The 42,092-nt window shown below is 68.5% G+C and carries 42 protein-coding genes and 2 pseudogenes; 22 read left to right on the top strand and 22 right to left on the bottom strand.

The features are described from left to right. The 4 genes from QM595_RS14375 to QM595_RS14360 all read left to right on the top strand — a co-directional run. Nucleotides 1-678: HNH endonuclease signature motif containing protein (locus QM595_RS14375; RefSeq protein ID WP_415172254.1), on the top strand; the 678-nt coding region annotated here is incomplete at its 5' end. 77 nt (nt 679-755) lie between these two features. Continuing rightward, a complete protein-coding gene (locus QM595_RS14370; protein WP_415172253.1) occupies nt 756-881 on the top strand; it encodes a hypothetical protein in 126 nt (41 codons plus the stop codon). A gap of 10 nt (nt 882-891) precedes the next feature. Next, nucleotides 892-2,229, top strand: a complete 1,338-nt coding sequence (locus QM595_RS14365; RefSeq protein ID WP_415172252.1) for a glutamine synthetase family protein — start codon at nt 892-894, stop codon at nt 2,227-2,229. 47 nt (nt 2,230-2,276) lie between these two features. Continuing rightward, nucleotides 2,277-5,231, top strand: a complete 2,955-nt coding sequence (locus tag QM595_RS14360) for a bifunctional [glutamine synthetase] adenylyltransferase/[glutamine synthetase]-adenylyl-L-tyrosine phosphorylase (RefSeq protein ID WP_415172251.1) — start codon at nt 2,277-2,279, stop codon at nt 5,229-5,231. 59 nt (nt 5,232-5,290) lie between these two features. Here the strand turns inward: QM595_RS14360 and QM595_RS14355 are convergent, their stop codons facing one another. Beyond that, nucleotides 5,291-5,911 carry a TetR family transcriptional regulator gene (locus QM595_RS14355; RefSeq protein ID WP_415172250.1) on the bottom strand — a complete coding sequence of 207 codons (621 nt, stop codon included), beginning with the start codon at nt 5,909-5,911 and terminating at the stop codon, nt 5,291-5,293. A 127-nt stretch (nt 5,912-6,038) separates the two neighbouring features. Between QM595_RS14355 and QM595_RS14350 the strand changes: the two genes are divergently transcribed. The 5 genes from QM595_RS14350 to QM595_RS14330 all read left to right on the top strand — a co-directional run bounded on the left by QM595_RS14350 (nt 6,039) and on the right by QM595_RS14330 (nt 10,829). Beyond that, a complete protein-coding gene (locus QM595_RS14350; protein ID WP_415172249.1) occupies nt 6,039-7,112 on the top strand; it encodes a ferredoxin reductase in 1,074 nt (357 codons plus the stop codon). Between the two features lie 47 nt (nt 7,113-7,159). Beyond that, on the top strand, nt 7,160-8,257 hold the full coding sequence (locus tag QM595_RS14345) for a fatty acid desaturase family protein (RefSeq protein WP_415172248.1): 1,098 nt from the start codon (nt 7,160-7,162) through the stop codon (nt 8,255-8,257). Between the two features lie 53 nt (nt 8,258-8,310). Beyond that, nucleotides 8,311-8,526, top strand: a complete 216-nt coding sequence (locus QM595_RS14340; protein WP_415172247.1) for a hypothetical protein — start codon at nt 8,311-8,313, stop codon at nt 8,524-8,526. 69 nt (nt 8,527-8,595) lie between these two features. Next, nucleotides 8,596-9,729: an alanine dehydrogenase gene (gene ald / locus QM595_RS14335; protein WP_415172246.1), complete on the top strand. Its 1,134-nt coding sequence runs from the start codon at nt 8,596-8,598 to the stop codon at nt 9,727-9,729. After that, nucleotides 9,726-10,829 carry a LacI family DNA-binding transcriptional regulator gene (locus QM595_RS14330; RefSeq protein ID WP_415172245.1) on the top strand — a complete coding sequence of 368 codons (1,104 nt, stop codon included), beginning with the start codon at nt 9,726-9,728 and terminating at the stop codon, nt 10,827-10,829. The genes ald and QM595_RS14330 overlap by 4 nt, the downstream gene beginning before the upstream one ends. Here the strand turns inward: QM595_RS14330 and QM595_RS14325 are convergent. Continuing rightward, nucleotides 10,765-11,703, bottom strand: a complete 939-nt coding sequence (locus QM595_RS14325) for a carbohydrate kinase family protein (protein ID WP_415172244.1) — start codon at nt 11,701-11,703, stop codon at nt 10,765-10,767. The two genes, QM595_RS14330 and QM595_RS14325, sit on opposite strands and share 65 nt — an antisense overlap. 152 nt (nt 11,704-11,855) lie before the next feature. Here QM595_RS14325 and QM595_RS14320 point away from each other — a divergent pair, with 152 nt between their 5' ends. Continuing rightward, entirely contained in the window at nt 11,856-12,161 is a 306-nt protein-coding gene (locus QM595_RS14320; protein ID WP_415172243.1) for a chorismate mutase, read from the top strand. A 12-nt stretch (nt 12,162-12,173) separates the two neighbouring features. Here the strand turns inward: QM595_RS14320 and QM595_RS14315 are convergent, their stop codons facing one another. Both QM595_RS14315 and QM595_RS14310 read right to left on the bottom strand, forming a co-directional pair. Beyond that, the gene (locus tag QM595_RS14315; protein ID WP_415172242.1) at nt 12,174-12,620 is read right to left on the bottom strand and encodes an SRPBCC family protein; all 447 of its coding nucleotides are present in this window, start codon (nt 12,618-12,620) and stop codon (nt 12,174-12,176) included. Beyond that, nucleotides 12,617-14,260 carry a GMC family oxidoreductase gene (locus QM595_RS14310; protein ID WP_415172241.1) on the bottom strand — a complete coding sequence of 548 codons (1,644 nt, stop codon included), beginning with the start codon at nt 14,258-14,260 and terminating at the stop codon, nt 12,617-12,619. The genes QM595_RS14315 and QM595_RS14310 overlap by 4 nt, the downstream gene beginning before the upstream one ends. 205 nt (nt 14,261-14,465) lie before the next feature. Between QM595_RS14310 and QM595_RS14305 the strand changes: the two genes are divergently transcribed. Next, nucleotides 14,466-15,089, top strand: coding sequence for a TetR family transcriptional regulator (locus tag QM595_RS14305; protein ID WP_415172240.1), 624 nt, complete (start codon nt 14,466-14,468; stop codon nt 15,087-15,089). Nucleotides 15,090-15,136: 47 nt separating this feature from the next. On the opposite strand, the gene QM595_RS14300 is transcribed toward QM595_RS14305, so the two are convergent. The 8 genes from QM595_RS14300 to QM595_RS14265 all read right to left on the bottom strand — a co-directional run bounded on the left by QM595_RS14300 (nt 15,137) and on the right by QM595_RS14265 (nt 22,865). Beyond that, a complete protein-coding gene (locus QM595_RS14300) occupies nt 15,137-18,583 on the bottom strand; it encodes a DEAD/DEAH box helicase family protein (RefSeq protein WP_415172239.1) in 3,447 nt (1,148 codons plus the stop codon). Beyond that, on the bottom strand, nt 18,580-18,978 hold the full coding sequence (locus QM595_RS14295) for a PIN domain-containing protein (protein WP_415172238.1): 399 nt from the start codon (nt 18,976-18,978) through the stop codon (nt 18,580-18,582). Before QM595_RS14295 ends, QM595_RS14300 begins: the two co-directional genes overlap by 4 nt. Next, entirely contained in the window at nt 18,959-19,237 is a 279-nt protein-coding gene (locus QM595_RS14290) for an AbrB/MazE/SpoVT family DNA-binding domain-containing protein (protein ID WP_415172237.1), read from the bottom strand. The genes QM595_RS14295 and QM595_RS14290 overlap by 20 nt, the downstream gene beginning before the upstream one ends. Nucleotides 19,238-19,278: 41 nt before the next feature. Then, nucleotides 19,279-20,427: a restriction endonuclease subunit S gene (locus QM595_RS14285; RefSeq protein ID WP_415172236.1), complete on the bottom strand. Its 1,149-nt coding sequence runs from the start codon at nt 20,425-20,427 to the stop codon at nt 19,279-19,281. Then, nucleotides 20,424-21,881, bottom strand: a complete 1,458-nt coding sequence (locus tag QM595_RS14280) for a type I restriction-modification system subunit M (RefSeq protein WP_415172235.1) — start codon at nt 21,879-21,881, stop codon at nt 20,424-20,426. Before QM595_RS14280 ends, QM595_RS14285 begins: the two co-directional genes overlap by 4 nt. A gap of 134 nt (nt 21,882-22,015) precedes the next feature. Beyond that, a complete protein-coding gene (locus tag QM595_RS14275) occupies nt 22,016-22,198 on the bottom strand; it encodes a hypothetical protein (protein ID WP_415172234.1) in 183 nt (60 codons plus the stop codon). 6 nt (nt 22,199-22,204) lie between these two features. Next, the gene (locus tag QM595_RS14270) at nt 22,205-22,567 is read right to left on the bottom strand and encodes a hypothetical protein (RefSeq protein ID WP_415172233.1); all 363 of its coding nucleotides are present in this window, start codon (nt 22,565-22,567) and stop codon (nt 22,205-22,207) included. 115 nt (nt 22,568-22,682) lie between these two features. Next, a complete protein-coding gene (locus QM595_RS14265) occupies nt 22,683-22,865 on the bottom strand; it encodes a hypothetical protein (RefSeq protein WP_415172232.1) in 183 nt (60 codons plus the stop codon). A 58-nt stretch (nt 22,866-22,923) separates the two neighbouring features. On the opposite strand from QM595_RS14265, the gene QM595_RS14260 reads away from it, so the two are divergent. Continuing rightward, complete coding sequence (locus tag QM595_RS14260) at nt 22,924-23,490, top strand: hypothetical protein (protein ID WP_415172231.1); 567 nt, start codon at nt 22,924-22,926, stop codon at nt 23,488-23,490. Here the strand turns inward: QM595_RS14260 and QM595_RS14255 are convergent. Continuing rightward, nucleotides 23,468-24,832 (bottom strand): FAD-binding oxidoreductase, encoded by a 1,365-nt coding sequence (locus QM595_RS14255; protein WP_415172230.1) that lies wholly within the window; start codon nt 24,830-24,832, stop codon nt 23,468-23,470. The two genes, QM595_RS14260 and QM595_RS14255, sit on opposite strands and share 23 nt — an antisense overlap. Beyond that, nucleotides 24,832-25,596, bottom strand: coding sequence for an IclR family transcriptional regulator (locus QM595_RS14250; RefSeq protein ID WP_415172229.1), 765 nt, complete (start codon nt 25,594-25,596; stop codon nt 24,832-24,834). The genes QM595_RS14255 and QM595_RS14250 overlap by 1 nt, the downstream gene beginning before the upstream one ends. 80 nt (nt 25,597-25,676) lie before the next feature. Here QM595_RS14250 and QM595_RS14245 point away from each other — a divergent pair, with 80 nt between their 5' ends. After that, a complete protein-coding gene (locus tag QM595_RS14245) occupies nt 25,677-27,857 on the top strand; it encodes a malate synthase G (RefSeq protein WP_415172228.1) in 2,181 nt (726 codons plus the stop codon). After that, a complete protein-coding gene (locus QM595_RS14240) occupies nt 27,854-28,282 on the top strand; it encodes a GlcG/HbpS family heme-binding protein (RefSeq protein WP_415172227.1) in 429 nt (142 codons plus the stop codon). The genes QM595_RS14245 and QM595_RS14240 overlap by 4 nt, the downstream gene beginning before the upstream one ends. A 76-nt stretch (nt 28,283-28,358) precedes the next feature. Here the strand turns inward: QM595_RS14240 and QM595_RS14235 are convergent, their stop codons facing one another. Next, nucleotides 28,359-29,078 (bottom strand): MFS transporter, encoded by a 720-nt coding sequence (locus QM595_RS14235; protein WP_415172226.1) that lies wholly within the window; start codon nt 29,076-29,078, stop codon nt 28,359-28,361. A gap of 33 nt (nt 29,079-29,111) precedes the next feature. Between QM595_RS14235 and QM595_RS14230 the strand changes: the two genes are divergently transcribed. The 5 genes and pseudogenes from QM595_RS14230 (at nt 29,112) to QM595_RS14210 (ending at nt 31,272) form a co-directional block, all read left to right on the top strand. Then, entirely contained in the window at nt 29,112-29,747 is a 636-nt protein-coding gene (locus tag QM595_RS14230) for a TetR/AcrR family transcriptional regulator C-terminal domain-containing protein (RefSeq protein ID WP_415172225.1), read from the top strand. Nucleotides 29,748-29,790: 43 nt separating this feature from the next. Next, nucleotides 29,791-30,090, top strand: a pseudogene (locus QM595_RS14225) (siderophore-interacting protein); the annotation flags it as partial. Between the two features lie 13 nt (nt 30,091-30,103). Further along, nucleotides 30,104-30,334, top strand: a pseudogene (locus QM595_RS14220) (siderophore-interacting protein); the annotation flags it as partial. A 213-nt stretch (nt 30,335-30,547) separates the two neighbouring features. Then, on the top strand, nt 30,548-30,994 hold the full coding sequence (locus QM595_RS14215; protein WP_415172224.1) for a hypothetical protein: 447 nt from the start codon (nt 30,548-30,550) through the stop codon (nt 30,992-30,994). Nucleotides 30,995-30,999: 5 nt separating this feature from the next. Continuing rightward, the gene (locus tag QM595_RS14210) at nt 31,000-31,272 is read left to right on the top strand and encodes a hypothetical protein (RefSeq protein ID WP_415172223.1); all 273 of its coding nucleotides are present in this window, start codon (nt 31,000-31,002) and stop codon (nt 31,270-31,272) included. Nucleotides 31,273-31,285: 13 nt separating this feature from the next. Here the strand turns inward: QM595_RS14210 and QM595_RS14205 are convergent, their stop codons facing one another. The 4 genes from QM595_RS14205 to QM595_RS14190 all read right to left on the bottom strand — a co-directional run bounded on the left by QM595_RS14205 (nt 31,286) and on the right by QM595_RS14190 (nt 34,494). After that, nucleotides 31,286-31,519 carry a hypothetical protein gene (locus tag QM595_RS14205; protein ID WP_415172222.1) on the bottom strand — a complete coding sequence of 78 codons (234 nt, stop codon included), beginning with the start codon at nt 31,517-31,519 and terminating at the stop codon, nt 31,286-31,288. Nucleotides 31,520-31,737: 218 nt separating this feature from the next. After that, entirely contained in the window at nt 31,738-32,685 is a 948-nt protein-coding gene (locus tag QM595_RS14200; RefSeq protein WP_415172221.1) for a nucleotidyl transferase AbiEii/AbiGii toxin family protein, read from the bottom strand. Then, a complete protein-coding gene (locus QM595_RS14195; RefSeq protein WP_415172220.1) occupies nt 32,678-33,307 on the bottom strand; it encodes a type IV toxin-antitoxin system AbiEi family antitoxin domain-containing protein in 630 nt (209 codons plus the stop codon). Before QM595_RS14195 ends, QM595_RS14200 begins: the two co-directional genes overlap by 8 nt. Nucleotides 33,308-33,342: 35 nt before the next feature. Beyond that, entirely contained in the window at nt 33,343-34,494 is a 1,152-nt protein-coding gene (locus tag QM595_RS14190; RefSeq protein ID WP_415172219.1) for a tyrosine-type recombinase/integrase, read from the bottom strand. On the opposite strand from QM595_RS14190, the gene QM595_RS14185 reads away from it, so the two are divergent. Then, entirely contained in the window at nt 34,480-34,845 is a 366-nt protein-coding gene (locus QM595_RS14185; RefSeq protein ID WP_415172218.1) for a hypothetical protein, read from the top strand. The two genes, QM595_RS14190 and QM595_RS14185, sit on opposite strands and share 15 nt — an antisense overlap. An 8-nt stretch (nt 34,846-34,853) precedes the next feature. Here the strand turns inward: QM595_RS14185 and QM595_RS14180 are convergent, their stop codons facing one another. After that, nucleotides 34,854-36,158, bottom strand: coding sequence for a hypothetical protein (locus QM595_RS14180; RefSeq protein WP_415172217.1), 1,305 nt, complete (start codon nt 36,156-36,158; stop codon nt 34,854-34,856). 110 nt (nt 36,159-36,268) lie between these two features. On the opposite strand from QM595_RS14180, the gene QM595_RS14175 reads away from it, so the two are divergent. Next, nucleotides 36,269-36,793, top strand: coding sequence for a DUF6932 family protein (locus QM595_RS14175; protein WP_415172216.1), 525 nt, complete (start codon nt 36,269-36,271; stop codon nt 36,791-36,793). After that, nucleotides 36,790-37,755, top strand: a complete 966-nt coding sequence (locus tag QM595_RS14170; RefSeq protein ID WP_415172215.1) for a hypothetical protein — start codon at nt 36,790-36,792, stop codon at nt 37,753-37,755. Before QM595_RS14175 ends, QM595_RS14170 begins: the two co-directional genes overlap by 4 nt. A 185-nt stretch (nt 37,756-37,940) precedes the next feature. Here the strand turns inward: QM595_RS14170 and QM595_RS14165 are convergent, their stop codons facing one another. Both QM595_RS14165 and QM595_RS14160 read right to left on the bottom strand, forming a co-directional pair. Then, a complete protein-coding gene (locus QM595_RS14165) occupies nt 37,941-38,939 on the bottom strand; it encodes a DUF4192 domain-containing protein (protein ID WP_415172214.1) in 999 nt (332 codons plus the stop codon). 342 nt (nt 38,940-39,281) lie between these two features. Continuing rightward, nucleotides 39,282-41,900 carry a Zn-binding domain-containing protein gene (locus QM595_RS14160; RefSeq protein WP_415172213.1) on the bottom strand — a complete coding sequence of 873 codons (2,619 nt, stop codon included), beginning with the start codon at nt 41,898-41,900 and terminating at the stop codon, nt 39,282-39,284. Between the last annotated feature and the right edge of the window lie 192 nt (nt 41,901-42,092).

Below are 42,092 nucleotides of genomic sequence, written 5' to 3'. Positions count from 1 at the left end.
GCGGTCCTGGACACCACCGACGCCCACGACCTCGATGCCGTGCTGGACGAGATCGCCGACCAGCTCGCCGCCTGCGACGGCCTCGCCGAGACCAAGGCCGTCCGCCGAGCCCGGGCCCTGGGCATGTTGGCGCGCGGTGAGGTCGGCTTCGGCCCACGCGAGACCGACCAGACGGCCCACGTGGCCCCGCGTCGGGTCGACCTCCGGGTGCGGGCGGCCGAGGGCGAGACCCACGCGATCCTGCACTCCCTGACCGGCCAGAGCTTGGGCATGGTCACCATCGACCGCCTCCAGGCCTGGTGCACCCACAGCCAGGTGACCGTCCGGCCGGTCCTCGACCTGACCGCCGAGGCAGTCACAGCAGGCCGGTTCGCCACCGACAGCCTCCGGGAGCAGGTGGTCGAGACCGCCCGCAAATGTGTCTTCCCTTATTGTGAGCGTCCCGCCGAGGCCTGCGACCTCGACCACGCCAAGAAATGGCAAGAACACGGCCCACCCGACCAAACAAGCACCAGCAATATCGCCCCGTTATGTCGACAACACCACCGCGTGAAAACCCACAGCGCAGGGTGGTCCTATTTCCAGCTCGCGCCGGGTGAATATCTGTGGACCAGCCCCCACGGATACCGATTCCACGTCACCAAACACGGCACCACCGACCTCAGTCGGGGCACCTGAGGAGCCGACCGACGTTCGGCAGCGGCGCCCCGCTGCTGCTCGGGCTGCGCGTCGCGCTGCACCGGAGGATCGCGCCGATGCTGACCCGCATCGAGGCCTGGCTGTCTCGCAACTCCCGCGAGACGCTGGCCTGGGTGGTGCTGTTCCTGCTCGGCTTCTACCTCGCCTCCGGCGCGGCGGAGGTGCTCAAGCTCGGCCGATAGGGTGAGCGCCATGAGCAAGCAGCAGGACTTCGTCCTCCGGGCCCTGGAAGAGCGCGATGTCAGATTCGTGCGGCTGTGGTTCACCGACGTGCTCGGCTTCTTGAAGTCGGTCGCCGTGGCACCTGCCGAGCTGGAGGGCGCGTTCGCGGAGGGGATCGGTTTCGACGGCAGCGCCATCGAGGGGTTCTCGCGGGTCTCGGAGTCCGACATGCTCGCGCTGCCCGACCCCTCGACGTTCCAGATCCTGCCCTGGCGCGACCAGGGCCCGGCGACCGCGCGGATGTTCTGCGACATCGTGATGCCCGACGGCAGCCCGTCCTACGCCGACCCGCGCTATGTGCTGAAGCGGACCCTGAGCAAGGCCGCGGAGCGGGGCTTCACCTTCTACACCCACCCCGAGATCGAGTTCTACCTGTTCAAGGACACCCCGGTCGACGGGGTGCCGCCGGTCCCGGTCGACCACAGCGGCTACTTCGACCACACCGCCCAGTCGATGGGCTCCGACTTCCGGCGCGAGGCGATCACCTACCTGGAGGCGATGGGGATCAGCGTCGAGTTCAGCCACCACGAGGGCGGCCCCGGGCAGCAGGAGATCGACCTGAGGTACGCCGACGCGCTGTCCACCGCCGACAACATCATGACCTTCCGCACCGTCATCCGCGAGGTCGCGCTGAGCCAGGGCGTCTGGGCCTCCTTCATGCCTAAGCCGTTCAGCGAGCACCCGGGCTCCGGGATGCACACCCACGTGAGTCTCTTCGAGGGCGACGCCAACGCCTTCTACGAGGCCGGCGCGGAGTACGGCCTCTCGGCCACCGGCCGCCAGTTCATCGCCGGCCTGCTGCGGCACGGCCCGGAGATCAGCGTCGTCACCAACCAGTGGGTCAACTCCTACAAGCGGATCATCGGCGGCGGCGAGGCACCGTCCTATATCTCCTGGGGGCACAACAACCGCTCGGCGATGGTGCGGGTGCCGATGTACAAGCCGCTCAAGGGTCAGTCCACCCGGGTCGAGGTGCGCACCCTCGACTCCGCCTGCAACCCCTACCTCGCCTACGCCGTGGTGCTGGCCGCCGGGCTCAAGGGCGTCGAGGAGGGCTACGAGCTGCCGCGCGAGGCCGAGGACGACGTCTGGTCGCTGACCGACCGGGAGCGTCACAGCCTCGGCATCGACCCGCTGCCCAGCAGCCTGGCGCAGGCGATCGAGGTGGCCGAGCAGTCCGAGCTGCTCGCCGAGACCCTCGGCGAGCACGTCTTCGACTTCTTCCTGCGCAACAAACGGGCCGAGTGGGACGAGTACCGCGGCCAGGTCTCGGCCTTCGAGCGCGACCGGATGCTGCCGGTGCTGTGAGGGTCCGGCCGTGAGTACCCGCGACCGGGTTCGGGCATGATCGGGCTGTGATCCGGCGTACCACGGGCAAGGCGCAGCTGATCCGGCTCGGCTTCGCCGACCCGGACGCTGCCGAGGAGATGCTGCGGCTGTTGGGCGCCGCCGCCGAGCCACTGCTCGCCATGTTCGGCGTGGCGGCCGACCCCGACCTGGCGCTGGCCGCGCTGGGCCGGCTGGTGGAGGTGGCCCCGGACGCCGAGGAGCTGCTGGGCAGGCTCGCCGACGACGAGGGCACGGCGATGCGGCTGCTCTCCGTGCTGGGCGCCTCGGAGGCGCTCGGCCGGCACCTGGTCCGCCACCCCGAGCACTGGGCGGAGCTGCGCGACCCGACGCTCGGCTCTGCCCGTACGCCGGCCTACTACCTGCGCGAGACCCTGCTGGCCGCCGTCGGCGCCGACCCGAGCGCGGCGAGCCCGCTCGCCACCCTCCCGCGCGGCGAGGCCGCCGACGCGCTGCGGGTGGAGTACCGCCGGCTGCTGCTGCGGCTGGCCGCCCGCGACCTGGCCCACCCGGTGGCGCTCGCCGACTCCGCCGCCGAGCTCTCCGACCTGGCCGTCGGCACCCTCGACGCCGCGCTGGCGATCGCCCGGTCGACGACCCCGGACGCCGACCAGGTCCGGCTCGCGGTGCTCGCGCTGGGCAAGACCGGCGGCCACGAGCTCAACTACGTCTCCGATGTCGACGTGATCTTCGTACACGAGCCGGCCGACGGGGCGGATCCCGACGGCGCGCTCCGGATCGCCACCCAGCTGGCCAGCCAGGTCATCCAGATCTGCGGCGAGCACACCGGCGAGGGCACGATCTGGCAGGTCGACGCCGCGCTGCGTCCCGAGGGCAAGGCCGGCCCGCTGAGCCGCACCCTGACCGGGATGTCGGCCTACTACGAGCGCTGGGCCAGCACCTGGGAGTTCCAGGCGCTGCTCAAGGCGCGACCCGCCGCGGGCGACCTCGACCTCGGCCGGGAGTTCGTCGCGATGACCCAGCCGCTGGTGTGGCGGGCCGCCGAGCGCGACGGCTTCGTCGCCGATACCCAGGCGATGCGGCGGCGGGTGGTCGCGCACATCCCGGCCAAGGACGCCGACCGCGAGCTGAAGCTCGGCGAGGGCGGCCTGCGCGACGTGGAGTTCGCGGTGCAGCTGCTGCAGCTGGTCCACGGCCGCGCCGACGAGCGGCTTCGGTCGCCGGCGACGCTGAACGCGCTGGACGCCCTCACCCGGGGCGGCTACGTCGGCCGCGAGGACGGCGAGACCCTGCAGGCGGCGTACTCCTTCCTGCGCACGCTGGAGCACCGCATCCAGCTCTACGGACTGCGCCGCACCCATCTGGTGCCCGCCGACGAGCCGTCGCTGCGCCGGCTCGGCCGCAGCATGGGCTACTACCGCGAGCCGGTCGAGACGCTGGACAAGGAGTGGCAGCGGCACCGCCGGGAGGTGCGCCGGCTGCACGAGAAGCTCTTCTACCGGCCGCTTCTTGCCGCCGTCGCCAGGATCCCCGGCCCGGAGGCCCGGCTGACGCCCGAGGCCGCCGGCTCCCGGCTGGCCGCGCTCGGCTACGAGGACCCGAAGGCGGCGCTGCGTCACCTGGAGGCGCTGACCAATGGCGTCTCGCGGACCGCGGCGATCCAGCGGTCGCTGCTGCCGGTGCTGCTGCAGTGGTTCGCGGAGGGGCCCGACCCCGACGCCGGGCTGTTCGGGTTCCGCCGGATCAGCGAGGCACTCGGCGACACCCCCTGGTATCTGCGGATGCTGCGCGACGAGGGCCTGGTCGCCGAGCGGCTGGCCCGACTGCTCTCGACCTCGCGCTACGCCACCGCGCTGCTCGAGCGGGAGCCGGAGGGCGTCCGGCTGCTGGGGGAGGACCTGACGCCGGCGCCGGCCGGGCCGCTGGTGGAGGAGATGCTGGCGGCGGGCAGACGACAGAGCGACCTGGAGCGGGCGGTCCGCACCGTGCGGGCGGTACGACGGCGCGAGCTGTTCCGCATCGCCGCCGGCGACCTCCTCGGCCTCCTCGACGCGACCGCGGTCGGGGAGGGACTGACCCGGCTCACCGACGCCACCATCGAGGCCTCCCTCCGGCTGGTGGTGACGTCGCTGAGCGACGGCGAGCCGCCCACCCGCCTCGCCATCGTCGCGATGGGCCGCTACGGCGGCTTCGAGCTCTCCTACGCCTCCGATGCGGACGTGCTCTTCGTGCACCGGCCGGTTGGCGACCCGCACCAGGCGTCGGTCTTCGCCGACAAGACGGTCAAGGAGCTGCGCCGGCTGCTCTCCCTGCCCGGCGCCGACCCCGCCCTCGACCTCGACGCCGACCTGCGCCCCGACGGCCGCAAGGGCGCCCTGGTGCGCACCCTGGACGCCTACACCTCCTACTACCGCCAGAACGCGGCGATCTGGGAGCGGCAGGCGCTGCTGCGCGCCGACGCCGCCGTCGGCGACGCCGCGCTGCGGGAGGAATTCACCGCCGTCATCGACCCGGTCCGCTACCCGGCCGACGGGCTGGACGAGGACGAGGTCCGCGAGATCCGGCGGATCAAGGGCCGGGTCGACGCCGAGCGGCTGCCCCGGGGTGCCGACCCCGCCACCCACCTCAAGCTCGGCCGGGGCGGACTGGCCGACGTGGAGTGGACGGTGCAGCTGCTGCAGCTGCGGCACGCGGCGGCGGTGCCCGGCCTGCGCACCGCGCGCACCCTCGACGCGCTGTCGGCCGCGGCGGGTGCCGGGCTGTTGGAGCAGGCCGACGCCGACGTGCTCGCCGAGGCCTGGCTGCTCGCCAGCCGGATCCGCAACGCCATCACGCTGGTGCGCGGCCGGGCCGCCGACCAGCTGCCCTCCGACATCCGGGAGCGGCGCGCCGTCGCCGCGATCCTCGGCTACCCGCCCGACGCCACCGACGAGATGGTCAACGACTACCTGCGCGCCACCAGGCTCGCGCGGGGAGTCGTGGACCGGGCGTTCTGGGAGTGAGCGTCCCGGCCCCTCGCGGCCGAAGTGTCACCGTGACACTTCGGGGGAGCTGAACCCGATCAGTCGCTGCGCCAGTGCGCGGCGCCGACCAGCGTCATCCGCAGCTGGCGGCGGGCCTCCTCGGCGATCTCGTCCCGCTCCCGCGCGGTGGTGGCGGTGGCGAGCGACTCCGCGTGGCCGATCATGACCGCGACCAGCAGCGCGGCGAAGGTGCGCAGGTCGTCGCCGTGCCAGGCCTGTGAGGCGGGCAGCAGCGCCAGGTCGGTGGCGAGGTCGCGCGTCACCAGGTCGAGCTGCCGCCGGATCGCTGCGCGGATCGCCGGCGACCCGGCCACCCGCTCGCGGGCCAGGAAACGGAAGTGTGCCGCGTTGCCGGCGACATGCTCACGCAGCGCCGCGACCGAGGCGTCGACGATGGCGGCGGCCTCGGGCAGCTCGCGGGCGGTGCGAAGCAGCTCGCGCAGCGACTCCATCGACTCCTCGACCAGCTCGTTGCCGAGATCCTCGATCGAGGCGAAGTGACGGTAGAACGCCGTCGGTACTACGCCGGCCTCCTTGGCGACCTGGCGCAGCGAGACGGCCGCCAGGCTGCTGTCCCCGGCCAGGTCGAGGGCAGCGTCGAGGATCGCGCGCCGAGTGCGGTCCTTGCGCTCGGCACGGGACTCCGGAACCGCGCTCACCCGACCAAGCCTAGCCGGTGCACGATCGTTCACTGAAGTGGCTCGGATCACGGCGAGTCCTGTTGACGGCGCCAGGCCGAGACCGCCAGAGTGTCGGTGAACAGATGTTCACCGAATGGAGTCCACCATGAGCATCGCCACGACCCTGCTGCGATCACGGGCGGTCGCCGCCCTCGCCGCGCCCCATTCCGTCGACCGCTACCTCGAGCTCGTCAACCCGATGTGGGCAGCTACCGAGGTGCGCGCCCGGCTGGTCGACCGCCAGGTCGAGGTCGACGTGCCCGGCAGTCACGTCGCCACCTTGACCTTCCAGCCGACCAGCACCTGGGCGGGACACCGCGCCGGACAGTACGTCCAGGTCGGCGTCGACCTGCCCGGCGCCCGCCGGCTGACCCGCTGCTTCTCACTGTCCAGCCCCGGCTCCCGCCCGGGGGACCCGTTCACCATCACGCTGCGCGCCAACCCCGACGGCCAGGTCTCCCGCTACCTCACCCGGCGGGCCGAGCCCGGGACGATCGTCCACCTGTCCCAAGCCGCCGGCGACTTCACCCTCCCCGACCGGGTGCCCGGCCACGTCGCCTTCATCACCGGCGGCTCCGGCATCACCCCGGCGATGGCGATGCTGCGCTCGCTGCTGCGGCGCACCCACCGCGGCCACGTCACCTTCATCCACTACGCCTCCTCGCCGGACCACCTGATCTTCCGCGACGAGCTCGCCGAGCTCCGGTACGCCGGCTACGGGCTCGACCTCCACGTCATCCACCCGAGCGCCGGTGGCCGCTACCTCACCCCGATGGAGCTGGGCCGGATGCTGCCCGGCTACCGCGACATCGACACCTGGGCCTGCGGGCCGGCCGGGCTGGTCCAGGCCGTGCAGACGGCGTACGGCGACTCCGACAGGCTCCGTATCGAGTGGTTCAAGCCGCCGGTGACGGCGACCGGCGACGCCACCGGCACGGTGACCTTCGCCCGAGCCGGCGCCAGCGCCGCCAACACCGGCGAGACCCTGCTCGCCCAGGCGGAGGCCGCTGGGCTGAGCCCCGAGTTCGGCTGCCGGATGGGCATCTGCTTCACCTGCACCGCCCGCAAGAGCGAGGGCACCGTCCGCAACGTCCTCACCGGCGAGACCTCGTCCCTGCCGGAGGAGGAGATCCGCATCTGCGTGAGCACGCCCGAGGGCGACTGCTCCGTGGACCTCTGACCAGACCTCTGCCCAGACCTCTGCCCAGACCCGCACAGGAGACCACCATGACCCACCAGATCACCCTCACCCCGGAGCAGCTCGAGGCCTTCGGCGCCGAGATGGACGCCATCCGCGCCGAGATCGTCGCCGACCTCGGCGAGAAGGACGCCGACTACATCCGCAAGGTCGTCGAGGTGCAGCGCAAGTTCGAGGTCGCCGGCCGGGCGATGTTCTACCTGCCGCCGCTGTGGCCGGCGGCGGTCGCCGCGCTCGGGATCAGCAAGATCCTCGACAACATGGAGATCGGCCACAACGTCATGCACGGGCAGTACGACTGGATGGGCGACCCGGCGCTCTCCTCCCGGATGTTCGAGTGGGACAACGTCTGCCCCTCCGAGCAGTGGAAGCACTCCCACAACTACCTCCACCACACCTTCACCAACATCCTCGGCAAGGACCGCGACCTCGGCTACGGCGTGCTGCGGATGGACGAGGAGCAGGAGTGGAAGCCCTACTACCTCGGCAACCCGCTCTACGCCCTCGCACTGATGGTCTTCTTCGAGTGGGGCGTCATGCTCCACGACCTCGAGGTCGACGAGATCCTGATGGGCAACCGCACCTGGGAGGAGACCAAGCGACTGCGCGCCGGGATGCTGCGCAAGGTCAAGAAGCAGGCGCTCAAGGACTACCTGCTCTTCCCGGCACTGACCGGCCCGCTCTTCCCGCTCACCCTCGCCGGCAACGCCGCCGCCAACCTGATCCGCAATGTGTGGGCCTTCAACATCATCTTCTGCGGCCACTTCCCGACCGGGGTCGCGGTGTTCTCGGTCGAGGACACCGAGGACGAGAGCCGGGGCCAGTGGTACTACCGCCAGCTGCTCGGCTCGGCCAATATCTCCGGTGGCCGGCTCCTCCACCTGATGAGCGGCAACCTCTCCCACCAGATCGAGCACCACCTCTTCCCCGACCTGCCGGCCCGGCGCTATCCCGAGATCGCGGTCAAGGTGCGCGAGATCTGCGAGCGCTACGACCTGCCCTACAACACCGGCCCGCTGCACCGTCAGCTCGGCGGCGTCTTCGGCAAGATCGCCCGGCTCGCGCTGCCGACCCGCAAGCGGGCCCAGGAGAGGCCGGCGGAGTACGACGTCGCGGCGGCCGCCTGAGCCCGTCGGCGTACCCGTTGGGCACGGCGCCGCCGACTGAGAGGATGGCCGTCATGACCGACAAGCTCAGCAAGAGCGAGATCCGCAAGGACGCCATCCAGGACGCCGTGGACGCGACCGCCTCGACCGTCGGTGAGATCGCCACCATCGTGGTGTCGGCCGTGCGCGACGTGGTCAGGTCGATGGGCGGGCTGGCCAGCGACCTCTACGAGATCCGCGACGCCAGCCGCCGCGCCGAGCGCGACCAGGGACTCGACCAGGCCGACTGAGAACGTTCTGAGGAACCGATCCGGCCGCGCCTCTGGTCAGCGGCGCCACATCGGCGCAAGATCCGTGTCATGACCAAGATCGGCGTGCCCCGGGAAGTCAAGGACAACGAGTTCCGGGTGGCGATCACCCCGGTCGGGGTCCACGAGCTGACCAAGCACGGCCACGACGTCTACGTCGAGGCCTCGGCGGGCACCGGCTCGCGGATCCCCGACGAGGACTATGTGGCCGCCGGGGCCAAGATCCTCGACTCGGCCGACGAGGTCTGGGGGAGTGCCGACCTGGTGCTCAAGGTGAAGGAGCCGGTCGCCTCGGAGTACCACCGGCTGCGCGAGGGGCTGGTGCTGTTCACCTATCTCCACCTGGCGGCGGACCGGCCACTCACCGAGGAGCTGATAGCGCGGAAGGTGACGGGCATCGCCTACGAGACCGTGCAGCTGCCCTCCGGCGGGCTGCCGCTGCTCTATCCGATGTCGGAGGTCGCCGGCTGCCTGGCGCCGCAGGTGGGCGCCTACTTCCTGATGCGGGCCCAGGGCGGCCGCGGTGTGCTGATGGGCGGCGTCGGTGGCGTGGCCAACGCCAAGGTGGTCATCATCGGCGCCGGCGTCTCGGGGCAGAACGCCGCCAACATCGCCCTAGGCATGGGCGCCGACGTCACCCTGCTCGACACCGACCTGGACAAGCTGCGGATGTCCTTCTGGCGCTACAACAACCGCGTCCACGGCCTGGCCTCGTCCCGGCTCGCGATCGAGGAGCAGGTCAAGCAGGCCGACCTGGTCATCGGGGCCGTGCTGATCCCCGGCGCCGCCGCTCCCAAGCTGGTCACGAACGACCTCGTCGCCCAGATGAAGCCCGGCTCGGTGCTGGTCGACATCGCCATCGACCAGGGCGGCTGCTTCGAGGACTCCCGCCCCACCACCCACGCCGACCCGGTCTTCGCCGTCCACGACTCCACGTTCTACTGCGTCGCCAACATGCCCGGCGCGGTGCCGCACACCAGCACCTATGCGCTGACCAATGCCACCCTGCCCTATGCCGTCGCGCTGGCGGAGAAGGGCTGGCAGCGGGCGCTCGCCGACGACGCCGCCCTCGCCCTCGGCCTCAACACCTACGCCGGCCGGCTGACCAACGCCGCGGTCGCCGAGGCCCACGGCCTGCCGTTCTCCGGCTACGAGGGACTGGAAAGCGGTGCGAGCAAGGGATGAGACGAACCGACCACGAGTCGCCCCGGGCGGTCACGATGCGCGACGTCGCCCGGGCGGCCGGCGTCTCGGTGTCCGCGGTCTCGCTCGTCCTGAACAACAAGGAGGGCGCCCGCATCGGCGCCGAGGCCCGTGCCCGCATCCAGGAGGCCATCACCCGGCTCGGCTACCGGCCCAACGCGATGGCCAAGGACCTGGTCACGGGACAGTCCCGGTTCATCGGCCTGGTCGCCGACGCGATCGCGTCGACCCCGTTCGCCGGCCAGATCATCCACGGCGCCCAGGACGAGGCCTGGCGCCACGGCTACGTGCTGCTGGTCGCCAACATCGAGGGCAACCAGGACGCCGAGCACGAGGCCATCGCGATGCTGCTCGAGCACAAGGTGCGCGGCGTCCTCTACTCCACCTGGTGCCACCGCAAGGTCGAGGTCCCGCAGGGGCTCGGCGAGAGCGACTGCGTGCTGGTCAACTGCTACGCCGAGGCGGACCTGCCCGCGGTGGTCCCCGACGAGGTCACCGGCGGCCGCGACGCGACCCGGCTGCTGCTGGCGCGCGGCCACCGGCGCGTCGGCTTCGTCAACACCACCACCCCCTCACCGGCCCGCGAAGGCCGACTGCAGGGCTACCGGGACGCACTCGAGGCCGCCGGCATCGCCTTCGACCCTGCCCTGGTCATCGACGCCCAGCCGGAGCAGGAGGGCGGGTACGACGCCGTGGCGGCGCTGCTGGAGCAGGGCGTGACCGGCGTCTTCTGCCACAACGACCGGGTCGCGATGGGCCTCTACGACGGCCTCCGGGACCGGGGCCTCACCGTCCCCGACGACGTCGCGGTGGTCGGCTTCGACAACCAGGAGGTCATCGCCGCCCACCTGAGGCCGCCGCTGTCCACCGTCGCGCTGCCGCACTACGAGCTCGGGGTGGCCGGCGTGCGCGTGCTGCTGGGCCTGGACGCGCCCGGCCCCGACGGCCGGGTGATCGTCGGCTGCCCGCCGGTCGAGCGGGCCTCGGTCGGCGCGACCCGGCAGTACGCCGACCTCGTCATCGACGGCTCAGCGGCGCGGCGATCTCGGCGCGGGTCGGCGGATCGGCCCCGGGACGACTGACCGTGACCGCAGCGGCAGCGGCGGCATAGCCGAGCACGTCGGACCAGTCCGCCTGGCGCATCGACCGCAGCCGTGGCCGCGCCGGGGCGCCCAGGACGTCGTGGTCCCAGAGCCGGTCGATGATCGCCGCGCAGAAGGAGTCGCCGGCGCCGATGGTGTCGGCCACCACGACCGGGGGAGCCGGGACCGCGGTGGCGCCGGACCGGGTCAGGCACCAGGCGCCGTCACCACCCCGGGTGACGACGACGGCTGCGGGTCCGAGGTCGAGCAGCCGGCGGGCCGCCTCCTCGAGGGGCACGCCCGGCGCAAGCGCGGCCAGGTCCTCGTCGGAGGCTTTCACGATGTCGGCCAGCGCGGCGATCCGGGCCACCCGGGCCGGCAGTTCGGCCTCGCCCATGACCGAGGGGCGGATGTTGAGGTCGTAGCTGATCGTCGCCCGGTCGGCCAGCGCCCGGAGGAGGTTCTCGACCACGTCGGCGCCGGGCGCGGCCACTGCCGCCAGCGACCCGGTGTGCACGATCCTCGGGCCGGTGGGTGCCGGGATCGCCGGCAGCCGCCAGTCGACGGCGAAGGAGTAGGCCGCGCTGCCGTCGGGCCGCAGCCGCGCGGTCGCGTACGACGTCGCCGCGCCGGGCCGGCGGGGGAGCAGCAGCCCGACGCCCTCAGCGCTCAGGTGGTCGGCCAGCAGGTCGCCGTACCGATCTTCGCCCAGGTCGGTGAGCAGGGTCGTCGGCCGGCCCAGCCGGGCCAGGCCGACCGCCACATTCGCCGGGCTGCCGCCCGGATGCTCGGCGACCTCGCCCGCCGCGTCGTGGACCACGTCGACCAGGGCCTCGCCGACGACCAGGGCGTCAGCCGCCATGAGTGTTGTCACGCAAGCTCCCTCGACCTAGAACGTGGAGGAGACTCTACCGTGACCCGGACCACATTGATAAATCGTTTGATCATCGACGTTGGCGACCTCGCGGCCCACTCGCTCGGAGTGCCCGCGATCCGAGACTCGTCGACCGATGATTGGATGAGACGGTGACGACCTCAGCCGACCCGCGTGCCGAGTTGCTGCGACTGCGCGGCAGCATCGACAACCTCGACGCCGCCCTGGTCCACCTGCTGGCCGAGCGCTTCAAGTGCACCGAGCAGGTGGGCCGCCTGAAGGCTCACGCCGGCTTCCCGCCCGCCGACCCCGATCGCGAGGCCGCTCAGATCGCCCGGCTCCGCCGGCTCTCCGAGGAGAGCGGCCTGGACCCGGTCTTCGCCGAGAAGATCCTGAGCGTGATCATCGCCGAGGTGATCCGCAACCACGAGGCCTTCGCCGTCGGGTCCGGCGAGTGAGGTCGGAGGTCGCTATCCGGCCGCGTCCTTGCCGGCGTAGCGGTCGAGGAGTTGCTCGAACGCCCCGCCCATGACGGGTTCCAGCGCCTCCGCGACGGCCGCGGTGGCCTGGAATTCGGCTCGGTACTCCACGCTGACGCGGTGATGCTCGTCGGTGACGGTCACGGTGGCGCGGTGATCGGTGATGGGGAAGGGCGGCTCGACCAGGGAGTAGGCGAGCACCCGGCGGGCGTCGTCGATGAGCACGAGCCGCTCTCTGATCAGGGTGCCGTTGTCGAGAGCGGCTCGGCGTTCGGTGCCGGGGGTGGCAGGGTCGCCGGTCAAGGTCACCGCCGGCCCTCCGGGAGATGCGGGGTAGCGGGTCCCTCCGAAGTCGCTGACCCGATCCCACACGAGGTCGGCGTCGCCGTCGAAGGTCAGCTGTCGCACGATCGTCCGGGGCTCCACGGTCTCGGTCATCGGGTCGCCTCGGATCGGATGAAGTCGGCGACGCGCTCGCCGATCACCATGGCGGTGGCGGCGGGACCGCGCGACGGGGTCGTCGGCAGGATGGAGGTGTCGGCCACTCGTACGCCGGTGACACCGTGGACCCGGCCGTACTGGTCCACGACGGCACCGGCGGCGGGATCCGTCCCCATCTGGCAGGAGCCGCAGGCATGGATCGCCGTGGCGAGGTGGGACTTCATCCACGCGTCGAGGCGGGCGTCGTCGTTCATCGTCTTGTCGTCGAGCTCGGTGATCTTGCGGAAGATCGGCTTGAACGCCTCGGAGTGCAGGATCTTGTAGGTGGTGCGGACCACCTCACGCATGCGGCGCAGGTCCTCGTCGTTGTCGAGGTAGTTGTAGTCGATCTTGGGCTGCACCGTCGGGTCCGCCGACACCGTGGTGATATTGCCACGACTCGAGGCCATCTGGACGGCGATCGCCATCCCCAGGTCGTTCTGGCGGGCCGCCTGCTGGAGAAAGCGCTTCAGTGAGATGCCGCGGATGGCCTTGAGCGTCTTGACCGGACGCTTCAGGAGGTCGAGATAGCCGCCTGCCCGGCCCAGGTTCATCAAGCTGCCGAGCGACCTGAGCTGCGGCAGGATCTCCAGGTCGCCGGGGTAGGAGGAGCCGGTGGCGGTGAAGTTCAGCACGCCCTGGAAGGCGTCTCGCTGGTCGTCGGTGTCGAGGCGGCGCTTCGGCTTCCAGGTGAAGGAGATGTCCGGGTGGTCGGAGAAGTTCTTGCCGACTCCGGGGAGGTCGTGGACGACCGGGATGCCCGCCGCCTCCAACTCTGCGCGAGGGCCGAGGCCGGAGAGTGCCAGCAGGTGCGGCGACTTCACCGCGCCCGCGCAGAGCACGATCTCGCCGGCATCGATGACCTCGATGCTGCCGTCGGTCTGCACCTCCAGGCCGACCGCCTTGGTCCCGTCGAAGATGACCCTGCGGGCCAAGGTGTTTCCACGCACGGTGAGGTTCGGGCGGTCGCGGACCGGGTTGACGTAGGTGATGCCGGTGTTCATGCGAACGCCGTCGACGGCGTTCATCGGCAGCGGGCCGTAGCCGGGCTCGCCCTCGGCGTTCTTGTCGGGCTCCTCGACGAATCCGAGCTCGGCGCAGGCTGCGTAGAACGCCGTGATCACCGGGTGCGGGCTCTTGGTCTCACGGTAGATCGGAACCGGTCCGTCGCCGCCGTGGACCTCCGTCTCGCCGTACAGCAGGTCCCTCTCCTGCTTCTTGAAGAACGGCAGGGTCTTCTCGTAGGACCACTCGTCATTGCCCAGCGCGACCCAGTGGTCGAAGTCGACCTTCTTCGCGCGGATGTAGTAGGTGCCGTTCAGTGTGGTCGAGCCGCCCAGGATCTTCCCCCGGGCCACCGAGTAGGGCAGCTGCGGGGTCAGGTTGGCCACGAAGCTCCAGTTGTTGGGATGACCGGGGAATGCGCCGGTCATCAGCCCGGAGTTCACTAGGTCGGGCGGGAAGTCCTCCGTGGTCGCGCAGTCCGGGCCCGCTTCGACCAGCAGCACCTGCCGGTCCGGGTCCTCACTCAAGCGAGCAGCCATCGGCCCGCCAGCCGCGCCCGCGCCCACGACGACCACGTCGTATCGCATGTTCATGCCGTCTCTTCCCTTCGTCTCCTGATTCACGTCGAGGACATCGCGTGATGTCTGCCACTATATCCGTACTCGGTTCAGAAATACATGGGGAGGTCTGGCCGCGCCGGCGGCGCCCGCAACGCTGGCCGGTGTCCTAGAGTCGTGGGCGGACGCCGGGACCGGCCCTGATGCCCAGTCCGCGGCGCGACGACGGGAAGGACGCAGCATGGCTCAAGCCGGACGTCCGCGCGCCACCACTCATGACCAGGTCCGGGAGATCGCGCGATGGCTCTTCCGCGAACAGGGCTATGCGGCGACCTCGATGGCGCAGATCGCGCGAGCGGCGGGCATCAGTCGGACCTCGCTGTTCACCTACTTTCCCGCGAAGGGAGACCTCATCTGGGGCGAGCTCGACGACGCCCTGGATCGAATGGAGGCTGCGATTGAGTCGCAACGGGGCTCCCGGGACGTGATCGAGGCGTTGCGGATCGTGCTCCAAGAGGCCCTGGCGTTTCCGCTCGAGGATCATGACGGCTTGGCCTTCCGTTGGCAGATCATCGACACGAACCCCGAGTTGCTCGCTCACGTCGAGGCCAAGATGGCCGAGCACAAGAGCGCCTTGACCGACTTCATCGCCGCTGAGCTCGGTCTCGCCGTCGATGACATCCTGCCGAGACTGTTGGTCGAGACGACGATGGCCGCGACTCTGGTGGCCTCTCGGCACTGGGCTGCCGGCTCGCCCGATACGCCGATGAGTGACATCGTTCTGACTGCCATCGACCCGGTGCTGCGCGGGTTCGCTCCTCTGGTGCGGTCCTCGGCTCAGGAGAGCCGGCAGCCATCGAGCTGACGGCGCACCGAGTCTGCGAAGCAGGCGTCCCTGCCACGGATCCAGGCTCAGGCCACTTCCTCGGGTACGGCGGTCTGTGTGATGTGGTGGAGGGTGTCGACGAGGACTTCGACTTGGGTGTCGGGGAAGAAGTGGTCGGGGCCGGTGGGGGCGTGGTCGGTGTAGGGGGATTCGAAGAGGCGGGCGGGTGCCATGACGCCGTTCTTGGTGAGCTCGTCGACGATGAGGTTGATGAAGCGGATCTGCTCGAGGGTGAACTTGGCGTCGTCGAGGAAGTCGGCGAAGGCTTCGACGGCGGCTTCGCGGTCGAGGCCGACGAGTCCTCGGACGAAGATGCCGAGGCCGCCGGCGCGTTCGCAGACCCAGGCGATGTCGCCGCGTTGGCCGGCGCCGGACTCGAGGAGCATGTTCTCCAACGCCTCGAGGTCGGTGGGGGTGATCTGTTTGTTGCGGCGCAGGCGTTGGAGGGCGACGTTGTCGAGGTGGGCTTTGAGGTAGGCCTCGGCCTTGGCCGTGAACCGCGCGAGGTCGACGCCGGGTGTGGTGCCGGGCAGGACGATTTCGGTCGGGCCGTCGAGGACGTCCTCGAAGTCGGTGTAGACGGGCGTGCGCTGGGTCTTGTCGAGGAACTGCACGAGGCCACGGACCCGCAGGCGCAGCAGCTCCAGCATCTCGAGGGTGACGTCGACCCACCACTCGTCGCTGGCGGCCTGCTCCAAGAGGGCCTTCTGGTTGGCGACGTCGGGGATGGCGAGCTTCGAGAGCAGGCCGGCGGCGATCTGCTGGATCCTCTCGCGCATCGTGTCGGCCACGGCGAGGTCGCCGTCGAGCTGGGCGAGCTGACGGCGCAGGATGAGCAGGTCGAAGTGTTTCGCGTCCTCGTTGTCACGGGGCGCACCGGCCGATGGAAGGCCCGAGACTGAGCGGGCGGCTTCGGCCACCTCGGGGGTGAGGGGCGGCTGCCACACGTCGGGGATCGAGAGGGTCTCGACGGCCCTGCGGTGTGGACGCACCTGGAAGTTGTCCAGCGTCATGCCCGCGACAATCTCGTGCAACACGCGTGCGGTGCTCGCGCGCAGGCCGTCGTCCGACTCCTCCGAAACGGGGGTGTAGCCGACCTCATCGTGGTCGAGGGCCTCGATGAGGTCGAGGCGTGCCTCGAAGATGCGCTGGGAGAGCGACTTCTGGGTCGAGCCTTCGGTGGTAGGCAGGTTCTGGCTGAAGAACTCCAGGTTGCCGCAGAAGTCGAAGACCAGGAAGTCGGTCTTGTCCTGGCCGGGTCCGTAGAGGTCCTTGCAGAGCCGGGTGCCGCGCCCGATCATCTGCCAGAACTTCGTCTTGGAGTGGACGGTCTTGAAGAAGACGAGGTTGACGACCTCGGGCACGTCGATGCCGGTGTCGAGCATGTCGACGCTGATCGCGATGTGGGGGTCCTTGTCCTTGACGGCGAAGTCGTCGATCAGGGACTGGGCGTAGGTCTGCTGGTAGGTGATGGTGCGGGTGAAGTGGCCGGCGTACTGGGGGTAGGCGAGGTTGAACCGTTGCTCGACGAAGTCGGCGTGGGCCTGGTTCTTGGCGAAGATGATCGTCTTGCCCAGCCGGTCGCCGCCGGCGACCTTGTAGCCGTGGGTCATCAGGGTCTCGAGCACCTTCTCGACGGTGTCCTCGTTGAACAGGAACCGGTTGAGTGCCTCGGCGTTCACCTCGCTGGGCGGGCCGTCCTCGCCCCAGTCGAGCAGGTCCCACTCGTCCTTCTCCTCATCGGTGAGGTCGGCGTACTTCACGCCCTCGCGCAGGAACTTGGTGCCAACCTTCACGGCGCGGGGCGGCGCGAGGTAGCCGTCGGTCACCGCCTCTTCGAGGCTGTAGGAGTCGGTCGGCACGCCGTCTTCGAGGTGGAACAGCCGGTAGGTGTTGTGGTCGACCTCGTCCTTCGGGGTCGCGGTCAGCCCCACCAGCAGGGAATCGAAGTAGTCGAAGATCGCGCCGTACTTGGCATAGACCGAACGGTGGGCCTCGTCTATCACGATCAGGTCGAAGTGGCCCGGGCCGAACCGACGGCCCGCGTCGTTCCCCCCAGAATCGGACAGAGTGTCGATCAGACCCATCATCGTGGGGTACGTCGAGACGTAGACCCGGCCCGCTGACGGCGCGGTGTTCTTCTCGGTGATCAGGTTGACCGTGGTCGCCTGCGGCAAGTGGGCCTTGAACGCGTTGGCCGCCTGATTCGCCAGCGCGATCCGGTCAGCAAGGAACAGCACCCGCTTGACCCACCCGGCCCTCATCAACTGCTCGACCAGCGCGATCACCGTGCGGGTCTTGCCCGAGCCGGTGGCCATCACCAGCAGCGCCGCGCGCTCCTTGGCATCGAAGGCGGCGTCGACCGCCTTGATCGCTCGGGTCTGATAGGGCCGCTCCACGATGGCCGTGTTGACTGGCTGCCCGGTAAGCGCAAGCCGAGCCGAGCGACGCTGGATCATCAGCTCTAACTCGTCGCCGGTGTAGAAGCCGGAGATGGCGCGGGGCGGATAGCCGCCCCCGCTCGTTCCAGCACTGTCGTCCCACAGCCAGTGCTCGTAGCCGTTGGTGTAGAAGATCACCGGGCGGCGACCGAACTCGGCCTCCAGACAGTCGGCGTAGAGCTTTGCCTGCTGCTGACCGACCTTCGGATCCTTCGTGGTGCGCTTGGCCTCCACGACCGCGAGCGGGAGACCGTCCTCGCCCCACAGCACGTAGTCGACGAAGCCCCTGCCCTGCCCCGCCGTCGACGCAGTGGGCATCCCGCTGACCTCGTACTCACGATCCCGCGTCTGGTCGAGCGGCCAACCCGCCTCGCCCAGCAGGATGTCGATGAACAGATCACGAGTCTCGGCCTCGGAGTAGTCGTGATCGTCGGTCCTGGCGTTCGCGGCCTGCGCGGCCTTAATCTGCTCGCGCAGCGCGGCGATCTCGGCCTCGTGCGACGCGAGCAACTCGTCCTTCTCCGCCAACTCCTTGGCGTGGGCCTCGTCCTGAGCCTTGAACTTCGCAGCGAGCCTGACCACGTCCTCGCGCGACAGCGCCGCCGCCCGGGCCGCGAGCTTCGGGTCGAACTGCGCGGCCGTCGGGACCGACGCAGGCCTCGCCGAGTGGTGGAACGCCGTCCACACCACCACGTGGTGCAACTCGCGCAGCGCCTGCAACGCCGCCTGCGGCGGGATCGGCGTCGTCTCGTGCACGGCGCGGTTGCCGATCTTGCGGATCAACGTCAACTTGGTCGCAATGCCCTGCCCGACCACCCGCTTGAAACCAGGATCGGCGATCCTGGCCGCGAGGTCCGGCCGGTACGGCTCCCGCAACCCCGCGACGTCGTAAAGGTGACCCACCAGAAGCTCAGCCACCCGGCGGGCATACACACACGCCGAACGCGGATCGGAGACCAGATAAGACTCAGCCCGAGCGCAGTCGTCATGCAGCGACGGCAGCGCCTCCCGGACGAAGTTGAAGTTGCTCATCGAGGCGGCAACTCTGCTTCGGACAGTTGGCGGGCGAGTGTGGCGTCGAAGGTGTAGAGCGGGGTGCTTCCGGTCGCGGCGGCGTCTGCGGCAAGGAAGCAGTCGGCGATCGAAAGCTTGGGGTGTGACCGATAGGCGGAGACGGCCGAATGCCACGTTGCCCGGTCCACCTCGACCGTGCCGAGCGCGAGGACCGCCTCCACGTAGTCGGCGACCAGACCGCGACTGAGGCGGAGGACCCGTTCGAGGACGTAGGTCACCTCCACCAGCGCCACGTCGGCGAGACGCAGGGCTACACCGGTGTCCAGGAGTCGCTGCACTCGTGCGGTCTGGGCTGGCACGTCGTCCAGCAGCCAGCGCAGCACGAGGTTGGCGTCAAGGCTTGCGGCGGCCATGCTCGTCGTAGTCATTGGCTACGTGTGCGGGCCATCCTTCGCCTGCAGTCGGGGGCTTGCCCCAGGTGCCGTTGGCCTCTGCCTCTTCCCGTGCCCGTTTGCGCAGGACATCGATGTCCGGCGGGGCATCGATGACCAGAGAGTTCCCCTGGACCCGGACCTCGACCTTCTGACCATCGCGCAGCCCCAGCGCACGCCGGGCCGCCACCGGAAGGGTGATCTGCCCTTTCGACGTGATCGTGGCGTACATGTGGGTCATGTAAGGAGAGTAGCAGGAGTAAGGAGGATGGGTGCGGCGAGTCAGAGTTCCCCGCGGAAGGCGCGGGACTGGAGGGAGGCGAAGAGTCCGTCGGCGGCGGCAAGGGTGCGCTGGCAGACGGTCGCGTGAGACGCAAGTTGCTTGAGTTTCGATCCGAACTCCCGCTGAAGGCGAAGTGGTGGGAGTCGAATGCTGAGAGGGGCGAGATCCTGCTTGTTCAACTGGGGCACGGCGCTGCCGCTGGTGATGGACGTCAGATCGAACGACCGAAACCACGCAAACAGGTAGGGGGTCGTCAGCATCGCCGGGTCTGGCTGGATTCCCATCAGATTGGGGTCGAGGGCCGTCCTACGGACGGTGACCCGCTTCTTGTTGGTTGCGATTGACGCCCCTCGTTTCGGTAGCACCACAGCACCTGCCTCGACGGTCGAGGACCTCGGAGTATTGCTTCCAGTCCAGAGGGCGGTGCTTGAGATCATCTGCTCGTTGCCGACCGCGTTCATGTCGGACACTTTCATGAGCAGCACCCCAGAGGTCTGGCCGCTGAAGTCTTGGCCGGTGGGCAAACTCGCGCCGCCGAAAAACGTCGCGATGTCGCCGAGTTGGACGACGGGGAGTTCGGTGCCGCCGAAGGTCGCCTCGTAGATGGCGGCGGCCAAGGCGTCGAGGTGGGTGAGGACTTGGCGGCGCTTGGTGCGGAGGGCGTCGGCGTGGTCGAGGATCGCGGCGATGCGGCGCTGCTCGGGGAGAGGTAGCAAGGGGACCTGGAGAGTCTGCAAGAACGCGGGGGGCACTCGCTTTTGGCCCGCGCTGCCGGTCATTCGTAGCTCACCGGCCCTGCGGACAGTGGGTTGCCGCAGAAAGTGCAGCAAGTACCGATCATCAAGCTCCGGCCCAGGCCGGAGGACGTGAAACTCGGTCGAGCCGACGCCAATGGGGTGGTCAAGAAGGGCTTGACCGACCTTGCCGTTCTCCCAACATGGCGTGATCTTCGCGGCCAGCACGTCACCATTGCGGAACACGGTGTAACCCTTCGACACGTCCGAGAACTTCCGCGTCTCCAGTTGACGAGCCGCAGCAGCGGTTGCATCGAGCTCTGCCATGCCAACGAAGGAGACGTCAGAGTCGGGGGCCACGGCGTCGGCTCGGGGGTTGATCGAGGCGACTTCGCCCAGGAGAGCTGTGTTCACGAGAGCATGGCCTTCAGTTCGGCGAGGCCCTTGGCGATCTCGTCTTCGAGGGTCTCGATGTCGGCGATGATGTCGAGCGGGGCGCGGTGCTCGATCTCGTCGTGGACGATCTCCTTGTAGCGGTTCAGCGAGAGGTCGTAGCCCTGCTCGACGATGTCGGCCTTGGGGACGAGGAACGACTGCTCGGTGCGGGCGCGGTCCTTCTCGGCATCCAACGACTTCCACCGTGCGAGCACGTCGGGGAGGTCGTTGGCCTCGACGGGGTTGCGCTTGTCGTCCAGGGAGAAGCCGTCGGCTTGGACGTCGTAGAACCACACCGAATCGGTGCCGCCGGAGTTGGTCTTGGTGAAGAACAAGATCGCGGTGGAGACGCCGGCGTACGGCCGGAAGACACCGGACGGTAGCTTCACCACGGCGTCGAGCTTCTGGTCCTCGACGAGCGTCTTGCGCAGCGTCTTGTGCGCCGTACTGGAGCCGAAGAGCACGCCGTCGGGGACGATGACCGCCGCGCGTCCACCCGGCTTGAGCAGCTTGAGGAACAGCGCGAGGAAGAGCAGCTCGGTCTTCTTGGTCTTGACCGTGCGCTGGAGGTCCTTCGCGGTGGCCTCGTAGTCGAGCGACCCGGCGAAGGGCGGGTTGGCCAGGATGAGGGTGTACTTGTCGGCGTCCTCGCTCGCGCCCTCGGAGAGGGAGTCGCGGTAGCGGATGTCGGGGGACTCGATGCCGTGCAGCAGCATGTTCATGGAGCCGATGCGGAGCATGGTGGAGTCGAAGTCGTAGCCGTGGAACATCGAGCGGTGGAAGTGGGCGCGCTGGGCCTGGTCCAGGAGGGCGTCGGCGTGGCTGTCGCGGACGTACTCGCTCGCGGCGACGAGGAAGCCGGCGGTGCCACAGGCCGGGTCGCAGATCTCGTCGGACGGCTGCGGCGCGGTCATCTTGACCATCAGCTCGATGATGTGGCGCGGGGTGCGGAACTGGCCGTTGACGCCGGCCGACGCGATCTTGGAGAGCAGGTACTCGTAGAGGTCGCCGTTGGTGTCACGGTGGTCAAGAGGGATGTCGTCGAGCATGTCGACGACCTTGGACAGCAACGCCGGAGTCGGGATGGTGAAGCGGGCGTCCCTCATGTGCTCGCTGTAGGTCGACCCGTCGCCCAGGCCACGCAGGAACGGGAAGACCTCGTCGGCGATCGTCGTGTGCATCACCTCGGGAGCGGTGTTCTTGAACCGGCTCCAGCGCAGATTGGCCTGGCCGGGCAGGAAGACCGGGTTCTCGATCACGCCGTTGCCCGCGATGCGGGCCTTCTTCTCGGCGAGGGTCTGGATGTCGTCGAGGCGGCGGATGAACAGCAGGTAGGTGATCTGCTCGATGACCTCCAGCGGGTTGCTGATGCCACCAGACCAGAAGGCGTCCCAGACGCGGTCGATCTTGGACTTCAGTTCACCAGTGATCACAGGCGCAACTCTAGTGAGAGCGGGGCGATGTGCTGCTCGGACGCCGTCCGCGCCGGTCAGCACGAGTGCCTCGACGCGCGCGGGCACGTACTTGTGCCACGGCGTGCCGGCGAACCAGTCGCGGTACTTCGCGCTCAGGTGGGGTCGCGGATGATGTCGTTGGCGGTGAACGAGCGTCGCTCGCCGGCCATCAGCACGAACGGGAACTCCTCACTCGTCCACGACGAGGGCGCCCCGCGGAGCTCGGCGAGATTGGGGAGCAGTTCGGGGATGGCGACGGTGAAGCGGTTGTCGGCCCGCAGCACGTAGTTCCACACGTCCTCCTACTCATCGACGGAGAAGATGACGCCGGCACGCTCGCGCAGGATCGCCTCGAAGAGCCTCTGGCCCGGCTGCATCCCGGTGCCGGTGAGGCCCGCGCGCGCGACGGCGTCCGGGTTCGTCAGGGCGCACAGTTCACAGGCGTGCATGGCCTCGATGAACCGCTTCGACTCCGGCAGCGAGTGGGCGGGGTTGGAGCTGTCGATCCACATCGCGCGGAGACGGTCGGGGTGATCGGTGAGGATCTCGTCGGCGATCGAGTTGCACGGGATGAGACCGGCGAGCACCTTTGCGCCGCGGCCCGCGGCACCAAGGAACGCGGGATCGACAGCGCCGTGCGCCTCCTGCGTGAGCGAGGCGTCCACGGCCTCACGTCGATGCCGCCCTGGCCGACAGTGGATCTCCGCGCGGCTCGGTCTACCACCACTTCCCCGGGGGACGCCAGGAATTGCTCGTCACCGCGGCGCGCACCTCGGCCGCCTACATCACCCATCTGCTGGAGACGGCGTCGATGGCCCGCTCGGTGCGTTCGGAGCTGCCCTCCATGAGGTGCGTGTAGGTCCGCAATGTGAAGCCGGGGCCGGCATGGCCGAGGTACCGCTCCTGTCGCATCCGAGTGGCAATGATCAGACCGATCTGGTCAACAGCGGTCTCGACTTCCATTCGACGACCTTTCAGCTCGAGCTACCGGACGGCTCCAGCTACGTTACGGGAGACTGACGTGGACGACGACCGTTGGGATGTCGCGATCGGCGAGCTCGCCATCGCGCGCACCCAGTTGACCCAAGCCGCACCCGACGCTTATCCGTTCTCGGCGCCTCACCTCGGTGCCCACGATCCCGCGATCGCCCGCGCCGTGCAGCAGTTGGGGCACGAGCTCGACCTGCTCCACGCCGAGCTGCTCCGCAATGTCGACGGCGTCGATCCGATCTTCGTCTCCGAGTACCAGGCTGACGTCATCGTCGTCCGTCGCGGCGGCACGACCACGGACGGCGGTCACGAGGTCGTCTGGCTGGTCCACGAGGTCGTCGACCGTTGGCCCAATGCCTACGAGTTCGTGCTCGCCGTCACGCAGATCGTGCGGGAGACCACCAGCTTCATGTCTGGTCCGCAGAAACTGACTCGACGAGCGTGCCATGACGTTCGACTACCGCGGCGGCGAGGTCGTCTCGGTGAGCGTGCTCGCCTGCGGGGTGGGCGTCGCGTCGTAGCTGTGGGCGCCTACAGCTACGACGACCTTCATGCCGGCCTCGTCGCCTGCTCGGTCACAGCAGCGTCCCGGGGTTGAGGAGCCCTTGCGGGTCGAGAGCGTTCTTGATCCGCTGGTTGAGGGCCAGCGCGTCCGGGCCGAGATAGTCGGCGAGCCAGGGGCGCTTCAGGCGTCCCACGCCGTGCTCGCCCGTGATGGTGCCGCCGAGCCGGATCGCGAGACTCATCACCTCCCCGTACGCCGCTTGCGCTCGGGACGCCATGTCGGCATCGGCCGGGTCGAAGAGGATCAGCGGGTGCGTGTTGCCGTCGCCGGCGTGGGCGATCACGGGGATCAGCACGTCGCGCTCGCGCGAGATCTGCTCGATGCCGCGGACCAGCGCGCCCAGCTGCGGCAAGGGGACGCCGACGTCCTCCAGCAGCAGCGAGCCCTTCTGCTCCACCGCCGGAATCGCCATCCGACGGGCCACGACGAAGGCCTCGCCCTCCTCCGGGTCGTCGGTGGAGAAGACCTCCAGGGCGTGGTTCGCCTCGCATAGCGAGGTGATGAGGGCGCATTCCGCGGCGGCGTGCTCGCCGGGCTCGTCGGACTGGATCACCAGCATCGCCTGCGCCTCGCGCGGTAGGCCCATCTTCGTGACATCCTCGACGGCGTTGATGGAGGCCCTGTCCATGAACTCCAGCATCGAGGGCCGCATCCGCCCGGTGATGTCCAGCACCGTCTGCGTCGCGTCGTCGAGGGAGGTGAACGTCGCGACGAGGGTGGCGGGCGCCTTCTGGGCCGGCAGCAGCCGCAGCGTGACCTCGGTGATGATCCCGAGGGTGCCCTCGCTGCCGATGAAGAGCTTGGTGAGCGAGAGCCCGGCGACGTCCTTGAGTCGCGGGCCGCCCAGTCGCACCGCGGTGCCGTCGGCGAGGACGACCTCCAGCCCGAGGACGTAGTCGGTGGTGACGCCGTACTTCACGCAGCACAGCCCGCCGGCGTTGGTCGCGGCGTTGCCGCCGATGCTGCAGAACTCGTACGACGACGGGTCGGGCGGATACCAGAGGCCGTGCTCGGCGACCGCGGCCTTGACCTCGGCGTTCATCAGGCCAGGCTGGGCCACGGCCGTCCTAGTCACCGGGTCCACGTCGATGCGGCGCATCCGCTCGGTCGAGATCACCAGGCAGCCGTCCTGGGCGGAGGCGCCTCCAGACAGGCCCGAGCCGGCGCCGCGTGGCACCACCGCGATGCCGTGCTCGGCCGCGAAGCGGATGGCGACCTGCACGTCGGCGGTGCTCTCGGCACGGACCACGGCCAGCGGCACGCCGGCGTCGGGGTCGGCGGCCCGGTCCCAGCGATAGCCGGCCATCCGGTCGGGGTCGACGAGGACCCGGTCCTCGCCGAGCGCGTCCAGGAGCGGACGCAGGTCGATGCTCATCAGGGGGTCCCTTCGGTGATGGCGGACAGATGACGGGCCGCCTCCTGGAGTTGGGGCACGGCTTCGGCGATGAGGTCGTCGGTCATCCGGGGAAGCGGCCCGGACACCGAGACGGCGCTCCAGCTGAACGACGGATGCGGGACGGCGACCGCGACGCAGCGGACGCCAAGCTCCTGCTCCTGCTCGTCGAGGGCATACCCGCGCTCCCGGATGAGTCCGAGGTCGGCGAGCAGCGCGGTCTCGGTGGTCAGCGTGTGGGGGGTGTAGCCCGGCAGGCCCACGCGGCGCGCGATGGTGCGCACCTGATCGGGTGCGAGCTGCGCCAGCATCGCCTTCCCGACCCCGGTGCAGTGGAGCTCGACGCGGCGGCCGACCTCGGTGAACATCCGCATGGAGTGCTTCGAGGGCGCCTGGGCGACGTACTCCGCATGGTCGCCGGAGAGCACCGCGAGGTTGGCGCTCTCGCCGATGGCGTCGACGAGGTCGGCGAGGACGGTCACCGCGTGGTCGGCCATCCGCCGCCCGGCGGCTGCGCCGAGGGGGACCAGCCTGACGCCCAGGGCGTACTGCCGGTTGGCGGTCTGCTGCATGTAGCCACGATCGACGAGGGTCTGCATGAGCCGGTGCACGGTCGGGGCGGGCAGGTCGGTGAAGGCAGCGATCTCCGCGATGGACAGCTGTCCGGCGTGCTCGGCGACCGCCTCGATCAGGTCGAGCGCGCGATGGACGGACTGCACGCCGCCCGTGCCCCTGCTTTCGCGCATGGCGTCATCGTGGCATAGTTTGCGACGAAATACCGCAATACAGATGATTGATTTCGTATGGTGGAATAACGGAGGAAGATGTGACCACGTTCGTGCCCGTCGGCTCCCTGCAGGTCGCGGAGGAACTGCACCGCTTCGTCGAGGACGAGGCGCTTCCCGGCTCGGGGGTGGGCTCCGAGGCGTTCTGGTCCGGTCTGCAGCGTGCCGTCGAGCAGCTGGTGCCGCGACAGCGTGCGCTGCTGGCCCGGCGCGACGAACTGCAGTCGGCGATCGACGACTATCACCGGGCGGCGCCCGGCACGGTCGATCTCGACGCCTACGAGGCGTTCCTCCGAAGCATCGGCTATCTCGTGGACGAGCCGGCGCCGTTCACCGTGAGCACGTCCGGCGTGGACGCCGAGATCTCCTCCCAGGCCGGGCCCCAGCTGGTGGTGCCGATCCTCAACGCGCGGTTCGCGACCAATGCCGCCAACGCACGCTGGGGTTCGCTCTACGACGCGCTCTACGGCTCCGACGTCATCGACCAGTCCGGGGCGCTGGCGCCCGGGTCGTCGTACAACCCTCGTCGGGGCGCCGCGGTCATCGCCCGCGGCCGCGAGCTGCTGGACGTCGTGGCCCCGCTAGCGGGCGCCTCCCACGCCGAGGCCACGGGCTACGTCGTCGAGGACGGGCTGGTGGCGAGGATCGGCGAGCGGTCGGTGCGGCTGGTCGACCCGGCCCGGTTCGTCGGCTACCGCGGCCTGCCTGGCGAGCCGGAGGCGGTGCTGCTGCGCAACCACGGGCTCCACGTCGAGATCGTCATCGACCGTGACCACCCCGTGGGCGCGACGGACGCCGCCGGCGTCAGCGACCTGCTGCTCGAGGCGGCGGTCAGCACGATCATGGACCTCGAGGACTCCGTCGCCGCCGTCGACGCCGAGGACAAGGTGCTCGGCTACCGCAACTGGCTGCTGCTGATGCAGGGCACCCTGGCGGAGGAGGTCACCAAGGGGGAGCGGACCTTCACTCGCCGGATGAGCCCCGACCGCGTCTACACGACCCCCGACGGCGGTGAGCTCGTGCTGCCGGGCCGCGCGCTGCTCTTCGTACGTCAGGTCGGCCACCTGATGACCGTCGACGCCGTACTCGACGCCGAGGGCGCGCCGATCCCCGAGGGGCTCCTGGACGCCTTCGTGACCGGCCTCGGCGCATGCCACGACCTGCGCCGCTCCGGTGGTCTGGCCAACTCGCGCACCGGCTCGATGTACGCCGTGAAGCCGAAGATGCACGGGCCCGACGAGGTCGCGCTCACCGTGGACACCTTCGCGCTGGTCGAGGAGACCCTCGGCCTGCCGCGCAACACCATCAAGGTCGGGATCATGGACGAGGAGCGGCGTACGACGCTCAACCTCGCCGCCTGCATCCACGCCGCCCGGGAGCGGGTCGCCTTCATCAACACCGGCTTCCTGGACCGCACCGGCGACGAGATCCACACCTCGATGCTCGCCGGCCCCGTCGTCCGCAAGAACGACATGAGGAAGTCTGTCTGGATCGACGCCTACGAGAAGTCCAATGTCGACGTCGGCCTCGCCTGCGGCCTGGCCGGCCACGCCCAGATCGGCAAGGGGATGTGGGCCGCGCCGGACAACCTCGCTGACATGGTGGCGCAGAAGATCGCGCACCCGGAGGCCGGGGCCACCACCGCCTGGGTGCCCTCGCCGACCGCCGCCACGCTGCACGCGATGCATTACCACCATGTCGACGTCGCGGCGCGGCAGGCTGAGCTCGCCGCGGGCGGCAAGCGCGCCACCCTCCACGAGCTGCTCACCCTGCCGCTGGGCGACCCCGCGGACTGGAGCGCGACGGACCGGAGGGCCGAGCTGGACAACAACGTGCAGAGCACGCTGGGCTACGTGGTCCGCTGGATCAACGCCGGCGTCGGCTGCTCCAAGGTGCCGGACTTGTCCGGCACGCCGTTGATGGAGGACCGCGCCACCTGCCGGATCTCCAGCCAGCACGTGTCCAACTGGCTGCGCCACGGCGTCATCACCGTCAAGGAGGTCGAGGAGAGCCTGCGCCGGATGGCGGTCCTGGTCGACGAGCAGAACGCCAGCGACGCCGACTACCTCCCGATGGCCCCCGGCTACGACGGCGAGGCGTTCCTCGCAGCCCGCGAGCTGCTGCTCGAGGGGGCGGCCCAGCCGTCGGGCTACACCGAGCCGATCCTGCACCGCCGCCGCATCGCCCAGAAGAGCATCGCATCGAAGAAGGAGACCCGATGAGCCTCACCCTGGACCAGGCCCGCACCATCGTCGCCGCCGCGCGCGCCCACGGCACGACTGCGGGTCTCAAGCCGCTGACCGTCGTCGTCCTCGACACCGGCGGACACGTGATCGCGGTCGAGCGAGAGGACGGCGCCTCGATGAAGCGCTTCGAGATCGCCCGCGGCAAGGCCTACGGCGCCCTCGCCCTCGGCATGGGCTCGCGCTCGCTGATGGCTCGCGCCGAGCAGCAGTCCTACTTCGTGCTCGCCGCCGCTGGCGCGGTCGGCGGCGACCTGGTCCCCGTCCCCGGCGGCGTCCTGGTCCGCGACGGCTCCGGCGCCCTGCTCGGCGCCGTCGGCATCTCCGGCGACACCTCCGACGCCGACGAGGCCGCCTGCGTCGCGGGCGTCGAGGCGGCCGGCCTCACCGCCCAGGTGGACTGAGAACGTCACGCCCGGCGGGGCCGGTCTGCGAGGCCGTCTCGCCGAGCCAGAGGCAACGAATATCAGCTTCACGCAGTCATACGCGACCGGCCCCACCTGTCTGTGGAAGGTCTCCGTGTCTACCGGCGGAGCCGATGAGCACCGCGACCACGACGGCACCGGCGACCAGGATGAGCCCGCCGGCGAGGAACAGGTCGTGGAACCCGCGCATGGTGGCGGCGGGGACGGCGCCGGGATGCGCGGTGAGGTAGGTGGTGGTGGCGCTGGCGGCGATGGAGCCGAGGACGGCGAGGCCGAGCGATCCGCCGATCTGTTGGGTCGTGTTGACCAGGGCGCTGGCCGCGTCGGAGTCGGTGTCGGCGATGTCGGTCATCGCCGATTCGGGTGCGGTGACGAAGACGAGCCCGCATCCGATGGCGGCGACCGTCATGCCCGGCACGAGGCGGGTGGCGAAGATCAGGCTCATCAGGCCGAGCGTCGCGGTGACGGCTCCGGGCACGTCGTACCGGGTCCTCCCGCCGGTCCTGCTCTCGATCAGCACGACCAGGCCGATCGCCAGGGCGACCACGCCGACGGGCACGTTGACGAGCGGGCACCAGCGCCACGACGTGTACTCGGTCAGCAGCCCGCCGACGATCAGGCCGATCGCCACGCCCGCGCCGGAGACCGCGCCGTAGACGCCGAAGGCGGTGCCGCGTTCCTTCGCCCGGGTGAAGGTCACCGAGAGGATCGCCAGCCCGGCCGGGGCCATCAGCGCGGCGAACGCTGCACCAGGGCGATCAGTCCCAGCACCCACCAGCGCCTCGGGCTCGGCCTCACCTCGGTGCTCGTGTCTGCCGTGCTGGACGCCGACGGTCTGGAGGCGTTGACGACGCGCAAGCTCGCCGCGCACCTCGGTCTGCAGGCCGGCAGCCTGTACTGGCACTTCCCCAGCAAGCAGGCCCTGCTGGAAGCGATGGCCGACGAGCTGATCGCGGGGGTGGGAGTGCCGTCACCGGGCGACACCTGGGATCAGACGATGGCCGAGTTCGCCCGTGGGCTCCGGCGCGCCCTGCTGTCCCGTCGGGATGGCGCGCGGGTCGTCGCGGGTTCCTATGTCACCGAGCAGAACACCGTCTCGATCAGCCGCGCCTGGGTCCAGGCCGCCCACGAGCGTGGTCTCGACCTGGACGACGCGGTGTGGGCGGGCTTCGCGATCTTCAGCTTCGTCCTGGGTCACGTCATCGAAGAGCAGGGCATGGCCGAGCTGACCGCCGAGCAGCAGGCCGCGAAATCGCAGACGGCGCTGTCGGACACCCGCCCTGCCGACGAGATCGCCTCGGCCCTGGTCCGTGCCGTCCTGGCCGACCCGGACGACCGCTTCGAGTTCGGCCTCACCCTGTGTCTCGACGGGCTGCGACAGCGACAGACGAAAGCCTCGACCCGGTCCCGTAGCACGACGACAGATTCCCGGAACGCCGACTGAGGTGCCCCTGCTTCCCAGCGTTCGCCGCCCGCGCGAACGGGCCATGATCACCCTCGAGGTCGCCGCCGCCGAGCGGCTCAGTCCGAGCTTCGTGAAGGTGACGCTCGCCGGTGCCGGCCTCGACCGGTTCCGGCCCGCGGGGCCCGACCAGGGATTCCGGATGTTCTTCCGCCGGCCCGGACAGCAACGCCTGAGCATGCCGACGATCGCCAACGAGGCGTGGATGGCCCAACTGATCGTGCAACCGGTCTCCCGTCGGCCCTGGGTCCGGATGTACACCGTCCGGGCCATCCGCCCCGAGGCCTGCGAACTCGACGTGGAGATCGCCCTCCACCACGGACCACACGGACCCAGCCACCACGATCCACTGGCTGCCTCGCGACAACCCCACGCTCAAACCGGGAACCCTCGCGCTCGACGCCGTACGGAACGCCAATCTGTCGGTCTCACCTGCCTACACCTGGGTCGCCGGCGAATCCGGACTCGCCACCGGGGTCCGCCGCCACCTCGTCGGCGACCGTCGCTTCCCGAAGTCCACCGTCACCTTCACCGGATACTGGCGTCACGGCCACGCCGCACCCGGCTGACCAATCCATATCCCCCAGAGATCCCCAGGGCTCGCCGGGTACGGCGGCCGGGCGTGGCCCTTCGAACTCGCCACCAGAAGATGACCGACCTCGGACAAGACCGTCGTCGGCAGCATCAGACGTCCCACCTGTGGCCCGACCGCGATGACACCTCCCGAGCCGCCGTCGCTACCGTCTACGGCGAGCGACCGGAGCCCGAGGGGAGGGCAGCGCATGGCAGGCAATGATCCGAAGCGGCTGGAGGACTCCGTCCGCGCCAGCGAGCCTGCCGACGACCTTGTGCTCCTGCTTCGAGGTGGCACGGACACCAAGGACAAGTTCCTTCGCCACACCGGCGACATGGCCGACCGTTACACCTACCGAGGGCTTTCCGCGCGGGGCATTTCGCTGTTCGCCGCCCACGGAGAGCTCGGCGAGCGCGCGGTCTTGGGCTCGCGTATGGCCACCTACAAGGGCTACTACAGGCTCGCCCCGGGTGCTGCGGGTGAGTTGGGCCTCCTGCTGCCGACTTTCACCGCGCCCCACTGGACGTTGCTCTTCGAGCCGTCGGAGTCCGATTCGCCGAGGCCGTTGTCGGACCTACTGGACGAACTGCTCGCTATTCTTGGACCATTGCTGGAGAACCCGAAGTTCGTCAAACCCGACGCCGGAAGGAGGTGAGAGCCGTGGAGGAACTGACCGTTGTGGTCGACTTGGAGGTCGATTTCCACAGCATCGACGAGACCGGCTACGTCTGGGCCTGGTTGAAGTACGCACGCGACCCTTCCGTCATCCAGCCCGGTGAGATCATCGTCGTCGGCGACGATGACGCCCTCGCGATGGGTCGAGTTGTCGATTTGGTCGAAGAAGCCAACGGCACCGTCGTCCACGTCGACGTGCTGCCCGGCTCCGTCGGTGGCTACTTCAAGGCCGTCGCCCGCTCCGCCGCGACCGTCTGACGCGGGGAGCGTCCTACTCGGCTGAACCGACGCCCTTCTGCGCGTACCACGGCACGCCGCCCGGCTCCTTGGTGCCGAGGCCGTGACCTAGCTCCCACAAGGCGAAGTCGGTCTCGTACCACTCGATTGAACCGACCTCGACGTCCTCGCGAACGTAGGGGTTGGCTGACTCAGACGCGCCCTGGTGCGCGGCCTCCCGGCCGAGGCAGAACGCGCAGTCGTCGTCCTCGGCGTCGTGCTCATCCATGTCTCTATCGTCCCAGCGGCCACCGACAACGCCCAACGATTTCCGCTCACGGCGATCTCCTGCGGAATCTCTGCGGAATCGAGCCGACTTCAGGGCAACGAAAAGGCCCTCTGAAACCGGCGTTTCCGCAGGTCAGAGGCCCTTTCGGGAAGTCAGCGACTCCTAGATGTCGTAATAGTGACTGGGTTACCCCTGCTGACCTGCGCAAACGTCGCTGATCATGTCGCTGGGTACGCTCTGGGTACGCTCGGCGACGGGCTCCAGGCGAGTTCGGTGTGGCTCCAGGCCATGCCGTCGGCGTCCCCGGCCAGTGCTGGGTCGATGAGCCGAGCGACGAGAGTCGCCGCGAGGTCGACGGTTGGGTAGTTGGCGCAGTAGGGCACCGGCTTGGCGAGTTTCGTGTATCCCGGACCCCACGTCGAGGGCACGGTGAAGTGGTCGAACGGCTCCATCTTGCGCCGCCGTGCCTCGGTGGTGATCGCAACGCGAAGCGCGGTGCCGTCGAGGTCTTGGGTCGCCGCGAACACGACGAGGTCGACCAGGTCCTTCTCGCGGCTGGATGCCTTGCCTTGGTACTCGGTCATGGTGGCGCAGACCTTGTCGGCGATCTGGTCGACGACTGGGTAGAGCCGGTAGGGGAAGCTGGTCAGACGTGGCAGTGCCAACGCACTCGCAGGCTCGGTTGTCACGACGTCGCCGGTCGGGCCGGCGCCGACAGCCAGGTCGACCTGGAGTGATCCCTTGGAGGCGGCGCCGATGAGGATGTCGAACTTCACTTGGTAGCCCTCGGTGTAGGGCTGGTTGTCGGTGCCGATCGAGTCGGCGTGCCCGGCGTACTGGAAGGTGAAGTGGTCGCCCAGGTCGACTGCGGCGAGCCGGGTCAGGTCGGTGAGTGCCTCTGCGAGGGTGAAGCTTTCGCGGTAGAGGTCGATGTCGCGGGTCGACCTGGTCGAGGGAACCCGGGCGAGGATGCCGGTGCCGCCCTTGAGAACCCACTCGGACTCGGCGCCTTCGGAGAAGACCCGGGACAGGAACCGGTTGAAGTACTCCAGATGGATGCGCTTGTTGACGTCCAGCGACGGGTCGGTAGCAGCTGCCTTCTTCGCGGCTTCCTTGATCGCATTCTCGACACCGCCGGGCGTCGGGTAGCGCTCGACCTCAGCCATGAGTAGTCACCTGCCCGACTCCCGCGAGCTCGGTGAGCCGGGTCATCAGCGCCGGCCCGAGCAGCTCGGTCAGTCGGGTCGTGTCGAGGTCGCCCTTGCGCCAGGCGTCGCGGAGGCTGTCGGCAACGAGGCTGAGGTCGCCGACCACCGCCACCAGATCAGCGATGGTTGCCTCGACATTCAGCACCGGCAGACCGTCCACAGAGGTGACTTCGCGAGGGTCGAGGGTGCGTTTGCGGTAGCGGACATCGCTGCGCTGACTCTGACGACGTACGGGGGTGATGAAGTCGAAGTGGTCGTCCCACACGTCGCCGATCCCGTGGATACGCGCTGCGGAAGCGCCCGCGAACACGACAGCATCGGGGTCGGTCGTACGCCGCTCGTGCGCCAGCCGCTTGGGGTCGGTTCTCAGCCAGGCCGCCCGCAGACGGTCGAGATCGTCGCTGGGGGAGGCGGTGGTCTTGTAGACGCCGTGCGCGAGTCGTTCCAGCAGTCCGTCGGCGGCGAGTCGGGACAGGTCGAGCCGGGTGACTCCGCGCATGCTGGCCTGGGCCGAGGTCACCATGCCCCACTGGTAGGCGGTGATCTCGGCCAGGGCACGCAGAGCATCCTTCGACCTCATGCTTGGATTGTATCGCCTAGATGCTACTTTCCAAGTCATTCGGCCCCGTCTCCGTCGCCGAGGTCGACGGCCTCAACTCCGTCTTCCTGTTCGCTGACTTCCTCATCGTCGTCCTCGTCCACGTCTTCGTCCTCACCGGAGTGAGTGCCGAACACAGCGTCGATGGCTCGCTTGGTGCGCTCCGAACTGCCCTCCATGAGGTGTGTGTAGGTCCGGAGCGTGAACCCCGGGTCGGCGTGGCCGAGGTACTCGCTGACCGCCTTGATCGTCTCGCCCTCGTGGAGCGCGGTGCTGGCGAAGAAGTGCCGCAGCGCGTGGCACCCGTTCTCGCGCAGGTCAGGAGGGTGCGCGCGAACGAGCGCCGGCCTCCACAGGTAGGTGTTGGAGTAGTTGCGGTTCAGCGCCTTCCTCTCCCGCGTGGTCAACAACAGCGAAGCGGTCGTCTCCTTCCCGTCCGGGACCATCCACGGCAGGGTCACCTCAAGGGGCGGGTACTGCGTCATGTGGCGCGTGATCGCCTCTAGCACCCCGTCGGGCAGAGGAACCTTGCGCGTCTTGCGTCCCTTCGGCAGCCCGAACACCAGTACGTTGCCACCGAACACCTTGACCTGACGCCGGACGTTGACCTCGCCTCGTTCCAGGTCGAGGTCGTCGGGGGAGAGCGCGAAGATCTCACCCTGTCGTAGTCCGAGCCCGGCGCCGAGAACTGCCACCAACGAGTAGCGGTCGGGCAGTTCGTCACGCATTGCCAGCACATGCTGCTGTGTCCAGGGCACGAGCTTCTTCGGGTCCGACCTCGGCTTGCGCACCGACGGCGCCTTGCATGGGTTCTTCGCGAGCATCTCGTCGTCGACCGCGGCGGTGAAGACGGTGGCCACGTTGGCGAACACGACCTTGCGGTACGTCGGTGCCAACTCGGTCAGGCCGCGAAGCCACCCTTGGATCGTCGATGGCTGGATGTCGGAGAGGAACCGATCCCCGAGCACGGGGTAGGCGTGCAGCCGCAGGCGGAGCTCGACCGCCACGCGGGTGGTCTCCTCGAAGGTCTGCGCTGCCAGCCACTTGGCGGCGTACTCCTCGAACTTCACCTTGCCGGCGTCCGGGTCGAGGTAGTTGCCCCGGACGATGTCGGCTGAGACGCGTCCAAGCGCGTCCCCGATGCACTTGCTCGGTTGCGCGCCGACCACGCCGTCGAAGTTTCACCTAGGGGCCTCGTCACGCAGGAGCGCGAGTCGGGCCAAAGAGTGTGGACCTGGGCGGGCCTCAAAGCCAACGCAACGCTCCGCGCCGGCCTCGGGCTGGACTCACTCGGTGTCGAGAACGACTACCTCGACCTCCCTGCGGGCGCCGACCTCGCGGTGGCGCTTCCGGATCGGGTGCCAGACCCAGGTCGGGACGCGATCACCGGTCTCAAGTTCTCCGTCGCGCTCCCTGCGCATCTCGCGTCCCGAACCGTCGGCGAACGGCTCGCCGACCCCAAGGGCGCCGAGCTGACGATCGCCAAGCCTCGGGTCGTGGTGCGGACTGAAGACGCCTGAACCACCGGTCACGCCTGGAGCGTCTTTTCCTGCCAGTCGATGAGGACCTGATCCGGCAGGTCTAGTCCAAACCTCTTGAAGAGAGTTTGGGCAAGGGCGACTCCTACCCCGCGAGGATTGGCAAGCAACTCGGCTGTCGAGCAGGTCTCCGATGCCTCCAGTCGGTCTGTGTGAATCAGGTAGTCGTCGTGCAGTTCGCGGTTCCAATCACCAGAGATCAACTGACGGCCCGCGATTCCCTCTAGCGAGACTTCGATGGAAATCGAGTCGGTGCCCATCGTGGTCGCCATTCTCGCTGCGAACTCGGCAACTTCTATGAGGTAGAACAAGACCTCCCAAACGACGACCGCGCCAGTGGCACCTTGAGCGTCAGCCTGTAGCTGCCCGTCGGTCGCTGCGAGGTCGACCTTGAACACACGGCGATGGAGGAACTGGCCGCTCTCGCATGCGCGCCATGCCTCCGAGTGCGGGACAACCCTGGCCTCGATGTCTTGTCCTACCCAATCACCGTGCCGAACGATCGGGTTCTGGTGGTCTACGAAGGGCATCGGCCAGCCCCGCAGGCGCACTGCGTTGTTCACTACCAGCGACTCCACCGCCGCCGAGTGCACCTGGGTTGGGTCGAACGTGGATGGTCGTATCGAGACGTCGAAGTGCCCTTTGGAGAGGATGAACTCCTGCACCGCGCTTGGGTCCGCCCAAGCGATCTCGGCTTCGGCGGCGAACGCATCGCGCGTGGCGGCATCTACCGACTTGATAGCACCGAGGCTGAGCCCAGCATCGCCGATTCGGCGGATGAACTCGCGCACTCCCTTGGTCACCGCCAAGTCGAGCAGTTCGCGCATGTCCGCGGCTGTTGGGACAGCGAGCGACTGAGGCTTTCCGTGGGGACGTACGTAGACCACACCCTGCTGCAACTCGCCTGGGTAGTCCTTCTTGCAGACGTGCGGCACCTGATCGAACTCGCTCACCTCCAGGACGACGATGTCGGAGCCGTTGGCGAGCTTGAGTGGTGCAACGTGGAAAGCGACGGGCGGCTCGGAGTAGCGCGCAAGGGCATCGTGGACGTTGTTGTAGTCGGACCACTCGGAGAGCTGTTGCGGGCTGAGGCCCGGCGTCATCGCCGTGAGTTGGGCGTCCTCGATTCCAAGGCAAACCAGACCGCCGTCTCGGAGGTTGCCCATCGCCATTGCCGCTCGGGCGATCTTGGCGCAGAAGTGCTTGTCGGAAAGGTCGCCTGGCCCCTTGGCCTCGAACGATCTCAGCTCATGGCCGAGCGCGAGAATCTCCTCGACCTCGACGCTGGTCACCACAGCCCGAGCCTATCGGCGCGGTGGCGGCGCGAGTTGTGGCCGCGCCGAGGCCGTTCTCCGGCGAAGGGGGCGGCACTCCGCTAGGTTCGGCTGGATTGAAGGTTCGAGAAGTGGAGTGGAACGTGGTGCTTCCGGCGCTCACAGCCGATGGGCTCTTGCCGCCGGCCGGTGCGCCCTACCTCACGGACATGGATGAACTTCGCCAGATCTTCGTAGACGGGGCGCCAGCGTTCAGGGACGAGCGAGCTCGGGTCTTCACGGCTTTGGAGCTACATCTCGGACTTGCACGGGAGCGCGTTGGCGCGGGCATCCACGCCTGGATCGACGGCGGATTCATTACGCACAAGACGTGGGCGGCGCCGCATGACGCAGACGTCGCGCTGGTGATCTCGCCCACCGCGCACTTCGTCGTCGACGAGGTGCTCCCGCTGCTCACCCTAAAAGATGTGTCGGCGGTCGAGCCTAAACTCGCAACTGCGCGGCTTCAGCCGATGGGCGGGCTGGTCGATGCATTCCTTGTCCCGGACCAGCCGGCCGCGCGAGCAACATGGCACGACACTTGGTCAAGCGTGAAGGACGCAACAGGAGTCATTGTCCAAGGCCAGCGCAAAGGGTACGTGGAGGTGATCTTGTGAGCGCTGATGACAAGGCGTCGCAGATCGAACTCCTGCGAGCTGCGCTGCGGGAGCGCACAGGCAACGAGGTACTGGACGAGCTCTCTCGTGCTTCGATCCTGTCTGGAGTCGTTGGCGAAGACCCTGATCTTCTGGCTGTGTACGCGGAGGAGACTGCTCCGCCGCAGGCCGAGTTCGACGTTCACCTCGAAGGTGGAACCGTCGTTGGACACGAGACTCAAGCCAAGCCTCTCGGTAACTTCATGCGGTTCGCGTCGCAGGCGGTGAATGAGATCGCCAAGTCGATCTCGCCGATTCAACGGCTTGGTGACCGGCTAATCGTTGAGCCAGGGCCTGGGTCAGTACGTCTTGTCATGCGCGTGCCGCTCGTTTCGGAGACTGATACGGCCCCCGCGTTCGAGCAGCCGGCTTCCGTCGAGACTCGCGCGATTGAGGTTCTGGCCGACCTCTTCACTGAGGCCGAGGCCGACGTGGTCGAGGATTCCCCCCTGACAGCCGCCGTGCAGAGACTGTCGCCCAAGGCCCGCACCCAGCTCCGGCTGCTCGCCAAGACGGCGAAAGAGTCGGACTGGTCGCTCTCAGGAGAGGTCCGACGTCGCGGCGTCGCGCCGCGAACAGTGACTTTGACGAGGCGCGGTGCGGCCCGTCTTGAGGACGAGGCCCAGCAGGAGTCACAGGCTTCGAGTGAAGCGGTGATGTACGGCGTCATCGACGGTCACATCCGCTCAGAGAGCCTGGTCAGCTTCATCCCCGAGGGCCAGCGTCGATTTAAGGCGAGCGTGATGGACGCAGAACTGATGAACCAGGTCGCTCACCTTGCCGCCGACGAGGGGACTCGAGTCCGCGCCGTCTTCGACGTCTACGAACGTATGCCGGCCGGTCAGTCCGAGGTCGTGCGTCGTTCGTACACGTTGAAGTCCGTTGAGGCAGCCCCTGGAGTCGAGCATCCCGCACTCGTCTGACTTCGATGATTGTCGATCCTCGGCCCTCACTCGACGGGGAGAACGATCTCCAGTTCGACGGCGTGGTTGAGGTCGGGCCGAACCACTCGCATTACCGGATCGGATCGGCGCTTCACGAGGCGGGCGAAGGCGCGCTCAAGGAGGCTCGGGGGAGTGCGGCGGTACGAGAGATCCATGACGAACCCCTAGATCCCGCACGCGGGCCGCACGGTGCCCTGCGAGGCGGATGTGCGGGTCGGGGCGAGCGTTTCTGTGCCGAGATCTGTGGCGAAGGTCTTGGGTGCCTCCCATTCGCGTGGGTGCATGCCGGTCTGGACGGCGGCGGCGACGAGCTTGGCGAGGGCGTAGGGCTTGTCCTTGGGAACCTGGTCGAGGGCGCACCACGCGAGAGCGCCGTGACCGCTCAGCCAGCTCGCGAACCCGAGCAGTGAAGCGGGGACGGCGCGGACCTCGTCGGGTGCACGCTTGGTCATGTCGGTCCACAGCGCGACGTGGGAGGCGGCGTTGCCTCGGTTCATGTCGAGCCAGAGCCGGTCTCGCGTCGGGGTCGACTCGACGGCAACGAGCAGCCGGGCCGCATCGGCGTCGGAGAGCCGGACGCCGTCGCGTTGGAACCGCTGCATCCGGGCGAGCGCCCAGCGGCCCTCCACCTTGGCGGTGTTCTCCCGGGCAGCCGCCCGCGTCTCGGGAAGCAAAGCCGAGACGGGCTCCCGGTCGCCGACAAGCGACTCTGCCAGCGACTCACGGCTTGCGGCCGGTTGAGCGCGTCCGCTAAGCACGGTGGCCGCGGCGACGGTCTCGCGGGCGGCGTCGGTGCGCAGACCCATGTCGCCGGTGTCGAGGTCGGCCCAGCGGGTCTCGTCGGCCCACAACAGGATCGGCGTACCGATGCCGATGTTCCCGAGCCGAGCGGCGAAGTCCTCGCCAACGACGTTGGCCTGTTCGCGGTCGGCGCTGAGGCAGACGATGGCGACGTTGGAGCCGGGCTGGGCGTAGCGGCGAAACACATCGCTGATCGAGCCCCAGACGCCTTCGCGGTCACGGGCGGTGGTCGGGATGTCAACACGGGCGACGGGGAGGTCGGATCGCAGCGGGAGGAACACGATCGACTCTTCGGGCTGGAAGCCGAGCAAGTGCGGGATGGCCGCAACGAGCTCGTCGGGGGAGTGGATGGAGAGCGCCATACACCGTAGGTGTCCCACCCGGGCCGCGTGGCGGCGAACTCGGATTGGGGGTGCACTGGGTACGCACGACGACGAAAAACGGCGCCTGCCGTTGGAAGGCGTCGAAAGACGTTTCCGCAGGTCAGGCGCCGTTTTCGACGACTACTGACAGAGGCTGAAAAGCCCCGGATCAGATGTCGTAGTAGAGCTCGAACAAAGAGCGGTGGTCTTGGCTGTCGCTGGTCATCGACGGTTGTCGTCGAAAAGTTGGCTTGACCTGCGCAAACGCCCTTATGGCGCGATTGGTCGTCGTTGGCTGGCGCGGACCTGAAACGAGAATCTTGCGGACTATTTGCGGACTGATCACACGACCCCGCCGAGCATGGCCTCCAGCAGGAGCACGGCAGAACCTCGCGAGAGGTCGTCGTGGTCGCGCTGGTTGCCATAGCTCCGTAGGCATCCGTAGCACGAGGTCTCGGCTCCACATTCGCAGGAACTCACTCGCTTGAGTGCGGCTTTGAGGACACGCTCCAGGTGTTGCTCGACCAGCAGGACGTGCCCCGCGCCGCCGGGCACCGTGTCGAAGAGCACGATTTCCCAACTGGTGGCGCCCGTCGGCGCGAGGGACGCGCCGATGTCGTCGCGTGCGATTTCAAGCTCGTCGCAGGCGGCTTCGAGCACGGCGTAGAGCAGGGACTTCCAGTGGGCTTGCGCATTCGAGATGCCAGGCATCTTGATGTCGATGAACAGCAGGTCGGTCTCGTAGCTGTGGGCGAGATCGAGCCAGCGAGACGACCCGGCACACGGTGAACCCTTGATGAGGTGATCGTGCGTTGGAGGCTTCTGGGGGTGGAGCGAGCGTGCAGCGCCGTGACCGCACCAGTTGCAGATCCAGAAGCCGGAGCCGCCGGGTCCGTCCGCCACGGACACAAGCCGTCCGCGAGGGCCAACTCGAACCTCGCAGGTCCCGGACTTGATGGAGACTTTCCGCTCCTTGACCTCTGCAGGCTCCTTGAGGACGTACGTCGCTCCGCTCCACGACCGCCGAGGTGGACGTGGTCCAGGCCGCGCCGGGCTCGGAGCCGCTACGAACCCGAACTCGGGAACGGTGATCTTCCTTGGCGCATGCGTAGAAGCCTCGCCGCAGTGGGGACACTGTGGGTCGAGCTCGGCGAGCGCCTGCCAGAAGCCGCCGCATCGGCCGCAGGTGCGGTACTCGAACTCCTCCAAGTCTCGACCGGGCATCTTGTAGATGCCACGAGAGGTCCAGAGCATTCCGCCAGCAACAAGGGTGGCGTCCGGCGCGTACTCGTGGATGGCCTGCGAGAGATCGCGGGAAAGGTCGAGCTTCGCTCCCGCCTGGTTTCCGGAGTAGGTGGTTCTCAGCTCGACGGAGTCGACGGGGAACCCGTACTTGGGAAGCACGTTTCGCGTGGCGAGGAACCCGAGCAAGTCGCGCATCTCCAATGTGCGGCCGACCTGCTTGTACCGCTCGGCAAGTTTGTACTTCTGGGCGCTCGCCGCCTGGAGCTGGAGTTCCGCGAGTGCTTCGACATCGCCAGACAATTCAGTCCGCACGTTTTCGAGGAGGTCGAGCAGAACAGTGACCCACGCATCCGTGTCGACGCCGATCTCGTCGGCGACCTTCTGCGGGAGGACGCGCTTGAGAGACTGCTTGATCTCTGGCGGAACCGGAGCGAGGAAACCCTTCAGCAGCGTGACCGGCGCGTCGCCGCCGCCTTCGGGCGGCAGGAAGAACTGGCCGGCTGTCCGGGAGATTCCGTGATGGACGTCCAGATACCAACGGAAGAAAGCGGCGAGCACGACTGAGTGGGCATGCCGACGGTCGATCCGCTCGTTGTCGAGGGTCACGTACGGGGCCCGGACCGCGCCGGACATCATGACCTCTGGCTCTGCGAACCGGCTGAGGTCGTGAGACCGGCGGTTGGCATAAGTGACGACGAGCGCGGCAGCTCCGGAGCGTCGGCCGGCTCGACCGGCCCGCTGGACATAGTTGGCAGTCGACGGTGGCATGTTGCGCAGCAGGACGGCTTGCAGCTCCCCGACGTCGACGCCGAGCTCGAAGGTCGTTGAGCACGACAGGGTATTCACCTCGCCGCGGATGAACTGGTGCTGGACGTTGGCAGCCTCGACATTTGTCCACTGGGCCGTGTGCTCCTGTGCCCTTAGGGGAACGGCCCGCATCGACTGGTAGATCGCTCGGTAGTGGTTGCGGTCGTCGTTCAGCGCGGGCGGGACGAACTCCTCCAACGTCCCCTCGCAGTTCAGCGCTGGGCAGACCCCGCGCACTGAGAAGGCTGTGACTCGACGGCAGATTGTGCACTGGTGGACCGGGGATGCCTCGCTCGCCCAACGCATGCGGAGCAGCTCGTGGTCAACTTGGTAGACGACCCCGAGACTTTGCTGGGTGCTTGCCTTCAGCCAGTCGATTGGGGTCGACGGCGATGACAGGAAACTCCAGATTCCCTTGAGTAGGGCCGAGGGGTCGTCGTTGCGGTCAAGGGCGTTGAGCACGCGCCGGACGTAGTCGATGCGCCGGTTGGTGCCCTTGCCAGGGAGCCATGAGAGCACCTTGCGGATTGCTTGCGGTCCTGATTCGCGGACAAAGATCGGTCCAAGACGGGGCTCGAAGATTTCGTCCTTCGCGTCAACGTCGCTGGGCATAGTCACGGCGCCCTGCTGGCGGAGCGTGCGCATGAGTTCTTGAAGGAACGACCATGCCTCGTCGTCGGTCAAGCCGAGCGCAAGCAGAGGCGGTGGAGTGGGCCAGGCAGGGTCACGGTCCATTGCGATCGACAACAACCCAAGTCCCTCAAGAGATTGCCGGTCGTCGGTTGCGACCACTTCAGCCATCACCCACGGTCCAACCTCGCGAGCCTGTTGTTGAGCGGTCATCCGACGTGGGAACGTCTTGACGCTCTCGGCCGCTTTGCGCGTAGAGAAAACGACGTCCTCGATCATCACGGGATCAGTAGCTGCTCCAGCGTCAATCAAGCCCTGGCTGATGAGTCGTCGGCGTTTGAGTTGAGCAATAGTCAAGACCTGTGGACGGCGTGTTCACGCGACTTGTTGATCGCCTCCTGATTCTTGGCTCGCGGCGTCGTCTCGTTCGATCAGTAGGCCGTTCTTGAAGGTGGCGCCGGCGCGGACGAG

Source organism: Nocardioides sp., from assembly GCF_047607185.1.
Lineage (GTDB): Bacteria > Actinomycetota > Actinomycetes > Propionibacteriales > Nocardioidaceae > Nocardioides.
The sequence above is the reverse complement of the archived record's forward strand: the minus strand, read 5'-3'. Positions and strand labels throughout refer to the sequence as shown.

Coding starts and splice junctions, on each gene's coding strand:
- QM595_RS14250 (WP_415172229.1), bottom strand. CDS start 25,596: ATGCGCGAAAGCAGGGGCACGGGCGGCGTGCAGTCCGTCCATCGCGCG.
- QM595_RS14290 (WP_415172237.1), bottom strand. CDS start 19,237: ATGACCCACATGTACGCCACGATCACGTCGAAAGGGCAGATCACCCTT.
- QM595_RS14330 (WP_415172245.1), top strand. CDS start 9,726: ATGAGACGAACCGACCACGAGTCGCCCCGGGCGGTCACGATGCGCGAC.
- QM595_RS14265 (WP_415172232.1), bottom strand. CDS start 22,865: ATGGAAGTCGAGACCGCTGTTGACCAGATCGGTCTGATCATTGCCACT.
- QM595_RS14340 (WP_415172247.1), top strand. CDS start 8,311: ATGACCGACAAGCTCAGCAAGAGCGAGATCCGCAAGGACGCCATCCAG.
- QM595_RS14345 (WP_415172248.1), top strand. CDS start 7,160: ATGACCCACCAGATCACCCTCACCCCGGAGCAGCTCGAGGCCTTCGGC.
- QM595_RS14215 (WP_415172224.1), top strand. CDS start 30,548: ATGGCAGGCAATGATCCGAAGCGGCTGGAGGACTCCGTCCGCGCCAGC.
- ald (WP_415172246.1), top strand. CDS start 8,596: ATGACCAAGATCGGCGTGCCCCGGGAAGTCAAGGACAACGAGTTCCGG.
- QM595_RS14165 (WP_415172214.1), bottom strand. CDS start 38,939: ATGGCGCTCTCCATCCACTCCCCCGACGAGCTCGTTGCGGCCATCCCG.
- QM595_RS14315 (WP_415172242.1), bottom strand. CDS start 12,620: ATGACCGAGACCGTGGAGCCCCGGACGATCGTGCGACAGCTGACCTTC.
- QM595_RS14255 (WP_415172230.1), bottom strand. CDS start 24,832: ATGAGCATCGACCTGCGTCCGCTCCTGGACGCGCTCGGCGAGGACCGG.
- QM595_RS14310 (WP_415172241.1), bottom strand. CDS start 14,260: ATGAACATGCGATACGACGTGGTCGTCGTGGGCGCGGGCGCGGCTGGC.
- QM595_RS14195 (WP_415172220.1), bottom strand. CDS start 33,307: ATGAGGTCGAAGGATGCTCTGCGTGCCCTGGCCGAGATCACCGCCTAC.
- QM595_RS14350 (WP_415172249.1), top strand. CDS start 6,039: ATGAGCATCGCCACGACCCTGCTGCGATCACGGGCGGTCGCCGCCCTC.
- QM595_RS14370 (WP_415172253.1), top strand. CDS start 756: ATGCTGACCCGCATCGAGGCCTGGCTGTCTCGCAACTCCCGCGAGACG.
- QM595_RS14305 (WP_415172240.1), top strand. CDS start 14,466: ATGGCTCAAGCCGGACGTCCGCGCGCCACCACTCATGACCAGGTCCGG.
- QM595_RS14205 (WP_415172222.1), bottom strand. CDS start 31,519: ATGGATGAGCACGACGCCGAGGACGACGACTGCGCGTTCTGCCTCGGC.
- QM595_RS14240 (WP_415172227.1), top strand. CDS start 27,854: ATGAGCCTCACCCTGGACCAGGCCCGCACCATCGTCGCCGCCGCGCGC.
- QM595_RS14200 (WP_415172221.1), bottom strand. CDS start 32,685: ATGGCTGAGGTCGAGCGCTACCCGACGCCCGGCGGTGTCGAGAATGCG.
- QM595_RS14295 (WP_415172238.1), bottom strand. CDS start 18,978: ATGGCCGCCGCAAGCCTTGACGCCAACCTCGTGCTGCGCTGGCTGCTG.
- QM595_RS14300 (WP_415172239.1), bottom strand. CDS start 18,583: ATGAGCAACTTCAACTTCGTCCGGGAGGCGCTGCCGTCGCTGCATGAC.
- QM595_RS14365 (WP_415172252.1), top strand. CDS start 892: ATGAGCAAGCAGCAGGACTTCGTCCTCCGGGCCCTGGAAGAGCGCGAT.
- QM595_RS14160 (WP_415172213.1), bottom strand. CDS start 41,900: ATGATCGAGGACGTCGTTTTCTCTACGCGCAAAGCGGCCGAGAGCGTC.